We start from the raw sequence: 56,636 nt of genomic DNA, 5'->3' as shown, positions 1-56,636 counted from the left end.
GGCACTTCTCGCTCCCGGGCCACGAGCTGATGCTCGCCCTCAAGCATGACGCCAACGCGCTGCTGACGCTGCAGACCGAGGACGGCGACCAGCTGGCGCTGCCGAAGGCCATCGTGCGCGACCCGATCAAGGGGTTCCTCGAGCACGTCGACCTGGTCGCCGTCCGCAAGGGCGAGAAGGTCACCGTCGACATCCCGGTCCAGCTCACGGGTGACGCCGCTCCGGACACACTCGTCGACCAGCAGAACCTGACGCTCACCGTCACTGCCGAGGCGACCCACATCCCGGAGCATCTCGAGCTCGACATCAGCGGCCGGCGCGTCGGCGACAGCCTCACCGCCGGCGACGTCCCGCTGCCGTCCGGCACCGAGCTCGCGCAGGATTCCACGTACGTCGTCGTGGCCTTCCTCGGGGTCGTGTCCGAGGAGCAGCTCGAGGCCGAATTGGCCGAGGCCGAGGCCGAGCTCGGTGCGGGCGCCGCCGCTGCCGAAGTCGCCGAGGAGGACGTCGAGGTCGGCTCCGAGAGCGACCGGGCCGGCGAGGGTGACGAGGTCGGCGAGACCGCCGCGCCGAAGTCCGAGACGCCCGCCGAGTAGCGGGTGCCGGACGGCCGCTGGCTCGTCGTCGGCCTCGGCAATCCCGGGCCGTCCTACGCCGGGAACCGGCACAACGTCGGCTTCATGGTCCTTGACCTGCTGGCCGACCGGCTGGGCGGCAGGTTCAAGGCCCACAAGGGCCGGGCCGACCTCGTCGAGGGCAGGCTGGCCGATCAGCCGGCGGTGCTGGCCAAACCCAAGACCTACATGAACCTCTCGGGCGGCCCGGTCGCGGCCCTGCGCGACTGCTTCAAGGTGCCGGTCGAGCGGATCGTCATCGTGCACGACGAGCTCGACATCCCGTACGGCACCCTGCGTCTCAAGCGCGGCGGCGGCGACAACGGACACAACGGCCTGCGGTCGATCACCACGTCGATCGGCAGTCGGGAGTACCTCCGGGTGCGCGTGGGCATCGGCCGGCCGCCCGGTCGGCAGGACCCGGCCGACTACGTGCTGAAGGACTTCGCCGCGGGAGAGAAGAAGGAGCTCGGTGTCCACGTCGACCGGGCCGCCGATGCCGCCGAGGCGCTGCTGGCCGGGCCGCTCGAGGCCGCCCAGAACGTCTTCCACGTCGACGTGCCCTGACATGCCAGCCCCGCTGGCCGTCTTCCTCGTCCTGCTGACCTCCGCGGCGGTGCTGGTCCTCGAGATCCTCGTCAGCCGCCTGGTGGCGCCCTATGTCGGGTTGACGCTCGAGACCTACACGGCCGCGATCGGGGTGGCGCTGGCTGCCATCGCCGCCGGCTCCGCACTCGGTGGCCGGCTGGCCGACCGGGTCGACCCGCGCCGCTGGCTCGGCCTGGCCACGGCCCTCGGCGGTGGGCTCGTGCTCGCCGCCCGGCCCACCGTCTTCGCCGTCGGCGACACCTTCCGCGGGCTCGGCCCGGTCGGCACCGTCTTCCTCGTCCTGCTCGCGGTCGCGCCGGCTGCGCTGGTGCTGTCGCTCGTGCCGCCGGGCGTCGTCAAGCTGCGCCTGCGGACGCTGGCGGAGACCGGCTCGACGGTCGGCCGGCTGTCGGCCACCGGCACGCTCGGTGCGCTGGCCGGCACCTTCCTCACCGGCTTCGTGCTGCTCTCCGCCTTGCCGACCTCGAGGTTGTTGCTGCTCACCGGCGGGGTGCTGCTCGTTGCCGGCATCGCCGGCATGGTCGTCCTGCGCGGCCCGCACCTCCCGCTGGCCGCCGCCGTGGTGCTCGCGGCGGTGACAGCGTCCTGGCTGGTCCTGGCCGACGGTCCCTGCCAGTACGAGACGCGTTACTACTGCGCGACGGTGGAGGCGGACACCGCCCGCGACGGCGGCCGGGTGCTGGTCCTGGACGGCTTGCGCCACTCCTACGTCGACCTCGGCGAGCCCGAGCACCTGGAGTTCCGCTACACCCAGCGCATCGCCGACGCGATCACCCAGCAGCCGGCAGGCCCGCTCACCGCACTGCACCTCGGCCTCGGGGGCGGGTCGCTCCCGCGTCACCTCGCCGCGGTGCGCCCAGGCTCCCGCAGCACCGTGCTCGAGGTCGATCCGGGCATCCCGGAGATCGGCCGGGCGCGGCTGGGCCTGCGCGACGTGCCGGGGCTGTCCGTCGTCGTCGGCGACGCCCGCACCTCCATCGCGGCCCAGCCGGCCGGTGCGTACGACGTGGTCGTGGGCGACGCGTTCGGCAGCCTGGCGGTGCCCTGGCACCTCACGACGGCGGAGATGGTCGCCGAGGTCCGCCGGGTGCTGCGACCGGGTGGCGTCTATGCGCTGAACGTCATCGACTTCCCGCCGATGTCGTTCGCGCGGGCCGAGACGGCGACGCTGCTGGCCGCCTTCGCCGACGTGGCGGTGCTCGCGCCGCCGGCGACCGTGGCCGGGCAGACGGGCGGCAACCTGGTGCTCGTCGCGACCGACGGTGAGCTGGACCGCGCGGCGCTGGCCGGCCGGGCCGCTGCCCGGGGGGAGCCCGGCTCCGTGCACGCCGGCGACGCCGTGCCGGAGTTCGCGGCCGGGGCACGGATCCTGACCGACGACGACGCGCCGGTCGACCAGCTGCTGACGCCCTACAGCCCGTCCCGCGGCTGACGGCGTCCCACAGGGGTGCACCCCGGGCGGACGTAACCTGTAGCCGGCGCCGCGAGGCGCCCGACCCCGGGCCTGCCGGCCGCAGGGGCCTGTTCGTGTTGCCCCGGAAGGTCCTCCTTGTCGCTCGCCGGCCTGCTCGACGTCGTCTCCGGCGACCCCGCCCTCGCCCGTGCGCTGGCCTCCCCCACCGCCAGCTCGCTCGACCTGTCCGGTCCGGTCGGCCTGCGCCCGTTCCTGATCGCCGGACTGGTCCGGCAGGGCCGCACCGTGCTCGCCGTCACTGCCACGGGCCGCGAGGCCGAGGACCTCGTCGCCGCGCTGGGCTGTCTCGTCCAGACCGACCGGGTCGCGCTCTACCCCAGCTGGGAGACGCTCCCGCACGAGCGGCTCAGTCCACGTGCCGATACCGTCGGCCGGCGCCTCGCGGTGCTGCGCCGGCTCAAGCACCCTTCGCCCACGCGGGGACCAGGAGCCGACCCGGCGACCGGGCCGCTCGATGTCGTCGTCGCCCCCGTCCGCAGCCTCCTCCAGCCGCAGGTCGCCGGTCTGGGGGACCTCGAGCCGGTTCAGCTGGCCAAGGGCCAGGACACCGACGGTGGCCTCGACAGCGCGGTCCGACGCCTGGTCGATCTCTCGTACGCCCGCGTCGAGCTGGTCGAGAAGCGCGGCGAGTTCGCCGTACGCGGAGGCATTCTCGATGTCTTCCCGCCCACCGAGGAGCACCCGGTCCGGGTGGAGTGGTGGGGCGACACGGTCGAGGAGGTGCGCTCCTTCAAGGTGGCCGACCAGCGCAGTCTCGGGGAGGTCGGGCACGGCCTGTGGGCGCCGCCCTGCCGCGAGCTGCTGCTCACTCCGGAGGTGCGTGAGCGCGCCCGTGCGCTTGCGCGGCTCCATCCCGAGCTCGCCGACATCTGCGACAAGATCGCGGACGGCACCCCCGTCGAGGGGATGGAGGCACTCGCGCCGGTTCTCGTCGACGAGCTGCGGCTGCTCGTCGACGAGCTGCCGGAGAACACCTCGATCGTCGTGGCCGACCCAGAGAAGGTCCGCACCCGGGCACACGACCTGGTGCACACCAGCCAGGAGTTCCTCGAGGCGTCGTGGGCCACCGCGGCCGTCGGGGGCGTCGCGCCGATCGACCTCGGTGCAGCGGCCTACCGAACCCTGCTGGAGGTGCGCGAGCACGCCGGCGAGCTCGGTCTGCCGTGGTGGGCGCTGTCGCCCTTCACGGCCGACGAGGACCTCGACGACGAGACGGTGGTGCTGGCCGCCAAGCCGGCACCGAGCTACCACGGCGAGATCGAGCAGGCGATCGAGGACCTGCGGCAGTGGGCTCGGGACGGCTGGCGGGTCGTCGTCACGACCGAGGGCCACGGCCCCGCGCAGCGGCTGCACGAGCTGCTGAAGGACGCCGAGGTGCCCGCCCGGCTCAGCGACGACCCGGACCTGACGCCGGGCGCCGTACATCTATCGACCGCCTGCCTGGACAGCGGCTTCCGCAGCGACCTGCTCAGAACGGTCCTGGTCACCGAGACCGACCTGACCGGCACCCGCGGCGCCGGCAGCAAGGACGTCAGCAAGCGGATGCCGAGCCGGCGCAAGAACGCCGTGGACCCGGTGCAGCTCAAGGCCGGCGACACCGTGGTCCACGAGCAGCACGGCGTCGCGCGTTACGTCGAGATGGTCCAGCGCACGGTGCAGGGCGCGACGCGGGAGTACCTCATCCTGGAGTTCGCGCCGAGCAAGAGGGGCCAGCCCGGCGACCGCGTCTTCGTGCCGACCGACCAGCTCGAGCTCGTCACGAAGTACGTCGGCGGCGAGGCGCCCAGCCTCGACCGGCTCGGCGGCGGTGACTGGGCCAAGCGCAAGGGCCGGGCACGCAAGGCTGTCAAGGACATCGCCGCCGGCCTGATCCAGCTCTACTCCGCGCGGATGGCCGCACCCGGCCACGCCTTCGGGCCGGACACCCCGTGGCAGCGTGAGCTCGAGGACGCCTTCCCGTACGTCGAGACGCCCGACCAGCTCGAGGCCATCGAGGAGGTCAAGGCCGACATGGAGAAGGCCGTCCCGATGGACCGCGTCGTCATGGGCGACGTCGGTTACGGCAAGACCGAGATCGCTGTCCGTGCTGCGTTCAAGGCGGTGCAGGACGGCAAGCAGGTGGTCATCCTGGTGCCGACGACCCTGCTCGTCCAGCAGCACTACGGCACCTTCCGCGACCGCTTCCAGGCCTTTCCGGTGAAGGTCCGTGCCGTCAGCCGCTTCAACTCCGACAGGGAGCAGAAGGAGGTCATGCAGGGCGTTTCCCGTGGCGAGGTCGACGTCGTCATCGGCACGCACCGGCTGCTGAGCAAGGACACCCAGTTCAAGGACCTCGGCCTGGTCATCGTCGACGAGGAGCAGCGTTTCGGCGTCGAGCACAAGGAGTTCATCAAGCAGATGCGCACGGCCGTGGACGTCCTGACCATGTCGGCCACGCCGATCCCGCGCACCCTCGAGATGAGCCTGACCGGCATCCGGGAGATGTCGACGATCCTCACCCCGCCGGAGGAGCGGCACCCGGTGCTGACCTTCGTCGGGCCCTACGACGAGAAGCAGATCGGTGCGGCGATCCGCCGCGAGCTGCTGCGCGAGGGGCAGGTCTTCTTCCTGCACAACCGGGTCGAGTCGATCGACCGGGTCGCCAAGCGCATCCGCGAGCTGGTGCCCGAGGCGCGGGTCGCGACCGGTCACGGGCAGATGGGCGAGGAGGCCCTCGAGCACGTGATGGTCGGGTTCTGGGAGAAGGAGTACGACGTCCTCGTCTGCACGACCATCGTCGAGTCCGGGCTGGACATCCCCAATGCCAACACCCTGATCGTGGACCGGGCAGATGCTTTCGGGCTGTCGCAGCTGCACCAGATCCGCGGCCGCGTGGGCCGTGGCCGGGAGCGGGCGTACGCCTACTTCACCTACCAGCCGGACAAGCCGCTGACCGAGACCGCGCACGACCGGCTCGCGACCATCGCGCAGAACACCGAGGTCGGCGCCGGCATGGCCGTGGCGATGAAGGACCTCGAGATCCGCGGAGCCGGCAACCTGCTCGGTGGTGAGCAGTCCGGTCACATCGCCAGCGTCGGGTTCGACCTCTACATGCGACTGGTCGGCGAGGCCGTCTCCGACTTCAAGCGCGGCGGCGAGGCCGAGGAGCGCGAGGCCCCTGACACGAAGGTCGACCTGCCGATCGACGCGCACCTCCCGCACGACTACATCCCCGGCGAGCGGCTGCGGCTCGAGGCCTACCGGCGGCTGGCATCGGCGTACGACGAGGCCGCGATCGACGCGGTCCGAGAGGAGCTGGTCGACCGCTACGGGCCGCCCCCGGAACCGGTCCAGCGGCTGCTGTCGGTCGCGCGATTCCGGTCGTACGCCAGGCAGTTCGGGCTCACCGAGGTCAGCCTGCAGGGCAGCTCGGTGCGCTTCGCCCCGCTGGAGCTGCGGGAGAGCCAGACGATGCGCCTGCAGCGGCTCTACCCCCGCTCGGTGGTCAAACCGCAGACGTCGACGGTGCTGGTGCCGCGGCCCACGACCGCCCGGATCGGCGGTCAGCCGCTGCGTGACGAGGCACTGCTCGACTGGGCGCGGGCGCTGCTGGAGGCGCTGTTCGGCGACGGAGGCACCCGCTGAACGTCCAGCCGGTCTGGCAACCTGTAGCCCGTACGCCCACTCCCTGGATCGGAAGGACCGCGTCCTCGTGACCCGCACCCCTGGCCGGCTGGCCCCCGCGGCCGGCATTTTCCTGCTCGCAGCCCTCCTGCTGCTGACGGGCTGTGGCGACGGTGAGGTCCGTCCCGGCGCGGCCGCCATCGTCGGCGACCAGCGCATCACGACCGAGGGGCTGCAGTCGCTGGTCGAGCGGGGCCTGGCGGACCCGCAGGCGGCTCAGCAGCTCGGCGCCGACCGGGCTGCCTACCAGCGGCAGGCGCTGTCGCGGCTGATCAACACAGCGGTCCTGGAGAGGGCGGCGGAGGACGAGGGCGTGACGGTGACCTCCGGCGACGTCGCCCGGCAGATCGGCCGCTTCGAGGAGCAGGCCGGTGGCCGGCAGCCGCTCGAGGAGCAGGCCGCCCAGAGCGGTATCTCGCCGCAGGATCTCGAGGACTTCGTCCGCAGCATCGTGCTCGACCAGGCCCTCGGTGACGCCCTGACGGAGGACCTCGCCGTGCCGGCTGCCGACCTGCGCGCGCTCTACCAGGAGAATCTGGCCGAGTACGACCAGGTGCGGTCCCGGCACATCCTGGTCCCGGACGAGCCGTCGGCGGCCAGGATCCTGGCGGAGGTCGAGCAGGACCCCACGAGGTTCCCGGAACTGGCCGCGGAGTTCTCGACCGACGCCTCCAACAAGGAGGCCGGTGGTGAGCTCGGTGCGGCCGGCCGCGGGCAGTTCGTGCCGGAGTTCGAGAAGGCCATCTTCGATGCCGAGCCCGGGGACGTGCTGCTCGTCCAGACCCAGTTCGGCTTCCACGTCGTCGAGGTCCTCGAGCGCCAGACGACGTCGCTCGAGGAGGCGACCCCCGAGCTGCGCCGGGCCGCTCTGCAGCAGCCGCGCCAGGAGCGCATGCAGCAGCTGCTCCAGGAGACCAGCCAGCAGATGGGCGTCTCGGTGAACCCGCGCTTCGGCCGCTGGAACCCCGAGAGCGGGCAGGTCGAGCCGGCAGAGGACCCGAACGGCGTGCTCACCCCGGCGCCCGAGGGCGAGCCGCTCCAGCCCGGCGTCCCTGGCGCCCCACCCGCCGGGGCTCCGCCCGCAGAGGCTCCGGTCGAGCAGCCGGCGGGCTAGTGGCCGGTCGCCTCGTCCTCGTCGCCGTCTCGCCGAGGGTGCCGCCGGGGCTGCTGTCCTGGCCGGCGTGGGAGGCGCTGCGCGCGGGGCCGGTGCTGACCGGCGACGCCGGCTCGCCGCAGCTGCCGTTCCTGCGCGACGCCGGTGTCGAGGTCGAGGTCGTCGAGCGCACCTCGGGGCTGGCCGGCGAGCTGCACGACCGGGCGGTCGGGGGCGGCAGCCTGGTGTGGCTGGCCACGGGGCCGGCCGACGCCGAGCTGATCCGTGCGCTGGGCCTGCACGCCGCGGCCTCCGGCCAGGTGACCGTCGAACAGGTGCCCGGCTCCTACGACCCGCCCGGCGCCCGGCTGCTCGACGTCGTCGCGGTTCTGGACCGGCTCCGCTCGCCCGGCGGCTGCCCCTGGGACGCCGAGCAGACCCACGAGAGCCTCAAGCCCTACCTGCTCGAGGAGGCGTACGAGGCCTACCAGGCGCTCGAGGACGGCAACGCCGCGGACCTGCGCGAGGAGCTGGGCGACGTCCTGCTGCAGGTCGCCTTCCACGCCCGGCTGGCCCAGGAGGGCGAGCCGGCATGGTCGATCGACGACGTCGCCGGCGACCTGGTCGACAAGCTGGTCCGCCGCCACCCCCACGTCTTCGCCGGTGCGAGCGCCGACGACCTCGACGCCTCCTGGGAGGCGCTCAAGAAGGCCGAGAAGGGACGGGCCTCAGTCACCGAGGGCGTGCCGCTGTCGCAGCCGGCGCTGGCGCTGGCGGCGAAGCTGCAGAAGCGGGCCACCCGCCTCGGCGTGCCTGCCCGGTCCGTCGGCGGCTCCGGCAACCGGATCGGCCCCGGCAACCACGGCGGCCTCGGCGATCAGCTGTGGGCGCTGGTCGCCCGCTGCCGCGAGGCCGGGCTGGAGCCTGAGGCCGAGCTGCGCGCTGTGGCCCGCGGCTTCCGGGACCGGTTGGCCGCAGTCGAGGCGTCCGTACGGGCCGAGGGGCGTGAGCCGGCGGACCTGTCGGCGTCGGAGTGGGAGCGTCGACTGTCGTGAGCTGCCGCACCGGGCATCCGGTGCGGCAGCGCGACCGATTGGTAGCCGACGATGTACGTTGGTTACGTACAGTCGATGTATGTTTCTCCCGTACATGGAGGGGTCGTGGCCCGGTCAGGACGAGCACCCGCTCCGCAGGTGAGCCCTTTTCGGTTCGAAGGCCCCGTCGAGCCCGACGACCTCATCGGCCGGGAGCGGGAGACCGCGCAGGTGGTCGATGACGCGCGGGCCGGGCGGGCCATGAGCATCGCGGCGCCCCGCCGGTACGGCAAGACCAGCCTGCTCAAGGCCGTCGGTGCCCGTCTCGAAGCCGAGGGCTGTGTGGTCGCGAGCGTCGATCTGCTCGGGCTCGACGGCCCTGCCGACTTCGCGACGAGGTACGCCACCGCGTGGCGGCAGGCCACCGAGCCCGACCGCCGGCTCCGCGGAGCTGTGCAGCGCGTCCTGGCCGGCCTGTCGACCCTCGGCGTCACGGTGGCCGGCGTGGGTGTGCAGGTCAGCTTTGCGCGGGACCAGGATGCAGGTTCGGTCCTGCACGCGGTCCTCGACCTGCCCCGGCAGGTGGACCGGCCGGTGCTGGTGGTGCTGGACGAGTTCCAGGCGTTGCACCAGGCATGGCCGCACGGTGAAGGCGTGCTGCGCGGACACGTCCAGCAGCAGCTGGGCAGCGCCTCCTATGTGTTCGCCGGCAGCCAGCCGCACCTGCTCGAGGCAGCGTTCTCCGACAGCGGTAGGGCCTTCTACAACCAGGTCCTGCGGGTCCCGCTGGGGCGGCTGGCCGGGGCGGCCCTCGCCGACGCGTTCGCCGGGCACTTCGAGCGAACCGGCCGACAGGCAGGCACCGCCCTGTCGTCACTGCTCGCCCTGGCCGACGGGCACCCGCAGCGCGCCATGTTCCTCGCACACCTGCTGTGGGAGCAGACGCCGGCGGGTGCGGTCGCCGACGAGCAGACGTGGGAGGCGGCCGTTCGGGTCGCCCGCACCTGGGTCTTCGACGAGATGGCCGGGATCTGGACCTCGCTCAGCCGCAACCAGCAGGTGGCACTGCGTGCCGTCGCGCACCACGGCTCCGCCACCGTGGCCGCCGCCGGCGACACCGGCGTACCGCGCTCCGCCCGCCAGGCCGCCGAGACATCGCTGCTGCGCTCAGGGCTCATCGAGCTGGACGAAGCCCGGACCGGTCCGCGTGGCGGGGCGCGGCGCCGACTGGTCGACCCGATGCTCGGCGACTGGATCCGCCAGCGACGCCGCTGAAGCCGGCCCGCGATGCCACCATGGCGGCATGGAACAGCTCGGCACCGTCGTCCGGCTGCAGGTGCAGCGCTCGCGCCTGAAGCCGGGGGCCAGGGACGTGCGCGTCTACGACCCGACGCCGCTGCTCGAGGTCGACGCGCTCGACGTGGGTCCGCGTGGTGTCGTCGGCGTGACGGACGCCGGGCCGGTCCTCGATGTGCACCACGCCGACCACCCGGACAGCCGTCACCGTGGCGTCAACGGGCTGTCGCTCCTGCCGCGGGCGCACTACGCGACGCTGCGGGGCCACTTCGGGGACCATCTCGTCGACGGGGCCGCAGCGGAGAGCCTGCTGCTCGAGACCGACCGCGCGTGGACGCTCGACGACCTCGCCGGACCACTCCGGCTCGAGACCGCCGCCGGCGGGCTGCTGGAGCTGACGGCGCCGGCCGTCGCGGCACCGTGCCTGGAGTTCAGCCGGTTCTGCCTCGGTCGCGGTCGGGAGCCGGACGACCAGGCGCTGCGCTCCGCACTGGAGCAGCTCGGTGGCGGCGCCCGCGGCTTCTACGTCACGCCGTCCGGATCGGCCCGGATCGAGCGGGGGGCCCGGCTGCTGCGCGGCTGACGCCGGCCGGGTCCGGCCCGCCTGCGCGGTGCCTGCAGGTCTCGGGGATAGGCTCCCCGGCGACCCAGCCCCCACCGCAGCAGGAGAACCGTGCCCTCCATCGAGGCCGTCGGCGCCCGCGAGATCCTCGACTCGCGCGGCAATCCCACCATCGAGGTGGAGGTGGCCCTGGACGACGGCACCCTCGCGCGGGCGGCCGTCCCCAGCGGTGCCAGCACCGGCGCGTACGAAGCGGTCGAGCTGCGCGACGGCGCCGACCGGTACGGCGGGAAGGGAGTCAGCCAGGCGGTCACCGCCGTGCTCGACACGATCGGCCCGGAGCTGCTCGGTCTCGAGGCGACCGAGCAGCGCATCGTCGACCAGGCGCTGCTGGACCTCGACGGCACCCCCGACAAGAGCCGGCTCGGCGCCAACGCGATCCTGGGCGTGAGTCTGGCCGTCGCGCGCGCAGCCGCGGACTCGAGCGGCCTGCCGCTGTTCCGCTACGTCGGCGGGCCGAACGCCCACCTGCTACCGGTGCCCATGCTGAACATCCTCAACGGCGGCGCACACGCCGACACCAACGTCGACGTCCAGGAGTTCATGATCGCGCCGATCGGTGCGGCCACGTTCTCCGAGGCACTGCGCTGGGGCGCGGAGACCTACCACGCGCTCAAGGCCGTCCTGAAGGGCCGCGGCCTGGCGACCGGCGTCGGTGACGAGGGCGGCTACGCCCCCGACCTGCCGAGCAACCGGGACGCCCTCGACCTGATCCTCGAGGCGATCAGCGCCGCCGGCTTCACCCCCGGCCGGGACATCGCCCTCGCGCTCGATGTCGCGGCGACGGAGTTCCTCGGCGAGCAGGGCTACCGCTTCGAGGGCGGGGTCAAGACCGCCGACGAGATGACCGCCTACTACGACCAGCTGGTCGCGGCTTATCCGATGGTGAGCATCGAGGACCCGCTCGGCGAGAGTGACTGGGAGGGCTGGGAGCGGCTGACCGCCGTGCTCGGCGCCCGGGTGCAGCTGGTCGGCGACGACCTGTTCGTCACCAACCCGCAGCGGCTGGCCGACGGGATCGGCCGGCAGTGCGCCAACGCCTTGCTGGTCAAGGTGAACCAGATCGGCACCCTGACCGAGACGCTCGACGCCGTCGAGCTCGCGCACCGAAGCGGCTACCGCTCGATGATGAGCCACCGCTCCGGCGAGACCGAGGACACCACGATCGCCGACCTCGCGGTCGCCACCAACTGCGGCCAGATCAAGACCGGTGCGCCGGCGCGTTCGGAGCGGGTGGCGAAGTACAACCAGCTGCTGCGCATCGAGGAGGAGCTGGACGACGCCGCGCGCTATGCCGGCGCCGCGGCCTTCCCGCGCTTCACCCCCGCACCGGGCACGGTCTAGCCGGATGAGCCCGCCCCGCCGACCGACTGCAGGCCGCCGGCCGGCGCGGCCGGGAGGCCGCCCGGTCAGGCCCGGTGCGCGTGCTGCCCGACCGACGGACCCGCCGCAGGTGCCGCGGGTGCCGTCGGTCGCCGGCCGGCCGGAGCCGGGTCTGCCCCGCCGCAGCGCACTGACCCCGAGGGCGGCCATCCTCGCGCTGCTCGTCTGCGGGCTGCTGGTCAGCGCGGCGCTGCCGCTGCGCGAGTACCTCGCCCAGCGCGGGCAGATCGGCGAACTCGAGCAATCCCAGGCCGCGGCGCGCGAGCGGATCGCCGCGCTGGAGGCCGAGCGCAGGCGGCTCGAGGACCCGGCCTACATCGCGGCCGAGGCCCGGCGCCGGCTGAACTTCGTCCTGCCCGGCGAGACGGCGTACGTCGTGCTGGCGCCGGAGGAGCTCCCCCTCGAGCAGCCGGACGGGGCGGGGGCCAAGGGTGCGGGCGCGCCCTGGTACTCCCAGCTGTGGGGCAGCGTGCAGGCGGCCGACCGGCCGGCACCCAGCCCGGCGCCGTGACCGCGCCCGACCCGCGGGACGTCACAGCGGTCGGGCTCCAGCTCGGGCGTACCCCGCGGGCGATGACCTGCGTCGCGCACCGCTGTCCGTGCGGGTTGCCGGACGTCGTCGAGACCAGGCCGCGGCTGGAGGACGGGACGCCGTTCCCCACGCTCTACTACCTGACGTGTCCACGGCTGGCCTCGGCCATCGGGACGCTCGAGGCAGACGGGCTGATGAGGGAGCAGACCGCCCGGCTGCCCGGTGACCCCGAGCTGCGGGCGCGTTACGAAGCGGCCGCGGCGGACTACGTCGCGCGGCGCGACGCCCTGGAGGTGCTGGAGAACGTGCCCGCCCAGGGCGGCATGCCGGTGCGGGTGAAGTGCCTGCACGTCCTGGTCGCGCACAGCCTGGCCGTCGGCGAGGGCGTCAATCCCTTCGGCGACGAGGCGCTCGGGAAGCTGCCGCCATGGTGGGTGAGGGGCCCGTGCGTGGACCCCGACGACCCGGCTGCGGTCTCGCGCAGGAACACCCGGTCCTCGTGAGGGTCGCCGCCGTCGACTGCGGCACCAACTCCCTCCGGCTGCTGGTCGCCGATGTCGACGGACATGCCAAGGTCGACGTGCATCGCGAGATGCGGGTGGTGCGGCTCGGCCAGGACGTCGACCGCACCGGCGAGCTGGCTCCCGAGGCGCTCGAGCGGACCCGCCTCGCGCTGAGCGACTACGCCGGCGTCTGCCGCGAGCTGGGGGTGGAGCGGACCCGGATGGTCGCCACCAGCGCGACCCGCGACGCGCGCAACCGCGAGGACTTCCACGCCATGGTGCTGGCCGTCCTCGGCGCACCGCCCGAGGTCGTCAGCGGTGACGAGGAGGCGGCGTTGTCCTTCGACGGCGCCACCCGCGGACTCGATCCCGATGACGGCCCGTTCCTCGTCATGGACATCGGCGGCGGGTCCACCGAGCTGGTGCTGGGGACCGTCGCCGACGGGCGGGGGGCCGTCGCGGCGGCCCGTTCGGTCGACGTCGGCTGCGTCCGGCTGACCGAACGGCACCTGCTCGCCGACCCGCCGGGTACAGAGCAGGTGGCGGGCGCCATGGCCGACATCGACGCCGCGCTGGCCCTGGTGCGGGAGGTGGTCCCGGTCGAGCAGGCCCGCACCGCCGTGGGCCTGGCCGGGTCGGTCACCACGGTGGCCGCGCTCGCCCTCGACCTCCCGGCGTACGACGCGGACCGGATCCACCTCTCGCGGCTGTCCGCCGACCAGATCCGCACGGTGGCGGACCGGCTGCTCGCGATGACGAGGCAGGAGCGCGCGGCGCTGCCGGTCATGCACCCCGGCCGGGTGGACGTCATCGGTGCCGGCGCGCTGATCCTGGCCGTCCTCGTCGGCCGGCTCGGGCTGCCCGAGGTGCTGGTCAGCGAGGCCGACATCCTCGACGGCATCGCCTGGAGCATCCCTGGCGCCTCCGCCTCGTGATCCCGCCGGGCAGCGGCCACCCGCGCGACCGTGCCACGCCCGCGACGCCGGTGGCGCACGAACCGGGTGACGTGGCGCGTCTCGCAGCGACCGCCCGATCGCTGGAGGACCTGGACGCCCGCTCCTCGGTCTGCCGGGCCTGCCCGCGGCTGGTCGCCTGGCGCGAGGAGGTGGCGACCGCCAGGCGCGCGTCGTTCGCCGACCAGGACTACTGGGGCCGGCCGGTCACCGGTTGGGGGCCGCAGGACGCGAGGATCGCCGCCGTCGGGCTGGCGCCGGCCGCGCACGGCGGCAACCGCACCGGCCGGATCTTCACCGGCGACCGCAGCGGGGACTGGCTGTTCGCTTCGCTGCACCGGGTCGGCCTGGCCGCCTCCCCCACCTCCACGAGCGCGTACGACGGGCAGTCGCTGGTCGACATCCGGATCACGCTGCCCGTGCGCTGTGCTCCGCCGGCGAACAAGCCGACGCCGGCGGAGCGGGACACCTGTGCGTCGTGGCTGTCGGCGGAGTGGCGGTTCCTGCAGCCGACGGTGCGGGCGGTGGTGGTGCTCGGCGGCTACGGCTGGGCGGCGCTGTGGCCGACCCTGCGCGGCGCGGGGGAGGCGGTGCCCGCGCCGGTGCCGAAGTTCGCGCACGGCGCCGAGGTGACGCTGCCGAGCGGCCTGACCGTGCTCGGCTGCTTCCACGTCAGCCAGCAGAACACCTTCACCGGCCGGCTGACCGAGCCCATGCTGGATGCCGTCTTCACCCGGGCGAAGGGGCTCGCCGGCGTGGGCTGAGCCCCCCTGGCGTGCAGCACGTACCGTGAGGTGGCCGCCCCCGTAGCCCAATCTGGCAGTGCGGCGAGCCGCTTAAACCGGCTGAGTTGCGGGTTCGACTCCCGCCGGGGGCACCGCGAGCCGCTGCGTTCGGGCCGGGCACAGAACCCGGACCGCGTACGTTGTACCCAGCGCACGGCCCCGCCCGAGGGTCGCGCAGAGGAGAGCACGCAGATGCGCAGCATGGAGTCCAGTAACCCCGTCTTCGCGCGCAGCGAGCCGCTGCGCACCGCTTCCCAGGGTGTCGGCTTCCACACGCCGGCCCCGTCCCCCGACGACGTCGCGGCGATCTACGACACGCCGCAGCGCATGACGATGGACGACGTCATCGTCAAGACCGGCATCCTGCTCTCGATCGTGGTCGGCGTCGGTGCCGCGTCGTGGTACCTCCAGGTGCCGATCGGCCTCGCGCTGCTCGCCGGTCTCGTCGGCTTCGCCCTCGCGATGGTCAACATCTTCAAGAAGTCGGTCAGCCCCGGCCTGGTGATGGCCTACGCCGGCGCACAGGGCGTGTTCCTCGGCGTCATCAGCGCCAGCTACGAGGGCCAGTACCGCGGCATCGTCGTACAGGCGGTCATCGGCACAGCCGCCGTCTTCGGTGCGGTGCTGTTCGGCTACAAGAGCGGCAAGCTCCGGGCGACGCCGAAGTTCGCCAAGGTCGTCACCTTCGGCCTGGTCGGCATGGTGGCCGTCTTCTTCCTCAACATCCTGGCCAACGCCTTCGGCGCCGGCGACGCGCTGGGTCTGACCACCGGCGGGCCGATCGCGATCCTGTTCACCCTCGGCCTGATCACCTTCGGCGCCCTCACCTTCGTGCTCGACTTCGACCAGGCCGACCGGATGGTCGCCACGGGCGTGGCCGAGAAGGAGTCCTGGCGGGTGGGCTTCGGCCTGATCGTCGGACTGGTCTTCCTCTACCTCAACATCCTCCGCCTGCTGTCCTACCTCCAGGGCAACGACTAGCAGCCAAGGCGTACGCCGGGCCGTCACCCTCGTGGGTGGCGGCCCGGCGTCGTTGCGCCGACGGTAGCCTCCGCCGGGTGCCCCTCCCGCACGACCTCCCGCCCGACCCCCCGCACAACTTCCCGCCCGACCCTCCGGGGCCGCAGGACGCGCTCGCGCTGCTGCATCGCGAGAGCCGCTCGTTCGTGCAGCGGCTGCGGCTGTGGACGCCCGCACGGTGGGCGGCCGCGGCCGCTCCGTACGGCACCCGCGGTGATCTGGTCCACCACCTGGCGCAGGTCCTGGCCGGCCTGGTCGCCGACCTCGAGGGCGGGGCGCAGCGCCGGCTGCCGCGCCTGGACAGCGACCTCGGCCTGCCCGACCAGCTGGCCGTCACGGCGGACGACCTGGTCCGCGCGCAGCCCGCGGCCGAGGTCGCCCGCGACGCCACGGCCCACCTGCTGGCGCACCGGGCGGACCTGCTGGGTGAGGCCGTCCCACCCGGCCTGGCCGCCGGGCTGGGCCTGGACGATCCGGTGGCCCACGGACATCTCGCCTGCGCCGCAACGATTCGCCGCCGCGAACGTTGAGCCTGTTGATGAGGGCCCCCCTCGGGCGCTCCGCATCCTGGAGGACGCATGACGCCCAGCCCCCGCCTGTTCGCCGGCGTTGCCGCCGCCGCCCTCACCTTCGGCAGCCTCGTGGCGGCGGCGCCCGCCAGTGCCGCCCACACCGGCCCGACGATCCACCCCGGCGTGCAGACCTACACCGCCGGCGCGCAGTGCACCGCCAACTTCGTCTTCACCGACCGGACCGACACCTACATCGGCCAGGCCGCGCACTGCTCGGGCACCGGCGGCAGCACCGAGACCAACGGCTGCCGCGCGAAGTCCCTGCCGCTGGGCACGAAGGTGACGGTCGACGGCGCGACGCGACCGGCCACGATGGTCTACAACTCGTGGCTCACCATGCGGGCCCGCGGCGAGAAGGATGCCAACGCCTGTGCCTACAACGACTTCGCCCTGCTCCGGTTGGACCGGGCGGACGCCCGCCGCGTCAGCCCCTCGATCCCCGTGCTGGGTGGGCCGACGGGGATCAACACCGCCGGCACCCGCTTCGGTGCGAGCGTCTATTCCTACGGCAACTCCAGCCTCCGGTTCGGCATCTCCCGGCTGTCGCCCAAGGAGGGCCTCAGCCTGGGGACCTCCGGCGGCGGCTGGATGCATGCCGTCTACACCGCGACGCCGGGCATCCCCGGTGACTCCGGCAGCCCCTTCGTCGATGCGCAGGGCCGGGCGCTCGGTGTCCTGTCCACGCTGGCTATCGCCCCTGTCGCGGGGAGCAACAACGTGAGCGACCTCGGCAGGGCGCTGGCCTACGCCAACAACAAGGGCGGCGTGAAGGTCCAGCTGAAGCGCGGCGGTACCTTCCGCGGCGGTGGCTCGATTTTGCGCGGCCTGCTCGGGTAGCGGCCTGCTCGGGTAACTGCGCCTTCCACCCGACCGAAGGCCGGTCCCGGAGTCCGGGACCCGCCTTAGCGGCGTACCAGAAACCAGCCCGGCGTACGAGAAATCAGCTCAGGCGCTCGACGACCATCGCCATGCCCATGCCGCCGCCGACGCACATGGACTCGACGCCCCACGTCTTGTCCTGCGTCTGCAGGTTGTTCAGCAGGGTGTTGGTGATGCGGGCCCCGGTGGAGCCGAAGGGATGGCCCAGGGCGATGGCGCCACCGCTGATGTTGAGCTTGTCGAGCGGGATGCCCACCTTCTTGTAGGAGGGGATGACCTGCGCGGCGAAGGCCTCGTTGATCTCGAACAGGTCGATGTCGTCGACGCTCTTGCCGGCCAGCGCGAGGGCTTTGCGGATCGCCTCGACCGGGCCCAGACCCATGATCTCGGGCGACAGGCCGGTGACCGAGGTGCTGACGATGCGGGCGAGCGGGGTCAGGCCGAGCTCCTCGGCCTTGGTGTCGCTCATGATGATCACGGCGGACGCGCCGTCGTTGAGCGGGCAGGCGTTGCCGGCGGTGATCAGGCCGTTGGGGCGGAAGACCGGCTCGAGGCCGGCCAGCGCCTCGACGGTGGTGCCGGCGCGGGGGCCGTCGTCGGTGCTGACGACGGTGCCGTCGGGGGTGGTGACCGGCGTGATCTCGCGCTCGAAGAAGCCGTTCGCGATGGCCTTCTCCGCGAGCTGCTGCGAGCGGGCCGCGAACTCGTCCATCTCCTCGCGCGTGACGCCCTCGAGGCGGGCGACGTTCTCGGCCGTCTCACCCATCGCGATGTAGACATCCGGGAGCTGGCCGTTCTCGCGCGGGTCGCTCCAGTCCTCGGCGCCGCTGGCCTGGCGGTCGGCCGTCCGGGCCTGGGCCTCGGCGAAGACCGGGTTGGTGAGCTCCTGGCCCGCAATCATGTCGCTGTTGCCCTTGAGGAAGCGGCTGACCGTCTCGACACCGGCGGAGATGAAGACGTCGCCCTCGCCCGCCTTGATGGCGTGCAGCGCCATCCGGGTGGTCTGCAGCGAGGACGAGCAGTAGCGGGTGATGGTGGTGCCGGGCAGGTGGTCGAAGCCGAGCAGCGTCGCCACGACCCGGCCCATGTTCATGCCCTGCTCCCCACCGGGCAGGCCACAGCCGAGCATCAGGTCGTCGATCTCGCGCGGGTCGAGCGCGGGCACCTTGGCCAGGGCCGCCTGGATGATGCTGGCCGCCAGGTCGTCCGGGCGGACGTCCTTGAGCGAGCCCTTGAAGGCGCGGCCGATGGGTGAGCGGGCGGTCGCGACGATGACGGCTTCGGGCACGGTTGCTCCTAGGTCTGCGAGAGGACGCCACCAGCCTACGGCCCAAACCGAACGCCGTTCTAGCCGGTCTGCTCCGCTGCCAGGTCGGCTGGGTCGGTGGGGCCCAGCGGCGCGCCGCGGCCGACCAGCGGCAGCCGCCGACGCAGCCGGGCGAGCCGACCCGCACCCTCCTGCTCGGGCAGCGGATCGACCTCCACGCCGGGCTCGCGGGCGGCGACGCGCGCGGCCAGCTGCACGTCCTGCACGCTGTCGCTGAGCGGGACGCTGACCGGGATCTGCACGCCGAGGCTCTCGAGGACGCTCGGCAGGATCGCGTCCACGATCCGGCGGTAGCCGTCGGCCGAGGGGTGAAAGCGGTCGGCGCTCCACAGGTGGGGGTGGGCGTGGAACTCCCGCACGAGCAGGTCTCCCAGGGAGACCGCGACGCCACCGGCGTTCACCGTGGCAACGGTCTGCGCGGCGGCCAGCCGCCGGCTCCAGTGCGCGGCCACGGTCCGCAGCGGCTGCATGACCGGCTTGACGGAGCCGAGGTCCGGACAGGTGCCGACCACGACCTGCGCACCCGCCTGCCGCAGCGTCCTGACCGCCTGCGACAGGTGCCGGATCGAGGTGGCGATGGGTACCCGGTGCGTGACGTCGTTCGCGCCGATGATGACGACCGCCACATCCACCGGCCGGCGCAGGGCCCGGGCCACCTGGGCGTCGAGGGCGGCCGAGCGGGCGCCGGTGACGGCGACGACGTCGAGGTCCACCCGGCAGCGCAGGTCACGCGCGATGCCGCCGGCGAGCAGTGCGCCGGGAGTCTGGTCGGCGGTCTGGCAGCCGAGTCCGGCGGCGGCGGAGTCGCCGATCACGACCAGGTGCACGGGCCTGTCCCCCCGCCGGCCCCTGCCGTAGGACCCGGCCGCCTTCGGCGCCTTCGTCGTCGGCACGCCGATCGTCCGGCGGGCCAGCTTGGCCTCGGTGGCCAGCAGCGCGAAGGTCAGGCCGGCGACACCTCCGGCTGCGCCCCCGCCGTACGCCGCCTTGACCGCGAGATAGCGGGCCCGCCGACCGGGGCGGGGGACGGTCGGCGCCCTCATGACGGCCGCCGAGGGGGGGACGTCTGGGCCCGGACGAGCGCCGCAGTCATGGCCCGCCCTCCCTCCCGTCGACCGGCCGCCGCCGGCCGGTAGGGGTCGTTTGCGACCCTAGTGGTCCGCCCGGCGCCCGCGCGCGCCGTACGCTGGCGCCGGGCAGCTCGTGGGCTCGGGGTCCCGCGGCGCCCGCGGCGGGACGGGTGCCCGCCCTGACAGCCGGGAGAACCTCGTCGTGCAGGTGACCGACCACGTGATCGACCTCGTCGGGAGCACGCCGCTCGTCCGGCTGACCAGAGTGACCGCGGGGTTGTCAACCCAGGTCCTGGCCAAGGTGGAGTACTTCAACCCCGGCGGCTCGGTGAAGGACCGGATCGCGCTGGCCATGGTCGAGGACGCCGAGCGGACCGGCGCGCTGCAGCCCGGCGGCGTGATCGTCGAGCCGACCAGCGGCAACACCGGCGTCGGGCTGGCGCTGGTGGCGCAGAAGAAGGGCTACTCCTGCGTCTTCGTCTGCCCCGACAAGGTCGCCCGGGACAAGATCGACGTGCTGCGGGCCTACGGCGCGCGGGTCGAGGTCTGTCCGACGGCCGTCGACCCGGACGACCCGCGCTCCTACTACTCTGTCAGCGACCGGTTGGCCCGCGAGATCCCCGGCGCGTGGAAACCCGACCAGTACTCCAACCCGGCCAACCCCCGGTCGCACTACGAGGGGACGGGGCCGGAGGTCTGGGCCCAGACCGACGGGCGGGTCACCCACTTCGTCGCCGGCGCCGGCACCGGCGGCACGCTCGGCGGCGTCGGGCGCTACCTCAAGGAGGTCAGCGACGGCCGGGTCAAAATCTACGGCGCCGACCCGATCGGCTCGGTCTACTCGGGCGGCGACGGCCGGCCCTACCTGGTCGAGGGCGTGGGGGAGGATTTCTGGCCCACGACGTACGACGCCTCGGTCCCTGACGGCATCCTCGCCGTCAGCGACCGTGACTCCTTCGCGATGACCCGCCGACTGGCCCGCGAGGAGGGGCTGCTCGTCGGCGGCTCCTGCGGCATGGCCGTGGTGGCGGCGCTGCGGGTCGCCGTTGATGCGGGCCCGGACGACGTCGTGGTGGTGCTGTTGCCGGACGGCGGGCGGGGTTACCTGTCGAAGATCTTCAACGACGACTGGATGGCCGACTACGGCTTCCTGCACGCCGACAGCGACACCACCACGGTGGCCGACGTGCTGGCCGGCAAGGGTTCGGACGGGCCGCTGCCGTCGTTCGTGCACACCCACCCGACGGAGACGGTGCGTGAGGCGATCGACATCCTGCGGGAGTACGGCGTCTCACAGATGCCGGTCGTGCGGGCCGAGCCGCCGGTCATGATCGCCGAGATCGTCGGCGCCGTGCACGACCGCGATCTGCTCGACGCGCTGTTCGCCGGCAAGGCCCAGCTGGCCGACCGGCTGGCCGAGCACATGGCGGCGCCGCTGCCGATGGTCGGCGCCGGTGAGCCGGTGCAGGCCGCGATGGTGGCGCTCGAGAAGGCCGACGCGGCGGTGGTGGTGGCGGACGGCCGGCCGGTCGGGGTCCTCACCCGGCAGGACGTGCTGGCCTTCCTGTCCCACGCCTGATCCTTGCGTCCTGCTCTGAGGCGCAGCTGCCCGCCCGCTCGGCATGACGCAACGGGGGAGCGGCGTCGTACCGTGCCCCCCATGGACGAGGCAGAGCAGACCGCCGCCCAGGCTGCCGCCGGGAGCGCCGCCTTCGGCTCCCAGGTGCACGGCGCCGCCGACCGGTGGGCCGGCGGCGGCTTCGGCTTCCAGACGCTGGCCATCCACGCCGGCCAGGACCCCGACCCCACCACCGGTGCGGTCGTGGTGCCCATCTACCAGACCTCCACGTACGTCCAGTCCGAGGTCGGCGAGCACAAGGGGTACGAGTACTCCCGCAGCGGCAACCCGACCCGCACCGCGCTGGAGACCTGCCTGGCCGCGCTCGAGGGCGGGCGTACCGGCCTGGCCTTCGCCAGCGGGCTGGCCGCGGAGGACTGCCTGTTGCGGACGGCGACCGTGCCCGGGGGCCACGTCGTGATCCCGGACGACGCCTACGGCGGGACCTACCGGTTGTTCGCCGGCGTGCTCGAGCGGTGGGGTGTGGCGCACACGCCGGTCCGGCTCGGCGACCTGGACGCGGTCCGCGCGGCGGTGCGGCCGGAGACCAGCCTGATCTGGTGCGAGACGCCGACCAATCCGTTGCTGAACATCGCCGACATCGCCGCGCTGGCCGGTGTCGCGCACGATGCCGGGGCGCGGCTGGTCGTCGACAACACCTTCGCCAGCCCCTACCTCCAGCAGCCGCTGGCGCTGGGGGCCGACGCCGTCGTGCACTCGACGACGAAGTACCTCGGCGGCCACTCCGACGTCGTCGGCGGTGCGCTGGTCACCGGCGACGCGGCCTTCGGGGAGGAGCTGGCGTTCCACCAGAACGCCCTCGGCGGCGTCCCTGGTGCCTTCGACTCCTGGCTGGTCCTGCGCGGCGCGAAGACCCTCGGCGTACGGATGGACCGGCACTGCGCGAACGCCGCCCGTGTCGTGGACCTGCTGGCCGGCCACCCGGCGGTGGCGCAGGTCCTCTATCCGGGTCTGCCCGACCACCCGGGCCACGCGGTCGCAGCGGAGCAGATGAGCGGCTTCGGCGGCATGGTGAGCTTCCGGCTGACGGCGGGCGAACCGGCCGCCCTCGCCGTCTGCAAGGCCACGCAGGTCTTCACCCTCGGCGAGTCGCTCGGCGGCGTCGAGTCCCTCATCGAGCACCCCGGCCGGATGACCCACGCCAGCGTCGCCGGCTCCCGGCTCGAGGTGCCCGCCGACCTCGTGCGCCTGTCGGTCGGCATCGAGACCGCCGAGGACCTGCTGGCCGACCTCGAGCAGGCGCTGGCCGCTGTCTGAGCCCGACAGCGGCTTGACCTGCGGCGTACGGCTGTCCACCCTCTAGAGGTGCCCCGCCGCCGCTCGCCCCGCTGGTTCGTGGAGGCGACCGCCTGGAGTCTGGGCCTGGTGCTGTTGGTCGGGCTCGGTGCGACGCAGGCGATCGAGCCGCCGCGCGAACAGATCGTCGAGTCGGCCACGCCCGCATTCAGGGAGCCGGTGCGCGAGCAGCTGGCGCTCGGCCCGTCGACCCCGCCCGAGCCACCCGAGCCGCCCCGGAAGGCGCCGGTCCGCGCCGCCGCCCGGCCGGCCCTGGACGTGGAGTCCGTGCTGGGCCCGCCGCCGGGTCCGCAGCACGACCCGCGGCCGGCTCGCACCGCCGCGCCCGCTGACCGCTACGCCTTCCTGGTCGGGGTGCAGGACTACCGCCGGCCGACCGCCGACACGATCGGCAGCCGCAAGGACGTGCAGTACATCGCCACGATGCTGCAGGCCAGCGGCTGGCGGTCGGAGAACATCAGGGTGATCACCGACGGCCAGGTGACCGGCCGGGCGATCCGCGGGGGCATGGCCTGGCTCGCCGCGAAGGGCCGGCCCGGCACCTTCACGCTCTTCCACTACAGCGGCCACGTGAAGCAGCACGGTGGGCAGCGCGAGTCGCTGTGGCCGGTAGACCGCGACTTCGTCCGCGACACGCAGGTCACCGCCGCGCTGAGCAAGGTGCAGGGCCGCCTGTGGGTCGACATCGCCGGCTGCGAGGCGGCCAGCTTCCTCGACGGGCTGCCGAGCGACCGGGTGCTGTTCAGCGGCAGCTCGAAGGCGACCGAGAAGTCCTACGAGTACCCCCCGTGGGGGATGTCGGTGTGGACCGGCCTGGTCTTCGACCTCGGCCTGCGCCAGAGTCAGGCCGACGCCGACAGGGACGGCCGGACCACCATCGGTGAGGCGCTGCGCTACTCGACCTACTACGCCCAGGCCATCACGCTCGGACAGCGCCCGTACGGCCGGCAGACTCCGCAGGTCGCCGGTGATCCCGTCCGCGGCTGGACCCTGGCCGACCCCCCCGGCTAGTCCGTGGGTCCGAAAGGACGTTGGGTTCAACTCCCCCCTCGCTCCGACCGGCGGATCCTGCTGGGCTCCGGAGGCGCTCGCCGGGGCACTGCGGCCCGCCGGTGGTCGCACGCAACGCAGCTGCCGCTCCGGAGAGACATGTGTGCTGTCGGGGGTGTTGCAGCACAGGTCAAGAATCCAGAAATCTTGACCTGTGGTGTACACCCCGGTGCGGCGCACATCGACGCGCAGTGGCTCCTAGGCGCCGGGCTTGGTCACCATCAGCACGACGATGACCGACCAGGCGAGCATCGCGAGACCGGCGCCGGCCGCGATGCGCCCTGCGAAGGCACTCCCGTCGCCGCCGGCCTCGATGGCTCCCGCCGCCTTTTCCTGCGCGGGCACGACCAGCCCCAGGGTCAGCGCGAGCGCCACGACCCACAGGGCGTACGACGCCGACACCCACGGCTGGCCCAGCCCCCACTGTGCGCCGACGTCACCCAGCCCGATCAGCGCCGTACCGAGCAGCACGGTGAGCAGCGTCGCCAGGGCGTAGATCCGGGTGGTGCGGCTCGCGTCGCGCAGCGCGTCGGCCCGGCCGGCGCGGGCGTGCCGGACGGAAACGACCCCCGCGACCGCCGACGGGCCGACCACGAACACGACGGTCAGCAGGTGCAGGGCCAGGACGACGGCGTAAGCCCCCGAGTACCTCATGGCGGGAACGGTATCCGTAGCGGAGCCGTCAGATCTGCATGGCTCCTTTCCGTGTCCCCTTGTCCGGCTCTCCTGCTGGTTCCGTGGGCGTGGTCAGCGGCCTGACGGGCCGGGGAGCGGGCGCGTACCGCCGAACGGCAGATCGGGAGCAGGAGATTGCGAGATACCGTCGAAACCAGTCCTACGCGCCGGTAACCTAGGCGTCGTAGGTGTCCCGTGGAGGTTTTGGTGAGCAAGCTCGTTCGCGCGTCCGCCGTCCTTGCGGCCGCAGGTCTGGCGGTGCCGCTCTGGGCGGCGCCTGCCGCCAGCGCCGCGACCACCACCGAGCCGGCGTCCGCCGGTGGCTACTTCTCCGCGGCCGGTCTGCCGGACACCGGCACCCCCGCGGGCAAGCCGCCGAACGTCACGGCCGAGGCCGACGGTGTCGCGCCCGGCAACCTCGCGGTCGCCGGAGGCAACGGCGCCGAGCAGAAGGTCTCCTTCCTGTACTTCAGCCTCGACGCGCTGGAGCCCGGTGCCGCCCTCACCCGGGCCGAGCTGACCGTGCCCCTGGTGCCGGCCGATGGGGACAACGTCGTGGTGGCGGCCGACCCGGCCAAGGTGCGTGCCTGCCCGGCCGGCCCGCAGGGCTTCGGCGGCGAGGACGGCGAGTCGATCACCGTCGCGCCCGAGCGGCTCTGTGACCAGGCCCAGGCGCCGGCCGAGTTGTCAGCCGACGGCGCGAGCTACGTCTTCGACCTCACCGCGATCGCGGCGCTGTGGGCCACGGCCAACGACGGCGTGGCGCTGACGGTCGCCGAGGGCGCCGAGAGCGCTGCGTTCCAGATCGTGTTCGCCTCCGCGGACCAGGCCACGCTGACCTATGACACTCCCGCGCAGGAGGGTGACCTGCTCGACCCTGTCGTGCCCGGCCCGGCGACGACCAGTGAGGTCGGTCCCGTCGACGCCGGCAGCGCCGACCTGGGCGGCGGCGGCTTCTCGCTCGACGACGGCGGCGGCTTCGGCAGCGCCGACGCGCCGGTCGTGGATGCCGACGTGCCGGTGACGGCAGGCCAGGAACCCGCCGCCGCGGGCCCGCAGACCGCTGCCGCCCCGACCTTCCCGGTGGCCGCGATCAGCGAACCGATGCGGCCGACGGCGGTGTTCTGGCTCGGTGCGCTGTTGTTCGGCGCCACCCTCGCGCTGCTCAGCCTGATCATGGGTGACCCGCGCCTGCCGCAGGCCGCGGCGCGGCAGAGCCGCCTGAGCTCCGCGCTGCAGGCCCGCGAGCGCGGGACCGGTCGCCGCGCCGGCCTCGGCATGCGCCCGGCTGCCACCTAGCTCCGCCTGCCAGCCCAGCACGGCACAGCACGGTTCAGTGCGGCTCCGGCCGCTCCACCCCCAGTGACCCCGGGAGCCACCCCATGAACGTCCGGCACCGCCGCACGCTCGCCCTCGTGCTGCTGTCCAGCGCCTTCGTCTCCGCCTGCGGCCTCAAGCCCGAGGTCAAGGAGCAGCTCGCCCAGAACCCAGCCGTCGCCGGCGGCGCTGGCGCGGTCGGGCTCGACCCGATCGGCGCCGGCGGAGTGGACCCGGTGACGGGTGACCCACTGGTCCCGGGCAGCGACCCCGGGGCCCTTGACGGACCGACCGACGGCCCCGCCGCCGCGGGGCCGGACGCGCCCGCTGCCGGCGGCACCGACGCCCCCGCTGCCGACGCCCCCGCTGCCGACGCCCCCGCTGCCGGCGGCACGGACCGCCCCGCCGCGGGCCCCGCGCCCGCCGAGTCCGGCACCACGACGGGAATCGACGCCGGCAGGAAGACGGTGAAGATCACCCTGCACGGGCCGCTCACCGGCGCCGGCGTGCCGCAGGAATCCTTCCGCAGCGGCACCCCGAAGTACTGGAACGGCCGCAAGCTGAAGAACGGCTACACCGTCATCGCCGAGGCGGTGGACGACAAGTACAACGCCCCCGACGCGCTGCGCGCCTGCAACGCCGCCGCCCGTGACTCGTTCCTCATCGTCGGTGGCGCCGGCACCGACCAGATCCAGGCCTGCGCCCAGAGTCAGGTGCTGCGCCGCGGCAACGTGCCGTACCTGTCCTCGGGCGTCACCGAGTCCGGCCTGGGCAAGCTGCCGAACTACTTCGCCACCTCGCTGACCTACAAGCAGCAGGGCGCACTCATCCCGCAGTTCGCCCGTGACAACAAGTTCCTGGACGGCAGCTGGGCCGTGGTCATCACCGAGGGGCCGAACTTCGCCGACGCCCGCGAGTCCGTCGTGTCCGCCCTGCAGAAGGCCGGCGTCAACGGCAAGAGCGGCAAGTTCACCTCGGGCAACGACGTCTACCTGACGGCCAAGACCGGGACCAACTGCTCGACCCTGGCCGGCCAGCTGCGCAACACCTACACCCGCATCTACTTCCTCGGCCAGCCGTCGTACTTCATCAGCTGCGTGACGAGCATCGGCTACACCCCCACCTACCAGCCGGTCTACGTCGGTGTCGGCCCGTCCTTCGGCATCCAGTCGGTCGGCCGGCTGGCCTGTACCAACACGGCCAACCAGTACAAGGGCTTCTTCCTGCACCCCTCGCCGGGCCTCGACACCGCGGCGCAGCGGGCACCCGGCGTGAGCTTCCAGGACGACATCGAGTACGGCATCTACGGCGCGATGCAGCAGCTGGAGCAGGCCTTCAACCAGGTGCCCGGCCAGCTGACCCGGGAGAAGTTCATCGCCACGCTCCGGCAGGGCGGTGTCAAGGGCGGCATCCTCAGCCCGGCGATCTACCGCGGGCAGGTCTTCGGTGGCACCGCGGCCTTCGGGCTGCAGAGCAACTGCAACGACCAGGGCCGTACCAAGACGCTCAAGACGTACGCCAAGTGACACACCCGACTGCTGAGGGGTGCGTGTCCCTGTGCTGATGGCGCTCGAGCCACAGGCGCTGTCCGTCGTCGGCCCGGCCATCTCCGGGGCCATCCAGGGAGCGGTCTACGGGCTGCTGGGGCTGGGTCTGGTGCTGCTCTACAAGAGCAACCGGATCTTCAACTTCGCCCAGGCGGAGTTCGGCACCAGCGCCGCCTTCGCCACCCTGTTCGCCGTCAACGGCACCGGCTTCCTGCCGCAGATGCCACTCGGGGCCGCCGTGGTGTTCGGGCTGCTCGTCGGCGTCGGCATCGGACTGCTCACCGAGTTCCTCGTGGTCCGGCCGCTGTTCAACGCCCCGAAGGTCACGCTGGTCGTGGCCACCGCGGGCGTGGCGTTGCTGCTGATCGCGATCCAGGGCTTCCTCAACGGGGCCGAGCCGGGCAGCTTCCCGCCACTGGTCGGCGGCGATCTCGTCAACACCGGCGCGGTGCGGATCACCCGACAGCAGGGCGTCATCGTCGTCGTCCTGACGGTGCTGGCGGCCGCCTCGGCGCTGTTCTTCAGCCGCACCCGGACGGGCACGGCCATCATCGCGGTGTCACAGGAGCCGACCGCCACCCAGCTGGTGGGCATCAGCGTCCGCCGCATCTCCGCGCTGACGTGGGGCATTGCCGGTCTGCTGGGTGGGGTCGCCGGGATCCTGCTCTCGGGCAGCAACGGCGTCATCGCCCCCGGCGCGCTGACCGGTCTGGCGCTGATCCCGGCGTTCACGGCCGCGGTGTTCGGCGGGATCACCAGCCTGCCGGGCGCGTTCCTGGGTGGTGTCGTCATCGGCGTGGTCGAGGCGCTGGCCCAGGCCAACATCAGCAAGGACATCCTGCCGGGCTCCGGCAGTGTGGTGCTGTTCGTGACGCTGCTGGCCGTGCTCCTCGTCAGGCCGGCCGGCCTGCTCGGCAAGCAGGCATGATGACCACGATCACGCAACGCCCGACCGGTGTGGAGGACGTCAGGCCGCGGCACGGCGCGGCCGGCAGGGACTTCGGGCCGCTGCGCTGGGTCCCGCGGGCGGTCGTCTACCTGTTGCTCGCCTACTGGCTGCTCGTGCTCGTGCCGGACAGCGAGGTCTACGCCCCGATCGCGGCCGACGCGGCGATCTACTCGATCGTCGGGCTGAGCCTGAACATCATCATCGGCTACACCGGACAGCTCTCGCTCGGCCACCAGGGCTTCTTCGGCGTGGGGGCCTTCGCCGCGGCCTACAGCCTGACCGTGCAGGGCGTGCCGTTCGCCGCAACCTTCGTCATCGCGGCGGCGGTGGGTGGGCTGTTCGCCTTCCTCATCGGCATCGTCGCCCTGCGCATCACCGGCCTCTACCTCGCGCTGATCACCCTGGTCTTCGGCCTGACCCTGGAGGCCTCCCTCTTCGAGGTGCCCAGGTTCACCAACGGCGGCGCCGGACAGCCGGCCGAGCGGCCGGAGTTCCTGTTCGACAACGGCAACTTCTACCTGTTCTGCCTGGTGTTCCTCGCCGCCGCGGTCTACCTCGACTGGCGGCTGATGAAGAGCAAGACCGGCCGGGCGCTGCTCGCGCTGAAGGAGAACGAGCGGGTGGCGGAGGCCTTCGGCGTCAATGTCACTCTGTTCAAGCTCATCGCCTTCGTGCTGTCCGGCTCCCTCGCCGGCGTCGCCGGCGCGTTGTTCGCCTTCCGCATCGAGATCGTCAGCGCGTCGGGCTTCGGTTTCTTCCTCGCGCTGACCTTCGTCCTGATGACCGTCGTCGGCGGGCTGGGCAACCGGATCGGCGTCATCATGGGCTCGTCCTTCTTCGCCGCGATCGGCTACATCCTGGAGGAGACTCCGGTCCACGCGGTGGAGGAGTTCATCTTCCGGACCAGCAACCTGCAGCAGTTCGCGCCGCAGTTCATCGGGGCGTTCCTGCTGCTGATCACCCTGGTGCTGTTCCCCGGCGGCCTGGCCCAGCAGACCAAGTGGGCGCTGGACTGGCTCTCCGGCAAACCCTTCTCGTTGCAGACCATGCTGCACGCCGGCAAGGAATCCGGACCCGGAACGGCGGAGGGCTCCCATGTCCGTGCTTGAGGTCCGCGACCTGTCGATCCGCTTCGGCGGCCTGCAGGCGCTCCAGGACGTCAACCTCGAGGTCAACGAGTACGAGATCGTCGGCCTGATCGGCCCGAACGGCGCCGGCAAGACGACGGCCTTCAACTGCATCACCGGCTTCTACACGCCGAACACCGGCAGAGTCAGCTACCGCGGTAGCGACGTCACGAACGCGCCGCCGCACGTCAAGGCCGCCATGGGCTTCGGCCGGACGTTCCAGAACGTTGGCATGGTCAAGAGCGCCACCGCGCTCGAGAACCTCAAGACCGCCCAGCACGCCAAGGTCGACTACGACGTGGCCAGTGGCCTGCTCGGTAGCGGCCGGTCGCTACGCACCGAGCGTCAACTGCAGGCCAAGGCCGAGGCGATCCTGGACCTGCTGGGGCTGGCCGACATCCGCGACATGCAGGTCGGTGGGCAGTCCTACGGCACGCTCAAGCTGCTCGAGCTGGGCTGTGCGCTCGCGACCGACCCGGACATCCTGCTGCTGGACGAACCGACGTCGGGCATGGGACCCGAGGAGTCAGACGAGCTGGGCGATCGGCTGCTGACGCTGCGCCGGGAGTTCGAGCTGACGATGCTCGTCATCGAACACCACGTGCCGCTCGTGCTGCGCGTCTGCGACCACGTCTACGTGCTGAACTTCGGCCGGCTGCTGGCCGAGGGCAAGCCGTCGGTCATCCAGACCCACCCGGAGGTCGTCGCCGCCTACCTCGGTGGCGAGGCGCCCGAGGCGCTCGAACAGACGCAGGAGAGCGCCGACGACGCCGAGCTCGACCGGCTCACCGATCAGGCGGTGCACGCGCACGACGACGCCCCCACGCAGGAGTTCGCGCAGCCGCCGGCGCCGCCTCCTGCCGAGCCTGCTGGTGGCACTGAACGGCTGCGCCCGAAGAAGCGGGCGTCCGCCCGCCGCCGGACCACCGCCGCACGGCAGGAGGACCAGACATGAGCCTGCTCGAGGTCGAGGAGCTACGCACCGGGTACGGCGCGCTGCCCGTACTCCAGGGGATCTCGTTCTCGGTCGAGGAGGGGCAGACGGCGGTCATCTTCGGACTCAACGGCGCCGGCAAGACGACGACCGTGAACTGCCTGGCGGGGGTCCTGCGGACCTGGAGCGGCGAGGTCCGCTTCGACGGCCGGCGGATCAGCGGCAAGGATGCTCCGGGCATCGTGCGGGCCGGCATCGCGCTGTCGCCCGAGGGCCGTCGGGTCTGGCCGGGCCTGACGGTGCTGAAGAACCTCGAGCTCGGGGCCTGGGTCCGCAAGGACCAGAAGGCCGTCGCCGAGACCGTCCAGCAGGTCTTCTCCTACTTCCCGCGGCTCGACGAGCGCAAGGAGCAGCTGGCCGGCACGCTCTCCGGCGGCGAGCAGCAGATGCTGGCCATCGGCCGCGCCATCATGAGCAAGCCCCGGTTGCTGATGATCGACGAGGCCTCGCTCGGTCTGTCGCCCAAGCTTGCGCAGACGGTGTTCCAGGTGGTCTCGCAGATCAACACCGACGGCACCACCGTCATCATCGTCGAGCAGAACGTCGGCGTGCTGCCGTACGCCGACCAGGCGTTGATCATGGAGAAGGGCTCGTTGACCTTCGACGGTCGCGGCGAGGAGCTGGAGCGTTCCGGCGAGCTGCGCAGGACCTACCTCGGCGAGACGGCCGACGTCGGATAGCCCGCCTCCGCGCATGGCAGGATGCCCCGAGGGAGGCGCGCAGATGGCACGTATCAACGACGTCGGAGGACTCGAGGGCTTCGGGCTCCCCCAGCCCGAGCTCGACGAGCCGCCGTTCTACGCGGACTGGGAGGCCCACGTGTTCGCGATGAACCGTGCGCTCGTCGGCACCGGGATCTACAACCTCGACGAGTTCCGCGATGCGGTCGAGCGGATTTCGCCGGACCGGTACCTCGCGTCGTCGTACTACGAGAAGTGGTTCCTGGCGATCCAGACGCTGCTCGTCGAGAAGGGCGTGCTGACACAGGAGGAGGTCAGTGCCTGATCTTCTCGCCGGCACCCGGGTGCGCACGGGACATGCCGACCCCGCACACCACACCCGCCTCCCGCGGTACGCCCGTGGAGCGGTCGGCACCGTGCTCGGATCGCACGGTCGGCACCCGCTCGCCGACGACCGGGCGCGTGGCCTGGAGCCCGCGCCGAGCACCACCTACGCCGTCCGCTTTCGCGCCGCCGAGCTGTTCGGCGAGGGGGAGCACGACGTCGTGCTCGACCTCTGGGAGGACTACCTCACCGCCCTCGAGGAGGACGTCAGATGAGCGCGCACTCCTCCGGCGACGCGGCCCTTGCGGCCCGGGTGCGACACGTCGAGGCCCTCCTCGAGAGCCGAGGCCTGGTCGATCCCGTCGAGCTCGACCGGGCGCTGACGGCGTTCCTGAGCAGGGCGTCGCCGGCGAGCGGGGCGCGCGTCGTCGCGCGCGCGTGGGTCGACGGCGCGTTCCGCGAGCGGCTGCTCGTCGATGCGAACGCCGCTCTCCCAGAGCTCGGGCTCTCGATGGGCGGCGGCCTGCAGGAGCAGCGGCTCGAGGTCGTCGAGAACACCGGGACGCGGCACAACGTCATCGTCTGCACGCTGTGCTCCTGCTACCCGATCGCCCTGCTCGGTCCGTCGCCCACCTGGTACAAGAGCGAGGGCTACCGCTCACGCGTCGTGCGCGACCCGCGTGGCGTCCTGCGGGAGTTCGGGTACGACCTGCCGGTCGACGTCGAGGTGACGGTCTGGGACGCCACCGCGGAGACACGGCACATGGTGCTGCCACGCCGGCCGGCCGGCACCGAGGGACTCGACGAGCAGGCGCTTGCCGGACTGGTCACCCGCAACGGACTCATCGGCGTCGCCCCGGTGTAGCTCGGGTCGACCCGCCTCGGTTCGACCACCGGCGGCCCGGCCGGCGGCGAGATGCCGCTACCGGACCCGCACGTCGGTCGACGCGAGGTCGGGCTGGCAGACGCGGCAGGCCTTCAGGTCGCGGCCGCGGGCCTCGTCGGGGGTGAGGTAGGTCATCTCCTCACGGCCGTCCACCAGGCGACAGCCGGGCACGTGGTAGCTCGCCGAGCCCGCCACGACCAGGCCGGACAGGTCGGTGGGGACACCCGGCCGGGCAGCGCTGCGCCGGCTGTCGAGGACGGCGTCGGTGAGCAGGTCCAGTTTCGCCTCGAGCAGGGCCCGGTCCTCGCGTGCGCCCTGGACGACGATCATGGCGGCGCCGAGCACGACCAACGCGATGCCCAGCAGGCCGCCGGAGACGACGTACGGCACCTGGGCCAGGATCGACAGCTGGCTGGCCGCGCCGTTGAAGCCGAGGCCGATCGCCAGCAGGCCGAGCCCGGCCAACAGCAGGCCGGCCTTGCCGCCGAACCTGCCGAAGGAGAAGCCGGGCTTTTTCATCACGTGACTCCAAGGTCGTGGCGGTAGCGGGCTGGCCAGCGTAGAGCGTGTTCCGGCTGCTGATTTCGCCACCCGCGGCCCGATTCCTGCTCCTGCCCGTACGAGGCCACGAGTTCTAGCGTGTCCTGCGCCCGCGCCGCGCCCGCAGGTAGTCGCTCACGACGAACTCGCCGAGCCGGGCCGGGTCGGGCGCGAACACTCTCCCGCCGTTGCGCGCGGCGAGGCGCTCCACGAAGTCCACCAGCCGCGGCTCGTCGTCGAGCAGGAAGACGTTGATGGTCGCGCCGCGCCGGGTGACCCGCTCGACCTCGGCCATCGTCAGCTCGAGCGTCTCCGGCAGCGGCGGCCAGCAGAACTCGGCGTGGCCGCTGCGGGTCAGGTGGGCGGTCGGTTCCCCGTCGGTGACGACCAGGATCACCGGCTCCGCGTCAGGGTGCTGAGCGAGGTGCCGCCCGGCCAGGACCAGGGCGTGCTGGAGGTTGGTGCCCTGGACCCGCTGGGCGTCCAGACCGGCCAGCCGCTCCGGCGTGAGGATCTGCGCATAGTCGCTGAAGCCGATGATCGAGATCGCGTCCTGCGGGTACTTCGTGGTCACCAGTGCATGCAGCGCCAGCGCCGTCGACTTGGCCGTGCCCCAGGCGCCCCGCAGCTCCATCGAGAAGGACAGGTCGACCAGCAGCGCGACCGCTGCGCGGGTCCGCCGCTCGGTCTCGACCACCTCGAAGTCGTCCACGCTCAGCCGGATGCCGGACCCGGCCGGACCGCTGCGCAGGACGGCGTTGCGTACCGTACGGACGACGTCGAGCGGCTGCTCGTCGCCGAACTGCCAGGCGCGGCTCGCGCCCGTGACCTCACCGGCGGCGCCGGCGTCGTGCACGTCGTGCCCGCCGCGCCCAGCCGCCTCGAGCCGTGCGAACACCTTGCGCAGCGCGGTCGCGCCGAGCCGGCGCACCGCCCGCGGGCTCAGCTCGAGCCGGCCGCGGCTGTCACGTACGAGGTAGCCCTGCTCGAGTAGTTCGCGCTCGATCCGGCGCAGCGCGGCGAGGTCGTCCACGGCGCCGCGACCCAGCGCACGCTGCACGGCGGCCTCGTCGATGTCGTCGAGCGACGCGCCGGGGTAGTCCTGGCCGAGCGCCGCCGCGAGGTCGTCGAGATCGGCCAGCTCCTCGAGCGCCGTGGTGGCGTCACCCATGCCCAGTCCCTGCTCGCCGCGCATCCGCTCGCGACCACCCCAGGGCAGGTCTGGCCGCGCGCTGCGCAGCGCGTCGCCGAGCTGGGACATCTGCGCCTGCAGGTCCAGGTCCATCGCGCCCTGCATCAGCTCGGCCAGCTCCTGGCGCTGCTGCGGCGTCAGGGATTCCATCAGCCGCTGCTGGGCGGCGGCCCGGCGGGCGAGGTCGTCGACGAGCTCCTCCAGCGTCTCCGGCTCCGAAGGGAAGAAGTCGCCGTGCTCGGCCATGAACGCCTCGAACTGCTCCTGCGTGTGCTCCCCGCGCGCGTCGGCCGCCAGCATCGCGTTGAGGTCGGCGAGCATGTCCTTGACGGCCTGCAGCGCGGCGGGATCGGTGTTCTCGAGCGCGGCCTTCATGCCGCGGAACTGGCTGTCCAGCACCTCCCGGCGCAGCAGGTCGTCGATCGCCTCGTACGCCTCCCGCGCCTCGGCGCTGCGCCACTCGTAGGGCCGCAGAGCCTGCACGGCCCGCGCGGTGTCGTCCGGCAGCGTGTCGAGCTCGAGTTCGCGCATCCGGGCGGTGTCGGAGGGATCGGGGAACAGCTCCCGGCGTTCGGCCCCGAGCGCCCGGTCGAGCAGCTCGCGGACCTCCTGCAGCGTCCCGTCGAGCTGACCCTTGGAGCGGGCCTGGCGCTGCCGTCTGGCGGCCCCGCGGCGCAGGTCGTCCAGGCCGCGCAGCCCGTCGGTACCGCGGCGCAGCAGGTCGCGCAACGCCTGCCGGGCGCTGGCGCCGTCCAGGACCGCCTCGCCGACCTCGTCCAGCGCCGCAGCGACGTCGTACGGCGGCTCGAGCGGGTCGCGCCCGCCGGACCAGGGGCCGTAGCGGAAGGAGGGGCGGCTCATCCCCGGCCGTTCCTGGCAGCCACGTCAGCCGCCGTAGACGGTCCGGCCGCCGACCTCGTCCTTGGCCAGCCGGCGGTTGAGGTGCAGTCCCTCCAGGGCGAGCTCGACAGCTGCCGCGGCCAGCCCGGGCGACTCCTGCTCGATCCCGAGCCGGGCGAGCAGCCCGGCCAGCCCCGGGAGGGGGCCGAGGCCGGCGAGCAGGTCGGCGGCGGGCACCAGATCGCCGGTCTCGACGGTGCCGCCCTGCTCGAAGCGGGCCTGCAGCCCGGACAGGTCGAGCCCGGCGAGCCGGGCCCGGAAGGTGTCGGCGGTGGCCCTGCGGAGCAGGTGCGCGAGGACCTCGATCTCGCGCCCTTCCTCGGCGGACTCGAACTCCACCTTGCCGCGGGCGGCGGCCACGACGGACGGCAGGTCGCAGACCCGCGCGACCGCCTGCGGTTCGCCGGTGACGGCGGCGCGGCGGACGGCGGAGGCGGCGACGGTCTCGGCGGCCGCCACGGCGAAGCGGGCGCTGACGCCGGACCGCCGGTCCACCTGCGGCGACTCGCGCACCAGCCGGGTCCAGCGGGCGACGATCTCGAGCAGGTGTTCCGGAACCGTCACGCTCGTCCCGGGCCAGCTCAGCTGCGCCTCCTGGGTGATCAGGCCGACCTCGTCGGCCAGCTCGAGCGGGTAGTGGGTGCGCACCTCCGCGCCGAAGCGGTCCTTGAGCGGGGTGATGATGCGGCCGCGGTTGGTGTAGTCCTCCGGGTTCGCGCTGGCGACCAGGAGCAGGTCCAGCGGCAGCCGCAGGGTGTAGCCGCGGACCTGGATGTCGCGCTCCTCCATGACGTTCAGCAGCGCCACCTGGATGCGTTCGGCGAGGTCGGGCAGCTCGTTGACGCTGAAGATGCCGCGGTTGGTGCGGGGGACCAGCCCGTAGTGGACGGTCTCCGGGTCACCGAGCGTGCGGCCCTCGGCGACCTTGATCGGGTCGATGTCGCCGATGAGGTCTCCGACGGAGGTGTCGGGGGTGGCGAGCTTCTCGCCGTAGCGCTCGCTGCGGTGCCGCCACTCGACCGGCGTGTGGTCGCCGAGCTCCGCGACCACCCGGCGGCCGGCGGGGGTGATCGGGGAGTACGGGTGCTCGTTCAGCTCGGAGCCGGCCAGCACCGGCGTCCACTCGTCGAGCAGCCCCACCAGGGTGCGGATGAGGCGGGTCTTGCCCTGACCGCGCTCGCCCAGCAGCACCAGGTCGTGACCGGCGAGCAACGCGCGCTCGACCTGCGGCAGGACGGTCTCGTCGAAGCCGAGGATCCCGGGGAAGGCGGTCAGGCCGGCGGACAGCCGGGCGAGCAGGTTGTCGCGTACCTCGGCCTTGACCGTCTTGTGGACATGGCCGGCGGCGCGCAGCCCGGCAACCGTCGTGGGTGCAGGGGCGGCGCTCGTCACCGCCCGACCCTACGTCCGGTTCCGCTCCCCCGCACGGCTCGTGGGGCTGACCTGGGGCCGCCGCTTGCCGGAGGGGAGAGGATGGGGGCATGGCGTGCTTCGGGGACGGACTGGCAATCGGCGGCGACCTGCTGCATGCGGCCGAGGAGGCGACGGCGCGGGCGCTGGTTCCTCTCGGTGGCCGGGCGCCGGACCTGCTCTGCGTGTTCGTCGCCGGTGCCGATCCCGAGGACGTGGCGGCGGCGTTCGGGCACGCGGCGCAGGTCTCGGCCGCCGGGGCGACGATCGGCTGCAGCGCAGGAGGGGTCATCGGCGGTGCACACGGCGTCGAGGGACGGGCGGCGGTGAGCGTCTTCGCCGCGGTGCTGCCGGACGTGCGGCTGCGGGCGTTCCACCTCGAGGTCCTGACCTCCGAGGAGGGCGCCGCGGTGATCGGTCTGCCGGAGCCGGACGGCGACGACGTGGCCGTGCTGCTCGCGGACCCGTACAGCTTCCCGGCCGAGGGCTTCCTGGACCAGGTGAACGTCGCGCTGCCCGGGCTCCCGGTCGTCGGTGGCCTTGCGGGCGGTGCGCGCGGTGCCGGCTCGACCCGGCTGCTCGTCGACGGCCGGGTGGTCGATCGCGGCGCAGTCGGCGTGCTGGTGCAGGGCGCCGGCCTGCGCACGATCGTGAGCCAGGGCTGCCGCCCCGTCGGCCCGCCGATGACCGTCACCGCAGCCGCAGGCAACGTGCTGCGCGAGCTGGCGGGGGTGCCGGCGCTGCAGCGTCTGGAGCAGCTGCTCGCCGAGCTGTCACCGGCCGACCAGGCGCTGGCCCGCTCGGGCCTGCAGATCGGCATCGCGATGGATGAGTACGCCGAGGAGCACGACTTCCTCGTCCGCGCGATCCTGGGCGTCGAGCGGGAGACCGGCGGCGTCGTCGTCGGCGACCTGGTGGAGGTGGGACGGACCGTCCGGCTGCAGGTGCGGGACGCGGATGCCGCCGACGCCGACCTGCGCGCGCTGCTGGCCGGCTATCGGCGGGTGAGCCGCGACACGCCGGCCGGCGGCGTGCTGCTGTTCTCCTGCAACGGCAGGGGGGCACACCTGTTCGGGGCCTCCCACGGCGGCGCCGACCATGACCCCGCGCTGGTGCGGGAGGAACTCGCCGCCCCGGGCATCGCCGGCTTCTTCGCCGGAGGTGAGCTGGGGCCGGTCGGCGGGCGCAACCACCTGCACGGCTTCACCGCCTCCGTGCTGGCCTTCCCCTGCTGAAGCCGCGGGCACGGCCGGCCGAGGGTGCGGTCAGCCGGTGTACGGCTCCGCGGACAGCAGCTCGACGGTCATCGAGCCGCCGTTCGGCAGGGTGTAGCTGACGGAGTCGCCCACCTTGGCACCGGTCAGGGCCAGGCCGAGCGGGGACTGCGCGGAGTAGACCGGCATCGAGACCTTGTCCTCGCGCGAGCCGATCAGGAAACGCTCGGTCTCGTCGTCACCGGCGTACTTCACCTCGACCACCATGCCGGGGCCGGCCACGCCGGCGCTGGTCGGTGCCTCGCCGACCTTGGCCTCGCGCAGCAGCTGGGTCAGCTGACGGATGCGGGCCTCGAGCTTGCCCTGCTCGTCCTTGGCGGCGTGGTATCCGCCGTTCTCCTTGAGGTCGCCCTCCTCGCGGGCCGCCTCGATCTTCGCCACGATGTCGGCGCGGCGCGGACCCTTGGCCTCCTCGAGCTCGGCAGACAGCCGGTCGAAGGCCTCCTGGGTGAGCCAGGGTGTCGACGGGGCGGACTGGGTGCTCATGGTGCTTCCCTCACAGAAGTCGGGGTGCAGGTCTTTCGATGCTACGGGGCGGGCGTCGTCGACGGGACCGGTTCGGCGCTGCACCCGGCCGACTCGCCGGTCACCGCGCGGGCCGTGGTGGCCAGGTCGTGCTCGCCCCGGACGACACGGTCAAGGGTGCCGCGCGCGTCGACGACGACGATGTCCCGGCCGACCTCCGCACCGTCGGACCCGCGGGCGCGCAGGAGGCAGTAGGCCGGCGAGCCGGGCGTCTTGACCACCTCGAGATCGATGCGCACCACCTCGTCCGACAGCACCTGGAAGTCGATGACGCGGGCCCGTACCTGTTCGGTGAAGAAGCGGGCATAGAGAACGGTGCCGATGCCCGTCAGCAGGGCGACGAACAGCACCGAGAGCACGAGGGCGGTCAGCCGCGCGCCGAGCAGCGACGGCTCGTCGTAGCGCCCCGCGGGACGGCGTCGGGAGGGGCGGGGGGAGGACACGGGACTCCTGCGGTGGCTGTCGGTGTTGGGACTACGTGACGATGGTCCCCCGGTCCGGATCAGGAGGCACAACCGCGTGGTCGATCAGCTACGGCTCATGTGCGTGCACGCACACCCCGACGACGAGTCGAGCAAGGGCGCGGCCACGATGGCCCGCTACGCGAGCGAGGACGTCGACGTCCTGGTGGTGACGCTGACGGACGGCTCGCGCGGTTCGGTGCTCAATCCCGCCATGGACCGGCCCGAGGTGCTGGCCGACATCACCGGGATCCGGGCCCAGGAGATGGAGCGGGCCCGCGAGATCCTCGGGGTGCGCCAGGTCTTCCTCGGCTACGTCGACTCCGGTCTGCCGGAGGGCGACCCGCTGCCGCCGCTGCCGGAGGGCTGCTTCGCCACCGGCGACCTCGAGGAGCAGACCGAGGCGCTGGTCCGGGTCGTGCGCCGCGAGCGGCCGCACGTCATGACGACCTACGACGAGAGCGGGGGCTACCCGCACCCGGACCACGTCCGCTGCCACCAGGTGTCGGTCGCCGCCTTCGAGGCGGCCGGCGACCCCGACCGGTTCCCCGACGTGGGGGAGCCCTGGCAGCCGCTGAAGCTGTACTACAACCTGACGTTCCACAAGGGCCGGATCCAGGCGCTGCACGACGCGATGGTCGAGCGCGGGATCGAGTCGCCGTACGGTGACTGGCTCGACAGGTGGGAGGACAAGCCGGCCGATGCCGAGCGGCTGACCACCTCCGTGCCGTGCGCGGAGTTCTTCAAGGTCCGGGACGCGGCGCTGATCGCGCACGCCACGCAGGTCGATCCCACCGGCCGCTGGTTCGCCTGCCCGCTGGACCTGCAGGAGACCTGCTGGCCGAGCGAGGACTTCCAGCTGGCCCGGTCGCTGGTCGACACGACGCTGCCCGAGGCCGACCTGTTCGCCGGTGTCCGGGAGCGGGTGACGTCGTGAGCCTGCTGCTGCTCGCCGTGGTCGAGGAGGAGGACATCGGCACCGGCCCCATCGGCCTGGTCATCATCTTGTTCATGCTGATCGCCACGGCTCTGCTGATCCGCAACATGAGCGGCCGGATCAAGCGCCTGCCGCGGGAGTTTCCGGACCAGGACCCGAAGGACGAGGCACCGAAGGACTGACGGCGGTCACTCCTCGTGCTGTCCCGACCTCCCCCTCTTGACCTGCGAGCGCTGCCGCTTGCCCTCGAGGCGGCGCTCCTTCGAGCCCTTCGTCGGTCGGGTCGGCCGCCGTGCGGGAGGAGGCGGCGCCACCGCCTCCCGGAGCAGCTGCGTCAGCCGTTGCTCGGCCGCCTCGCGGTTCTGCAGCTGGGAGCGGTGCTCGGACGCGGCCACCGTCAGCACCCCGTCGACCAGACGGCCGGCCAGCCGCTCCAGCGCCCGTGCCCGCAGGTACCCGCTCAGCGACGGCGACCGGGCGACGTCGAAGGACAGCTCGGCCCGGCTGTCGGTCGTGTTGACGCCCTGCCCGCCCGGGCCGGAGGAGCGCGAGAAGCGCCAGGACAGCTCCGCCTCGGGTACGGTCAGCCGCGGCGTGATCACGAGCGGTCCGGGCACGGCGCCAGTCTCCACCGCCGGTCGGCTGCACCCAGCAGGGCGTCACCGGTGTTTGCCGACGGGTGCGGTGGCAAGGGGTCGCTCAACCCGTCCAGGAGGGCACCGATGGCCAGACACACGGCGCCGGCAGAGGCCGACGCCCGCACCGAGCAGAAGACGAGCACGCTGTCGACCGTCGTCGTGCACGGCTCGGACATCTCGGTCGAGCGCGCCTACAAGGAGCTGCCGCTGGCCGAGACCCGCTCGCAGGTCGGCGGCGTGGACCTGCCCGCGCTGCTCGCCGGCGGCCTGGCCGGTCTCGGCACCGCCGCGCTGCTCGGCGGGCTGCTCGGCGCCGTCGCGAGTGCGGCCGTGGACCCCGAGGGCCAGGCGCTGCCCGCGCTGGTCACCGCTGCGCTCGTGCTGGCCGTCTCCGGCCTGCTCGCAGGCTGGACCGCCGGCCGCGCCGCGCGCTACGACGGCGGGCGCAACGGGCTGCTCGCCGGATTGCTGCTCCTCCTGCTCGTCGGCCTGCTCGCGGGTGCCGTGACCATGGGCGTCAGCGCCGCCGACCTCGAACTCCCGTCGCCGGCTGAGGGAGACCGACTCGCTGTCACCGCGCTGGTGACCGGCCTCGTCGGGACGGCGCTCGCGCTGCTGGCTGCAGCTCTCGCGGGCCGCGCGGCCGCCCGGTGGCACCGATCGGTGGACGACCTGCTGCTCGGCACCCGTCCGGGCGCTGTCGCACCCGCACCCGTCCTGGAGGTGCGCCGGTGAACGGGGACGGGCGCCCGTCGGAGGAGCAGCCGCGGGTGGACGACGAGCGGGAGCAGCAGCGGCTGGCCCGCGAGCAGCTCGACGCGGTCGGCGCGCGCAAGCAGGTCGACGTCGAGCGCGCGACGCAGCGGGCCGAGCGGGGGACCGAGCACGCCGACGTCGACCGGCACCCCGTCACCGACCCGGCGACCGACAGCGGCCGGGTGGAGACGCTCCCGGACGGCAGCCTGTCCATCCCCGTCTTCGAGGAGCAACTGGTCGTCACGAAGCGGCTCATCGTGCGTGAGCGGGTCGTCGTCCGCAAACACACGGTGTACGAGGAGCACGAGGTCTCCGCAGATCTGCGCCGAGAGAGCCTGGAGATCGACTCCGGGCGCGACGCGGGCGGCGGCGGGACCTGGCGCTAGGCCGTTCGGGGCTGCCTGCAGCGGGGAGGATGGGCGGCATGCCGAACCGCCTCGCCTCGTCCACCAGCCCGTACCTGCTGCAGCACAAGGACAACCCGGTCCGCTGGTGGGAGTGGTCGCCGGATGCCTTCGCCGAGGCCGAGCGGCGCGGCGTGCCGGTCCTGCTCTCGATCGGCTACGCCGCCTGCCACTGGTGCCACGTGATGGCGCACGAGTCGTTCGAGGACGAGGCGACCGCGGCGTACATGAACGAGAAGTTCGTGAACGTCAAGGTCGACCGCGAGGAGCGGCCGGACGTCGACGCGGTCTACATGGAGGCCGTGCAGGCGATGACCGGCCACGGCGGCTGGCCGATGACCAGCTTCCTCACCGCGAAGGGCGAGCCGTTCTTCTGCGGCACCTACTGGCCGCTGGAGCGCAGGCACGGGATGCCCAGCTTCCGCGAGGTGCTGCAGTCGGTCTGGCAGACCTGGGAGACCCGCCGCGGCGAGGTGGAGGCCGCGGGCGCCGAGGTCGTGCAGCGACTGTCCCGTGAGCCGGGCGGCGCCACCGCCGAGATCACCCCCGAGCTGCTGGACTCGGCATTCGCCAACCTGCGCGCGTCGTACGACGGCGTGCACGGCGGGTTCGGCGGCGCGCCGAAGTTCCCGCCGTCGATGGTGCTGGAGTTCCTGCTCCGGCACGGCGCACGGACGGGGCAGGGGATCGAGCTGGTCGAGCACACCTGCCGCGCGATGGCCGCCGGCGGGATGTACGACCAGCTCGCCGGCGGCTTCGCCCGCTACTCCGTGGACGCGCAGTGGGTGGTCCCGCACTTCGAGAAGATGTTGTACGACAACGCGTTGCTGCTGCGGGTCTACACCCACCTGTGGCGCGCCACCGGGTCGGAGTCGGCGAAGCGGGTCGCGCTGGAGACGGCGGACTTCCTGCTGCGCGACCTGCGGACGGAGCAGGGCGGCTTCGCCTCGGCGCTGGACGCCGACACCGAGGGGGAGGAGGGCCTGACCTACGTCTGGACACCGGCCCAGCTGGTCGACGCGGTGGGCGAGCAGGACGGCCGCTGGGCGGCCGAGCAGTTCGACGTGACGCAGCAGGGCACCTTCGAGCACGGGGCCTCGGTGCTGCAGCGGCTGGCCGAGCCGGACGACTCGGAGCGCTACGAGCGGGTGCGCGCCCGGCTGCTGGAGGTGCGGGCGGTGCGTCCGCAGCCGGCCCGGGACGACAAGGTGGTGGCTGCGTGGAACGGCCTGGCGATCGCCGGGCTCGCCGAGGCAGGGGTGCTGTTCGACCGGCCCGACCTGGTGGCGGCCGCGACCGCCTGCGCCGAGCTGCTGCGGGACCTGCACGGGGTCGACAGCCGGCTGCTGCGGACCTCTATCGATGGTCGCGCCGGCCGCAATGCCGGCGTGCTGGAGGACTACGGCGACCTGGCCGAGGGGCTGCTGGCGCTGTTCTCCGTGACCGGTGACCTGTCGCGGCTGGCCGACGCGCGGGCGCTGCTCGACGTCGTGATCGAGCACTTCGCCGACGGCCATGGCGGCTTCTACGACACCGCCGACGACGCCGAGCAGCTGGTGCGCCGCCCGCAGGACCCGACCGACAACGCCACACCGAGCGGCCTCGCCGCCGCCGCCGGGGCGATGCTGACGCTCTCGGCGATGACAGGCGAGGAGCGCTACCGGACGGCGGCCGAGGCTGCGCTGCAGACGGTCGCGCCGCTGATGAACCGGCACGCCCGGTTCGCCGGCTGGGCAGCAGCCGTCGGCGAGGCGCTGCTCGCGGGCCCCGCGGAGGTGGTCGTGCTGGACCGTCCCGACCTGCTCGAGGTCGCCTACCGTGCCACCTCACCCGGGGCGGTGGTGGTGACTGCCGGGCCGTTGGCCGCCGGGCGCGAAGCGGGAGCGGCGTACGTCTGCCGGGGCTTCGTCTGCGAGCTGCCGACCACCGACGCGGGCCGGCTGCGCGAGCAGCTCGGGAGTCTTGCCTGACCGGATGAACCGTTCGAAGCTCCCGGTGCGACAGGTGTGGTGACAGCAACCGACCGCTTCGGGGGAGACCAGCATGCACCGCTCCGCACACCGCCTGACCACTACCACCGCCCTGCTCCTGGGGGTCGCCGCGACCGCCACCGTCACCGGCTCACCGGTCGCCGCGGACCCGGCAGATCGAGTCGTCGTCGAGGGCCCTCTCGTCGACTACGCCGACTCCTGGGACGAGGACGCGCGCGCCCGGGTGCAGGCGGTCTACGACGGAGCCGGTCGCAGCACCGTGCAGCTGCACGTGTGGGGGCTGGCGCCGGACACCGATTACGGCGCGCACGCGCACACGAACCCGTGCGGTGCGGCGGGGGCGGACGCCGGTCCGCACTTCCAGCACGAGCCCGACCCGGTGAGTCCCTCCACCGACCCGGAGTACGCGAACCCGTCCAACGAGATCTGGCTCGACCTGACCACGAACAGCGCGGGGCATGGCGTCGCGACGACACGGGTTCCTTGGCAGTTCTCGCAGACACGGCGCGCCCGGTCGGTCATCCTGCACGTCGAGCACACGCACACGGGGCCGCAGGACTCGGGTGTCGCCGGGGCGCGGCTGGGTTGCCTCGACGTCCCGTTCTAGTGCTCACTGCCGGGGGGGTCGCAGTGGCAGCACCGGACGCGGGCGGCGCCCGGGACGACGCGCAGCTGCTCTGCGACGTCGCGGCCGGCTCCCGCGACGCTCTCGCCGAGCTCTACCGGCGGCACACGCCCTGGCTCCTGTTGCGGCTGCAGCGGCGGTGCCCGGATCCCGGGCTGGTCGACGAAGTCCTGCAGGACACCTTCGTCGCGATCTGGCGCGGCGCCGGCCGGTGGAGCGGCCAGGGCCAACCGGCCGCCTGGATGTGGGGGATCGCGGTGCGCAGGCTGGTCGACGCGGTACGGCGTTCGCCCCGGACGCCGGTGCTGCTCGCGGACGTGAACGGCCATGTCTTCGAGCGGCAGGCGGTCGCCTCGGCCGAGGAGCTGGTTCTGCTCGGCGTCGAACACGGCGACCTCGCCGGAGCTCTCGGCCGGCTCTCACCGGAGCTGAGAGCGGTGGTCCAGGCGACCGTCCTCGACGGGCTCACGACGCGCGAGGCGGCCCAGCTGCTCGGCATTCCCGCCGGCACGGTCAAGACCCGCATGATGCGCGCCCGCGCGGCGCTGCGAGAGGAGTTGGCATGATCAGCTGGCACCTGGACGAGGACCTGCTGGAGCGCTACGTCGCCGGAGTGGCGCCGCCTGTGCTCGCCGCCTCCCTCGAGGCGCACGTCGTGGGATGCGCCGCCTGCCGCGCCCGGATGGTGCCGGTCGTGGACCTGTCGCGGCTCGACCGGGTGTGGGACGAGATCGTCGAGCGCCTCGACGCACCCGTCCCCGCGCTCGTCGAGCGGCTGCTGCTGCGGCTGGGCATCCCGGACGGTACGGCCCGGCTGCTCGCGGCGACGCCGTCCCTGCGCGGCGCCTGGTTCGCAAGCCTCGGCGCCGTCCTCGCGCTGGCTCTGGCCTCCGCGCACGCCACCGAGCGCGGCATCCTGGTGTTCCTCGTGCTCGCGCCGCTGCTGCCGCTCGTCGGTGTCGCCGCCGCGTTCTCGCCGCTGACCGATCCCGTGCACGAGGTCGCGGCGGCATCGCCGTACTCCTCCTTCCGGCTGCTCGTCGTGCGCAGCACCGCTGTCCTCGCGGCGACGGTCCTGCTCATCGGCGCTGCCGCGGTGCTCCTGCCGGGTGCGCCGTGGCTCGCGGCGGCATGGCTGCTCCCGGCCCTGGCGCTCACGTCGGCGACCCTCGCGCTCGCGACGTGGTTCGAGCCGCTGCGCAGCGCGCTCGCCCTCGCCGCGGGGTGGATCGCCGTCGTGTCGCCTGCGCTGGCTCCGGGCCGGGATCCGCTGGCGGTCGTCGGGGCCGAGGCGCAGCTGCTCAGCCTCGTCGTCCTGCTCGCGGCGCTGGCGCTGGTCGTCGTCCGCCGCAACGCCCTCGCCGCACCGCTCGGAGGATCGGCATGACCGCCGTCCGCGCGACCTCGCTCGTCAAGTCCTACGGCAGGAAGCGCGCCCTTGACGGGGTCACGCTGAGCGCCGGAACCGGCGTCACCGGGCTGCTCGGCCCGAACGGCGCCGGCAAGACCACGCTGCTGCGTGTCGTCGCGACGGTTCTCGCGCCCGATGCCGGGCAGCTTCGCCTGCTCGGGCTGGACCCTGCCGACCCGCAGGAGCGGGTGGAGATCCGACGCCGGCTCGGCTACCTGCCGCAGGAGCCCGGCTTCCACCGCGCGTTCACCACCTTCGAGATGATCGACTACGTCGCCGTCCTGAAGGAGCACACCGACCGGCGGGCCCGGCACGACGAGGTGCGGCGGGTGCTGGGGCTGGTCGGGCTGGAGGACGTCGCAGGCAAGAAGGTGCGGGCGCTGTCGGGCGGTATGCGTCGCCGGCTCGGCCTCGCGCAGGCCCTGCTCGGGGAGCCGGGGCTGCTCGTCCTGGACGAGCCGACGGCCGGGCTGGACCCGGAGCAGCGGCTGCGCTTCCGCGACCTGATGTCGCAGGCGGGGGAGCAGCGCGCGGTGCTGCTGTCGACGCACCAGACCGAGGACGTCGCGGCGCTGTGCTCCTGCGTCGTCGTCGTCGACCGCGGCCGGACGCTGTTCACCGGGACGGTGCCCGAGCTTGTCGCCGTCGCCGCCGACCGGGTGTGGGTGGACGAGGTCCGGGATCCGGCGGCGCTGGCCGGCTGGCGGCTCGGCTCGGGGCTGTTCCACCACGTCGGCGACCCGCCGCCCGGGGCGCAGCTCGTCGACGCCACGCTCGAGGACGGCTACCTGCTGCTGCTCGGCGGACGGCCGGCGGAGGTGGCGGTGTGAGCGTGGCCCTGCGGGAGCGGCGGGCGGGCGTCGCTCCTCCGGAGGCCTTCCGGCCGGTCCCGTCCCTGCGGGTGGCGGCCGCGCTCGCCGTGCCCGAGGCGTGGCGGATCGTCCGCCACCCGGTCGCGCTGGTGGGCCTGACCCTGCACCTCGTGCTGTTCACGTCCGTCGCGGACAACGGGCCGCGCGACGCGTTCGACGTGATGTCGACGGCATCGACCTTCTTCTACGGCGTGTTCGTCTTCTTCGCCGCCAACCTGGTCGCGACCCGGACCCGTCGGGACGGCAGCCGGGAGATGCTCGCCCCGCTGGCGGCCGGGGAGCACGAGCGGACCCTCGCGCTGTGCCTGGCGTCGCTCGGACCGACGCTGCTGAACGTCGTGCTCAACGCCACCGGGTACCTGATGCTCGAGCTGCGGGGGCTGTTCGAGGTGCACCCGACGTTCTGGCACCTCGCTCAGGGGCCGCTCACGGTGTTCGGCGCGGCGCTACTCGGCGTCATGGTCGCGCGATGGGCGCCTTACCCGGGCATGGCACTCGTGGTCATGGTCGCGATGTTCGCGTGGAACATCTGGCAGAGCAACGACGGGATCGGCGCGGGCCTGCTCGGCACGTACGTGTCCTGGGCGGTGTACGGACCCGGAACGGCCTGGTACGGAGTGCACCCGGGATCGCCCGCCTGGCACGCCGCCTACCTCGCCGCGCTCTGCGGCATGGCAGCGGCGGGCGCCGTCCTGCGGACCAGCTCCCGCCCCTGGCGGGTGCTGCCGGTCGGCGCGGCGTGCACTGCGGCCGCCGTCCTGACCGGATGGGCGCAGCTGCCGTGACCGGTGACGCGCTGCTTGCGGCCGATCTCGACGAGGCCACTCCTTCGCGCGAGTGGCCGGCTGCCGTCCAGCTCGCCCGCGGCGAGGCCTGGCGGATCGTCCGGCACCCGATAGCCCTCGCCGGGCTGGCTCTCAACCTCGCCGTGATCGTGGCGGTCGGCAGCGACGGGGGCCGGTCGGCGTTCTCCGGCGTCACCACCGGCTCCACCTTCTACTCAGGCGTGTTCACCTACTTCGCGGCCAACCTGGTCACGACCCGGGAACGGCGGTCGGGGGCGGACGAGCTGCTGGCGCCGCTGCCGGCCGGCCCGCACGCCCGGACAATCGGTCTGTGCCTGGCCGCACTCGGTCCCGCGCTGCTGAATGCCGCTCTCGTCACGCTGGCGTTCGCAGTGTTCGCGATGCGCGACATGTTCATCGTGACGCCGTCGTTCTGGCACCTCGCGCAGGGCCCTCTCACCGTGCTCGGTGGCGCGCTGCTCGGCGTGATGGTCGGGCGCTGGGCCCCCTACCCCGGCGTCGCCCTCGTCATGATGGTGGCAATGGTCGCGTTCAACGTGGCCGTCAGCAACGGCGCCGAGCAGTACCGCAGCCTGGGCACCGAGGTCAGCTGGGCCCGGTGGGGTCCGAACAACGAGTCCGACGGCTGGTACGGCTACTACCCCGGTTCGGTCGCGTGGCACGACGCGTACCTGCTCGCGCTCTGCGGCATGGCCGCGGCCGGGGCGCTGCTGCGGACGGCCGCCTCGCGGCTGCCTGTCCTGGTGGCCGGCGGCCTGCTGACGGCGGCCATGCTGGCTGCCGGTTGGGCGCAGCTGCCGTGACCGATCGGCTCCGCTGGTCCTGGCGCGCCCTGTCGCGCCGGTCGTTGCTCGGCGGCTGCGCGGCGGCGGCAGCGCTGGGCGTGGCGGCCAGCGGCTCGCTCGACGACCCGTTCGGGGCAGTGCTGGTCCTGCGCGGCGCCGCGGTACTGCTCGCGTGCGCCGTCGCGTTCGCCGTGGACGACCCGTCGTACGACGTCCTCGCGGCCTCGCCCACGCCACTGCGCCGGCGGGTCCTGGCCCGGGTGGGGCTGGCGGGCGCGGTCGCGGCCGGCATCTGGTGCGGCCTGCTGCTCCTCGCCGCGGCCGTGGGCGGCGATGTCCCGGCCGCCGCGCTGAGCCTGGAGGCCGCGGCTCTGGCATCGCTCGCAGCCGCCGGTGCCGTCGTCCTCCAGACCTGGCGCGGCATCGCCGAGCCAGGTCTGCTCATGGCGCCCGCCGTCGCAGGAGCGGTCCTGGCGGCGAACCTGCTGCCGGCCCGGTGGGCGCTGCTGGCCCCGGCTCCCGGCGCGCCGGGGTGGGAGGCCGCGCACCAGCGCTGGACCGCGGTCCTGTGTCTCGCGGTGCTCCTGGCCGCCGTGGGGACCCGGGACAGGGCCGCGGGGCGATCAGCCGGGGCGGGCGCCGGTCAGGACGAGGCGCCGTAGGTCGCGAACGAGACGGCGACGTAGTGCGTCGCGAAGGCGAGCACGGTGAACGCGTGGAAGACCTCGTGGAAGCCGAACCACTGCGGTGAGGGGTCCGGCCGGCGCAGCGCATAGACCACCGCACCGAGGCTGTAGAACAGCCCGCCGAGCAGGAGCAGCACCACGACCCGCAGCCCCCCCGCCTCCTGTAGTTGCGGCAACACCCCGAGGGCGACCCAGCCGAGCACGAGGTAGAGCGCCACGAACAGCCACCGGGCCGGGCGGCGGACCGTGTTGCGCAGGACCACACCCACCGCCGCGCCGCCCCAGACGACGCCGAAGACGACCCAGCGGACGGTGCCCTCGAGCAGGAGCAGCGAGAAGGGGGTGTAGGTCCCGGCGATGAGGATGAAGATCATCGAATGGTCGAGCCGCCTCATGACCTCGTTGCCCCGCCGACCCCACGAGCGCCGGTGGTAGGCGGCCGATGTGCCGAACAGCGCAGCCACGCTCAGGGCGTAGACGAGCGCGGCGGCCCGGGCGCGGCCGCCCTCGGCCAGGCAGACCAGGGCTGTCCCGGTGACCAGCGAGACGGCGAACGCGGCCTGGTGCAGCACACCGCGCAGCCGCGGCTTGATCGCTGCCGCCAGCTCGGAAACCTTGGCTTCCACGGCATCGTGCATGTGTCTCCTGCGTGTCGTACGGGTGGCGGATCTCACATGGGGCGTCGAGCAGCCCGGGATAGAATCCTCTCATTCGTCCGCCCAGGAACATGCCTGCGGGCTCCTGTCGCGGGACACCTCGACGGAGAGGCAGACATGACGAAGTCGCCCACGATGCCCGGGCTGGACTCGCCCCCCACGGACAATGCCAAGCTGGTCGAGTGGGTGCGCGAGATCGCGCTACTGACCAAGCCCGACCGGGTCGTGTGGTGCGACGGCTCCGAGCAGGAGTGGCAGCGGCTCACCGCACTGCTCGTCGACAACGGCACCTTCGTGAAGCTGGACGAGAGCAAGCGCCCGAACAGCTTCTACGCCACTTCCGACCCGAGCGACGTGGCCCGTGTCGAGGACCGCACGTTCATCTGCTCGGCGCAGGAGCAGGACGCGGGTCCCACCAACAACTGGATGGCGCCGGACGAGATGAGGGCCACCCTCGCGCCGCGGTTCGACGGCTCGATGCGCGGGCGCACGATGTACGTCGTCCCGTTCTGCATGGGCCCGCTCGGCTCGACGATCAGCCAGCTCGGCGTCGAGATCACCGACAGCCCGTACGTCGTCGTCTCCATGAGGATCATGACCCGGATGGGCAAGGCGGCGCTCGACGAGATCGGCACGGACGGCTTCTTCGTCCCCGCGGTGCACACGGTGGGGGCGCCGCTCGAGCCCGGCCAGGCAGACGTGCCCTGGCCCTGCAGCGACACCAAGTACATCGTCCACTACCCCGAGACCCGCGAGATCTGGTCTTACGGAAGCGGATACGGCGGCAACGCTCTGCTGGGCAAGAAGTGCTTCGCGCTGCGCATCGCCTCGGTGATGGCCCGCGACGAGGGGTGGTTGGCCGAGCACATGCTCATCCTCAAGCTCACCCCGCCGGGCGGTGAGCCGCGCTACGTGACGGCCGCTTTCCCGAGCGCGTGCGGCAAGACCAATTTGGCGATGCTCCAGCCGAGCATCCCCGGCTGGAAGGTCGAGACCGTCGGCGACGACATCGCCTGGATGCGCTTCGGCGAGGACGGCCGGCTCTACGCCATCAACCCGGAGGCCGGCTTCTTCGGCGTGGCGCCCGGCACCGGCGAGGGCACCAACGCCAACGCCGTGAGAACCTTCTACGGAAACTCGATCTTCACCAACGTCGCCCTCACCGACGACGGGGACGTGTGGTGGGAGGGCCTGACGGAGCAGCCGCCGGCCCACCTGACCGACTGGAAGGGCAACGACTGGACTCCGGCCTCCGGCACGCCGGCGGCCCACCCGAACGCGCGCTTCACCACCCCCGCCGGACAATGTCCGACGATCGCGCCGGAGTGGGAGGACCCGAAGGGCGTCCCGATCTCGGCGATCCTGTTCGGTGGCCGGCGCGCCACCGCCGTACCGCTGGTGACGGAGTCCTTCGACTGGCAGCACGGCACGTTCCTCGGTGCGTCGGTCTCCTCCGAGACCACGGCCGCGGCGGCCGGTGCAATCGGGCAGTTGCGCCGCGACCCGTTCGCCATGTTGCCGTTCTGCGGCTACAACATGGGCGACTACATGGCGCACTGGCTCGCGATCGGCGAGCAGGCCGACCCGGCCAAGCTGCCGCGCCTGTACTACGTCAACTGGTTCCGCAAGGACGCGGAGGGCCGCTGGCTGTGGCCCGGATTCGGTGAGAACAGCCGGGTGCTGAAGTGGATCGTCGACCGGCTGGAGGGCACCGTCGACGGCGTCCGGACCCCCATCGGCGTGCTCCCGGCGGCCGGTGAGCTCTACCTCGACGGCCTCGACGTCCCCGAGCGCGACCTGGACCTGCTGCTGTCGGTCGACGTCGAGGTGTGGAAGCAGGAGGCGGCGCTGATGCCGGAATACTTCGGCCAGTTCGGCGACCGCCTGCCGCAGGCGATCGCCGACGAGCACGCCGCACTCGTGGAGCGGCTCGCGCGGAGCTGACCGGCTCGCCGGACCCGAACGCCGTGCCGCGGGACCGCGTTCGGCCTGTCGGCGGTTGCTTCGGCGTCGCGGCGGAAAGAATGGCTCCGCCATGGCAGACGTGACGTGTACCGACGGGTCGGTGCTGACGGTCGTGCCGGTGCCGTGCCTGGACCGCAGCAAAGTGCCGTACGAGGTGACGCTCCGGATGCTGCGTCACGGCGTGCCCTTCGGTGAGGTCGGACAGCGCTGCGGCTTCTTGCTGGCCAGCACGGCGCTGCGACTGCGTGCCGCACGCGAGACCGATCAGGAGTTCCCGGCCGGCGCCCTCGAAGCGGGCCTTCGGGCCTGGGCGGCGGACGCCGACACCGACGCCGACCAGGCCTGGCGTGCCTTCCAGCACTACGTACCGCGTGAGCGGGAGCTGTTCTCGTTCCTGTCCCGCGACCCGGACGACGTCTGCGCCAGCGGTGAGCTGCGGGTGTGGGTGCGTGACGTGCGGACCTGGCTGCAGCCCGGAGCGGACGGCGGGCGCGGGCGGTGGCGGCTGCGCCGCCACGCCGTCCTGGACGCCTGGGGCTCGGACGGCGTCGGTGTGCGGGCGGTCCTCTGCAGCGACGAACTGCTCGCGCTGCTGGAGCAGCTGCTCACCGAGTGTGCCGCGGTCGGCGCCGCCCCGGAGCGCGAGATCGACCTGCGTGGGGTCCGCCGGCCGGTCGGCTGAGGCCGGACCGGCCGCAGCGCGGCGGATCGCCTCGCGCAGGCTCCGGCCGGCCCGAGCGGGACGGATAGGCTTGCCGAAGGGTCCGGCCGGGCCGGCCGGAACGGGGAGGCGGACGGTGGGGCTGCGCGACCTGGCCTATGGCCTCTACGAGCGCCGTTTGGCCTCCGCGCTCGAGCGTTCCGGCGCTGCTGTTCCCCGCCACGTGGGAGTGATCGTCGACGGCAATCGCCGCTGGGCCAAGGAGCTCGGCCTCGACGACCCGAACTCCGGCCACCGCGCCGGCGCCCGCAAGATCCGGGACCTGCTCGGCTGGTGTGACTCGGCCGGGGTCGAGCTGGTCACCTTGTGGCTGCTGTCGACGGACAACCTGAGTCGCCCCGAGCCCGAGCTCGCCCCGCTGCTCCGCATCATCGAGAAGCTGGTCAGCGATCTCGCCGGGCCGCAGGACCGCTGGACCCTGCGGATCGTCGGTGCGCTGGACCTGCTGCCGGCCGACACCGCGAGCGTCCTCGAGGTAGCGGCGGCCGGGACGGCAGGCCGGCCTGGCGTCGAGGTGAACGTGGCGGTCGGCTACGGCGGGCGCCGGGAGATCGCTGACGCGGTGCGCTCGATGCTGCAGGCGCATGCGGCGGAGGGCCGCACCCTCGAGGAGGTAGCCGACCTGCTCGACGTCGAGCACATCTCGCAGCACCTCTACACCCGGGGCCAGCCCGATCCCGACCTGGTCATCCGTACCAGCGGCGAGCAGCGGCTGTCGGGCTTCCTGCTCTGGCAGAGCGCGCACAGCGAGTTCTACTTCTGCGAAGCGTTCTGGCCCGACTTCCGCCGGGTGGACTTTCTGCGGGCCCTGCGCGCCTACGCCGCCCGGCAGCGCCGTTTCGGCACCTGACTTCCGTACCCGGGCTCTCCACCCCCGCACCCTCGGTGATCCACGCGGACGTTGAGGTGGATCCGCAGCGCAGAACCACCTCGTACGTCGCGTGGATCACCCGGGGCGGTGGGACGTCGGTGGCTCGGGTTCACCCGGGGGCGCCGCGTGTCGCGCCGCCCCGGGGTACAGGCGCGTCCTACCGTCCGGGGCAGCGGCCGGCAGACCGTCGGTCGCACGGGAGGCCCGATGTGCGCACCTGCACGCGAGGGGGCCGGCGCCCGGTCCCGTGGCCCGGTCCCGGTCCGAACAGCCAGGCGCGCCGGGAGCTCCTCGTGAAGACCTTCGTCCTCGACACCTCCGTCCTGCTGTCCGACCCGGGTGCGATGGCCCGCTTCGCCGAGCACGAGGTGGTCGTCCCGCTCGTCGTCGTCAGCGAGCTCGAGGGCAAGCGTGACCACCCCGAGCTCGGCTGGTTCGCCCGACAGGCGCTGCGGCTGCTCGATGACCTGCGGGTGGCGCACGGCCGGCTGGACCGCCCGCTGCCGATCGGCTCCGGGACGCTGCGGGTCGAGCTCAACCACGTGGACGCCTCCGCACTGCCGGCCGGCTTTCGCAGTGACGACGGCGACAGCCGGATCCTCGCGGTCGCAGCGAACCTCGCGTCCGAGGGTGCCGATGTCGTGCTCGTCTCGAAAGACCTGCCGCTGCGGGTCAAGGCCGCATCGATCGGGCTGACGGCCCAGGAGTACCGCGCCGAGCTGGCGGTCTCCAGCGGCTGGACGGGGATGGCCGAGCTCGAACTGGCCGGCAGTGACCTCGACCTGCTCTACGCCGACGGCCGGCTCGAGCTGGAGGCTGCCCGTGAGCTGCCCACCCACACCGGCCTGGTGCTGCTGTCCGAGCGCGGCAGCGGGCTCGGCCGGGTGGCGCCGGACAAGAGCGTCCGGCTGGTACGCGGCGACCGCGACGCGTTCGGCGTGCACGGCCGCTCGGCCGAGCAGCGGGTCGCGATCGACCTGCTGCTCGACCCCGACGTCGGGATCGTGTCGCTGGGTGGGCGCGCCGGCACCGGCAAGTCCGCGCTCGCCCTGTGTGCCGGGCTCGAGTCGGTACTCGAGCGGCGGGCCCACAAGAAGGTGGTGGTCTTCCGCCCGCTGTACGCCGTCGGCGGCCAGGACCTCGGCTACCTCCCCGGTGACAGCGCCGAGAAGATGAGCCCGTGGGCGCAGGCCGTCTTCGACACCCTCGGCGCCCTGGTCGCTCCCGAGGTCGTCGAGGAGGTGCTCGCGCGAGGGCTGCTCGAGGTGCTGCCGCTCACCCACATCCGCGGCCGCTCGCTGCACGACGCATTCGTCATCGTGGACGAGGCGCAGTCGCTCGAGCGGGGGGTGCTGCTCACGGTGCTGTCCCGGCTGGGGCAGGGCTCACGGGTGGTGCTCACCCACGACGTCGCGCAGCGCGACAACCTGCGCGTCGGCCGGCACGACGGGGTGGCTGCCGTCATCGAGGCACTCAAGGGGCACCCGCTGTTCGCCCACGTGACGCTCACCCGGTCCGAGCGCTCGCCGATCGCCGCGCTGGTCACCGAGATGCTCGAGGACCTTCCCCTGTAGGTGCCCGGCGGCCAATGCCCGTCGGGGCGCTCTGTGGGGCGGGGCGCCTACAACCCGGGCCGAGTCATCCTCAGCACGTCGAGTGCCTCGTCGAGCTGGACTTCGGTGAGATCGCCCTGCTCGATGTAGCCGCCCTCGAGCACGACCTGCCGGATCGTCTTCTTCTCCTTCAGGGCCTGCTTGGCCACCTTGGCGGCGCTCTCGTACCCGATGTACTTGTTCAGCGGCGTGACGATGCTGGGGGAGGACTCGGCCAGCTCGCGGCAGCGCTCCTCGTCGGCCACGGTCCCGTCGATCGTACGGTCGGCGAGCAGGCGGGAGATGTTGGCCAGCAGGCGGATTGACTCGAGCAGGTTGCGTGCCATCACCGGCAGCATCACGTTGAGCTCGAAGTTGCCGGCGGCGCCGGCGAAGCCGATCGCGGCGTCGTTGCCGATCACCTGCGCGCACACCATGTGGGTCGCCTCGGGGATGACCGGGTTCACCTTGCCGGGCATGATGCTCGAGCCCGGTTGCAGGTCCGGCAGCAGGATCTCGCCGAGGCCGGCGCGCGGACCCGAGCCCATCCAGCGCAGGTCGTTGCTGATCTTGTTGAGGCTGACGGCGATGGTGCGAAGCTGCCCGCTCGTCTCGACCAGACCATCGCGTGCCCCCTGCGCCTCGAAGTGGTCGCGGGCCTCGGTCAGCGGGAGGCCGGTCTCGCGGGCGACCTCGGCGATGACGGTGGCGCTGAAGCCGGGCGGGGTGTTGATGCCGGTGCCGACGGCGGTGCCGCCGAGCGGGAGCTCGGCCAGCCGGGGGAGGCTGCCCTGCAGGCGCTCGATGCCGTACCGCATCTGGGCGGCGTAGCCGCCGAACTCCTGCCCGAGCGTCACGGGGGTGGCGTCCATCAGATGGGTCCGGCCGGACTTCACGACACCGGCGAATTCCTCGCGCTTGCGCTCGAGTGCGGCGGCCAGATGCTCGAGGGCGGGGATCAGGTTTGTCACGACGGCGCTCGTGGCGGCGATGTGGATGCTGCTCGGGAAGACGTCGTTGCTCGACTGACTGGCGTTCACGTGGTCGTTGGGGTGCACCGCGCTGCCGAGCTTGCTGCTCGCCAGCGTCGCGAGCACCTCGTTGATGTTCATGTTGCTGCTGGTGCCGGAACCGGTCTGGAAGACATCCACCGGGAAGTGCGCGTCATGGTCACCGGCGGCCACCTCGGCGGCGGCGTCCTGGACCGCCCGGGCCAGCTCGGGCTCGAGCACGCCGAGGTCGGCGTTGACCTTGGCTGCCGCGGCCTTGATGCGGGCCAGCGCCTCGATGTGCGCCCGCTCGAGCCGCTGACCGCTGACGGGGAAGTTCTCCACCGCACGCTGCGTCTGGCTGCGGTAGAGCGCGTCCTTCGGGACCCGCACCTCGCCCATCGTGTCGTGCTCGACCCGCCACTCCTGCGTCTGCTCTGCCATGCCGGTCATCCTGCCCCGAGCCCGGTCCCACCGCCGCCGCCGGGTGCCCACCTCGGGGCGGCGTTGCTTCCTTGCGTCCTGCTCCGCCGCGCGTGGGGGTCGCCTCTGAGCAGGACGTACGGGGCGTGCCTCGGGAGCTGGGCGCCGTACGTCCTGCTGAGCAGGCGGGCGGCTGCTCCTGTGGGCAGGACGCAGGGTCGTCCACAGCTGGCCGCCGCGCGTCGCTTTCCGGCGCAGCAACTGCTCCACTGCCCGCCATGACGGCTCTCCTCCGCAGTGTTCAGCACCTCCCGCCGCTCTTGGCCCGTGCGGCCGCGGCTCGCGCGGGCCGGCTGCAGGCGCAGGTGGTCAGCCGTCGGCAGCTCTACGCCGCGGGCGTCCCGCGCTGGCTGGTGCGTCACGAGCTGCGGGTCGGCCGGTGGCAACGGACCGGCAGGCAGACCGTGGCTCTGCACAACGGTCCACTGCCGACGGCCGCCAACCGCTGGGTCGCCGTTCTCGAGGGTGGCCCGAGAGCGGCGCTCGACGGCGCCACCGCCCTTCAGGAGGCCGGGATCGACGCCCTGACCGACGACGTCATCCACGTGATCGTGGCCAAGGGCAGCCGCCGGGTCCGCCTGAAGGGCGTCCGATTCCACGAGAGCCGGCGCTGGTGCGAGGACGACGTCCTCCGGATGGGCATTCCGCGGGTGCAGCCGTCGCGGGCAGCGGTGCACGCCGCGTTGTGGGCGCGCACCGACCGGGAGGCGACGCTGTTCCTGACCCTCGTCGTCCAGCAGCGCAAGGCCTCACCTCTCGAGCTGTACGACGCCGTGGCGACGGTACGGCGCCACCGTCGCCGGACTCTGCTGGTGAGGATCGCCAGCGATGTCTCCGACGGCGTACGCAGCCTGAACGAGCTCGACGTCGCCGCAGCGTTGCGGCGGCGGGGGCTGCCCGAGCCGGCGCGGCAGTCCCTGCGCCGGCGCCCCTCGGGCAACCAGTACCTCGACGTGGACTTCCCGGACCAGGAGGTGACACTCGAGATCGACGGACCGCAGCACGACCTGCCAGAGGCTCGCCTGCAGGACCTGCTGCGAGACGTGGGGCTCGCGGTCGAGGGTCGGACGGTCGTCCGGATACCCATGGTCGCGTGGCGGCTGGATGAGGGTGCCGTGCTGGACGCCCTGGAGGAGCTCTTCTGCTCCCGCGGCTGGCGTCGCCCCGCAGCCTGACCCTCGTACGTCCTGCTGACCTCGGCGCAGAGCTCTCCTCTCAGCAGGACGCAAGGGC

Annotated in this window: 57 protein-coding genes and 1 tRNA gene (1 of these 58 only partly in view); 47 read left to right on the top strand and 11 right to left on the bottom strand. The window is 72.9% G+C overall.

All coding sequences use genetic code 11. From position 1 onward, the window contains the following. From WD794_13610 to WD794_13530, 17 genes are all read left to right on the top strand, one after another. On the top strand, positions 1–596 hold the 3' portion of the coding sequence (locus tag WD794_13610; protein ID MEX2291347.1) for a 50S ribosomal protein L25/general stress protein Ctc. Its footprint begins 118 nt before the window's first position; 596 of the gene's 714 nt are visible here — the last part of the coding sequence; its start codon lies off the left edge, out of view; the stop codon is at positions 594–596. Between the two features lie 3 nt (positions 597–599). Beyond that, on the top strand, positions 600–1,181 hold the full coding sequence (gene pth, locus WD794_13605) for an aminoacyl-tRNA hydrolase (GenBank protein ID MEX2291346.1): 582 nt from the start codon (positions 600–602) through the stop codon (positions 1,179–1,181). Position 1,182: 1 nt separating this feature from the next. Further along, on the top strand, positions 1,183–2,655 hold the full coding sequence (locus WD794_13600; GenBank protein ID MEX2291345.1) for a fused MFS/spermidine synthase: 1,473 nt from the start codon (positions 1,183–1,185) through the stop codon (positions 2,653–2,655). A 174-nt stretch (positions 2,656–2,829) separates the two neighbouring features. Beyond that, on the top strand, positions 2,830–6,321 hold the full coding sequence (gene mfd, locus WD794_13595; GenBank protein ID MEX2291344.1) for a transcription-repair coupling factor: 3,492 nt from the start codon (positions 2,830–2,832) through the stop codon (positions 6,319–6,321). A gap of 67 nt (positions 6,322–6,388) precedes the next feature. After that, entirely contained in the window at positions 6,389–7,474 is a 1,086-nt protein-coding gene (locus WD794_13590) for a peptidylprolyl isomerase (GenBank protein MEX2291343.1), read from the top strand. Next, the gene (locus WD794_13585) at positions 7,474–8,508 is read left to right on the top strand and encodes a MazG family protein (protein MEX2291342.1); all 1,035 of its coding nucleotides are present in this window, start codon (positions 7,474–7,476) and stop codon (positions 8,506–8,508) included. The genes WD794_13590 and WD794_13585 overlap by 1 nt, the downstream gene beginning before the upstream one ends. Before the next feature lie 138 nt (positions 8,509–8,646). Continuing rightward, complete coding sequence (locus WD794_13580; protein MEX2291341.1) at positions 8,647–9,762, top strand: hypothetical protein; 1,116 nt, start codon at positions 8,647–8,649, stop codon at positions 9,760–9,762. Positions 9,763–9,790: 28 nt separating this feature from the next. After that, a complete protein-coding gene (locus tag WD794_13575; GenBank protein ID MEX2291340.1) occupies positions 9,791–10,366 on the top strand; it encodes a hypothetical protein in 576 nt (191 codons plus the stop codon). A 90-nt stretch (positions 10,367–10,456) separates the two neighbouring features. Beyond that, positions 10,457–11,749, top strand: coding sequence for a phosphopyruvate hydratase (eno, locus tag WD794_13570; protein MEX2291339.1), 1,293 nt, complete (start codon positions 10,457–10,459; stop codon positions 11,747–11,749). Positions 11,750–11,867: 118 nt separating this feature from the next. Beyond that, positions 11,868–12,299 (top strand): septum formation initiator family protein, encoded by a 432-nt coding sequence (locus WD794_13565; protein MEX2291338.1) that lies wholly within the window; start codon positions 11,868–11,870, stop codon positions 12,297–12,299. Between the two features lie 62 nt (positions 12,300–12,361). Continuing rightward, positions 12,362–12,823, top strand: a complete 462-nt coding sequence (locus tag WD794_13560; protein ID MEX2291337.1) for a DUF501 domain-containing protein — start codon at positions 12,362–12,364, stop codon at positions 12,821–12,823. Beyond that, complete coding sequence (locus WD794_13555) at positions 12,820–13,758, top strand: Ppx/GppA phosphatase family protein (protein ID MEX2291336.1); 939 nt, start codon at positions 12,820–12,822, stop codon at positions 13,756–13,758. The genes WD794_13560 and WD794_13555 overlap by 4 nt, the downstream gene beginning before the upstream one ends. Next, entirely contained in the window at positions 13,728–14,540 is an 813-nt protein-coding gene (locus WD794_13550; protein ID MEX2291335.1) for a uracil-DNA glycosylase, read from the top strand. The genes WD794_13555 and WD794_13550 overlap by 31 nt, the downstream gene beginning before the upstream one ends. A gap of 36 nt (positions 14,541–14,576) precedes the next feature. Then, positions 14,577–14,653, top strand: a tRNA-Leu gene (locus tag WD794_13545). Positions 14,654–14,753: 100 nt separating this feature from the next. Further along, on the top strand, positions 14,754–15,542 hold the full coding sequence (locus WD794_13540) for a Bax inhibitor-1/YccA family protein (protein MEX2291334.1): 789 nt from the start codon (positions 14,754–14,756) through the stop codon (positions 15,540–15,542). 77 nt (positions 15,543–15,619) lie between these two features. Continuing rightward, a complete protein-coding gene (locus tag WD794_13535; GenBank protein ID MEX2291333.1) occupies positions 15,620–16,111 on the top strand; it encodes a hypothetical protein in 492 nt (163 codons plus the stop codon). A 48-nt stretch (positions 16,112–16,159) separates the two neighbouring features. After that, positions 16,160–16,990, top strand: coding sequence for a trypsin-like peptidase domain-containing protein (locus tag WD794_13530; GenBank protein ID MEX2291332.1), 831 nt, complete (start codon positions 16,160–16,162; stop codon positions 16,988–16,990). Between the two features lie 103 nt (positions 16,991–17,093). Here the strand turns inward: WD794_13530 and WD794_13525 are convergent, their stop codons facing one another. Further along, the gene (locus tag WD794_13525) at positions 17,094–18,320 is read right to left on the bottom strand and encodes an acetyl-CoA C-acetyltransferase (protein ID MEX2291331.1); all 1,227 of its coding nucleotides are present in this window, start codon (positions 18,318–18,320) and stop codon (positions 17,094–17,096) included. A gap of 59 nt (positions 18,321–18,379) precedes the next feature. After that, a complete protein-coding gene (locus WD794_13520) occupies positions 18,380–19,402 on the bottom strand; it encodes an SGNH/GDSL hydrolase family protein (GenBank protein MEX2291330.1) in 1,023 nt (340 codons plus the stop codon). 229 nt (positions 19,403–19,631) lie between these two features. Here WD794_13520 and WD794_13515 point away from each other — a divergent pair, with 229 nt between their 5' ends. The 3 genes from WD794_13515 to WD794_13505 all read left to right on the top strand — a co-directional run bounded on the left by WD794_13515 (position 19,632) and on the right by WD794_13505 (position 23,375). Further along, complete coding sequence (locus WD794_13515; GenBank protein ID MEX2291329.1) at positions 19,632–21,008, top strand: cystathionine beta-synthase; 1,377 nt, start codon at positions 19,632–19,634, stop codon at positions 21,006–21,008. An 81-nt stretch (positions 21,009–21,089) separates the two neighbouring features. Further along, positions 21,090–22,325, top strand: a complete 1,236-nt coding sequence (locus tag WD794_13510) for a cystathionine gamma-synthase (protein ID MEX2291328.1) — start codon at positions 21,090–21,092, stop codon at positions 22,323–22,325. A gap of 48 nt (positions 22,326–22,373) precedes the next feature. Then, on the top strand, positions 22,374–23,375 hold the full coding sequence (locus tag WD794_13505) for a caspase family protein (protein ID MEX2291327.1): 1,002 nt from the start codon (positions 22,374–22,376) through the stop codon (positions 23,373–23,375). Between the two features lie 237 nt (positions 23,376–23,612). Here WD794_13505 and WD794_13500 read toward each other — a convergent pair whose 3' ends face one another. Next, the gene (locus WD794_13500; GenBank protein ID MEX2291326.1) at positions 23,613–24,068 is read right to left on the bottom strand and encodes a DUF2269 family protein; all 456 of its coding nucleotides are present in this window, start codon (positions 24,066–24,068) and stop codon (positions 23,613–23,615) included. A 228-nt stretch (positions 24,069–24,296) separates the two neighbouring features. Here WD794_13500 and WD794_13495 point away from each other — a divergent pair, with 228 nt between their 5' ends. The 9 genes from WD794_13495 to WD794_13455 all read left to right on the top strand — a co-directional run bounded on the left by WD794_13495 (position 24,297) and on the right by WD794_13455 (position 31,892). Continuing rightward, complete coding sequence (locus tag WD794_13495) at positions 24,297–25,388, top strand: hypothetical protein (protein MEX2291325.1); 1,092 nt, start codon at positions 24,297–24,299, stop codon at positions 25,386–25,388. 83 nt (positions 25,389–25,471) lie between these two features. After that, complete coding sequence (locus tag WD794_13490) at positions 25,472–26,932, top strand: hypothetical protein (GenBank protein MEX2291324.1); 1,461 nt, start codon at positions 25,472–25,474, stop codon at positions 26,930–26,932. A gap of 37 nt (positions 26,933–26,969) precedes the next feature. Beyond that, entirely contained in the window at positions 26,970–27,881 is a 912-nt protein-coding gene (locus WD794_13485; GenBank protein ID MEX2291323.1) for a branched-chain amino acid ABC transporter permease, read from the top strand. Next, positions 27,881–29,011: a branched-chain amino acid ABC transporter permease gene (locus WD794_13480; protein ID MEX2291322.1), complete on the top strand. Its 1,131-nt coding sequence runs from the start codon at positions 27,881–27,883 to the stop codon at positions 29,009–29,011. The genes WD794_13485 and WD794_13480 overlap by 1 nt, the downstream gene beginning before the upstream one ends. Next, entirely contained in the window at positions 28,998–29,984 is a 987-nt protein-coding gene (locus WD794_13475; protein ID MEX2291321.1) for an ABC transporter ATP-binding protein, read from the top strand. Before WD794_13480 ends, WD794_13475 begins: the two co-directional genes overlap by 14 nt. Then, positions 29,981–30,703 carry an ABC transporter ATP-binding protein gene (locus WD794_13470; GenBank protein ID MEX2291320.1) on the top strand — a complete coding sequence of 241 codons (723 nt, stop codon included), beginning with the start codon at positions 29,981–29,983 and terminating at the stop codon, positions 30,701–30,703. Before WD794_13475 ends, WD794_13470 begins: the two co-directional genes overlap by 4 nt. Positions 30,704–30,746: 43 nt before the next feature. Further along, entirely contained in the window at positions 30,747–31,028 is a 282-nt protein-coding gene (locus WD794_13465) for a hypothetical protein (protein MEX2291319.1), read from the top strand. After that, positions 31,021–31,302: an SH3-like domain-containing protein gene (locus WD794_13460; protein ID MEX2291318.1), complete on the top strand. Its 282-nt coding sequence runs from the start codon at positions 31,021–31,023 to the stop codon at positions 31,300–31,302. Before WD794_13465 ends, WD794_13460 begins: the two co-directional genes overlap by 8 nt. Next, on the top strand, positions 31,299–31,892 hold the full coding sequence (locus tag WD794_13455; GenBank protein MEX2291317.1) for a nitrile hydratase subunit alpha: 594 nt from the start codon (positions 31,299–31,301) through the stop codon (positions 31,890–31,892). Before WD794_13460 ends, WD794_13455 begins: the two co-directional genes overlap by 4 nt. 57 nt (positions 31,893–31,949) lie before the next feature. On the opposite strand, the gene WD794_13450 is transcribed toward WD794_13455, so the two are convergent. The 3 genes from WD794_13450 to WD794_13440 form a co-directional block, all read right to left on the bottom strand. Continuing rightward, a complete protein-coding gene (locus WD794_13450; GenBank protein ID MEX2291316.1) occupies positions 31,950–32,432 on the bottom strand; it encodes a hypothetical protein in 483 nt (160 codons plus the stop codon). Between the two features lie 115 nt (positions 32,433–32,547). Beyond that, positions 32,548–34,506, bottom strand: a complete 1,959-nt coding sequence (locus WD794_13445) for a VWA domain-containing protein (protein ID MEX2291315.1) — start codon at positions 34,504–34,506, stop codon at positions 32,548–32,550. Between the two features lie 24 nt (positions 34,507–34,530). Beyond that, positions 34,531–35,937, bottom strand: coding sequence for a magnesium chelatase (locus WD794_13440; protein ID MEX2291314.1), 1,407 nt, complete (start codon positions 35,935–35,937; stop codon positions 34,531–34,533). Positions 35,938–36,026: 89 nt separating this feature from the next. Between WD794_13440 and WD794_13435 the strand changes: the two genes are divergently transcribed. Beyond that, positions 36,027–37,190, top strand: coding sequence for an FIST N-terminal domain-containing protein (locus WD794_13435; protein MEX2291313.1), 1,164 nt, complete (start codon positions 36,027–36,029; stop codon positions 37,188–37,190). Between the two features lie 30 nt (positions 37,191–37,220). Here the strand turns inward: WD794_13435 and greA are convergent, their stop codons facing one another. Both greA and WD794_13425 read right to left on the bottom strand, forming a co-directional pair. Then, a complete protein-coding gene (greA, locus tag WD794_13430) occupies positions 37,221–37,715 on the bottom strand; it encodes a transcription elongation factor GreA (GenBank protein MEX2291312.1) in 495 nt (164 codons plus the stop codon). A 41-nt stretch (positions 37,716–37,756) separates the two neighbouring features. Next, entirely contained in the window at positions 37,757–38,197 is a 441-nt protein-coding gene (locus tag WD794_13425) for a DUF4307 domain-containing protein (protein MEX2291311.1), read from the bottom strand. A 97-nt stretch (positions 38,198–38,294) separates the two neighbouring features. Here WD794_13425 and mca point away from each other — a divergent pair, with 97 nt between their 5' ends. Both mca and WD794_13415 read left to right on the top strand, forming a co-directional pair. Further along, positions 38,295–39,152 (top strand): mycothiol conjugate amidase Mca, encoded by an 858-nt coding sequence (gene mca / locus WD794_13420; protein ID MEX2291310.1) that lies wholly within the window; start codon positions 38,295–38,297, stop codon positions 39,150–39,152. After that, the gene (locus WD794_13415) at positions 39,149–39,334 is read left to right on the top strand and encodes a hypothetical protein (protein MEX2291309.1); all 186 of its coding nucleotides are present in this window, start codon (positions 39,149–39,151) and stop codon (positions 39,332–39,334) included. The genes mca and WD794_13415 overlap by 4 nt, the downstream gene beginning before the upstream one ends. A gap of 6 nt (positions 39,335–39,340) precedes the next feature. Here WD794_13415 and arfB read toward each other — a convergent pair whose 3' ends face one another. Further along, entirely contained in the window at positions 39,341–39,769 is a 429-nt protein-coding gene (gene arfB, locus WD794_13410) for an alternative ribosome rescue aminoacyl-tRNA hydrolase ArfB (protein ID MEX2291308.1), read from the bottom strand. Between the two features lie 105 nt (positions 39,770–39,874). On the opposite strand from arfB, the gene WD794_13405 reads away from it, so the two are divergent. From WD794_13405 to WD794_13360, 10 genes are all read left to right on the top strand, one after another. Then, positions 39,875–40,525: a hypothetical protein gene (locus tag WD794_13405; protein ID MEX2291307.1), complete on the top strand. Its 651-nt coding sequence runs from the start codon at positions 39,875–39,877 to the stop codon at positions 40,523–40,525. Then, positions 40,522–40,932, top strand: a complete 411-nt coding sequence (locus WD794_13400) for a DUF2382 domain-containing protein (protein ID MEX2291306.1) — start codon at positions 40,522–40,524, stop codon at positions 40,930–40,932. Before WD794_13405 ends, WD794_13400 begins: the two co-directional genes overlap by 4 nt. A gap of 38 nt (positions 40,933–40,970) precedes the next feature. After that, positions 40,971–42,920 carry a thioredoxin domain-containing protein gene (locus WD794_13395; GenBank protein MEX2291305.1) on the top strand — a complete coding sequence of 650 codons (1,950 nt, stop codon included), beginning with the start codon at positions 40,971–40,973 and terminating at the stop codon, positions 42,918–42,920. A gap of 73 nt (positions 42,921–42,993) precedes the next feature. After that, positions 42,994–43,548, top strand: coding sequence for a superoxide dismutase (locus WD794_13390; protein MEX2291304.1), 555 nt, complete (start codon positions 42,994–42,996; stop codon positions 43,546–43,548). Positions 43,549–43,571: 23 nt separating this feature from the next. Next, positions 43,572–44,132, top strand: a complete 561-nt coding sequence (locus WD794_13385; GenBank protein MEX2291303.1) for an RNA polymerase sigma factor — start codon at positions 43,572–43,574, stop codon at positions 44,130–44,132. Then, on the top strand, positions 44,129–44,953 hold the full coding sequence (locus WD794_13380; GenBank protein MEX2291302.1) for a zf-HC2 domain-containing protein: 825 nt from the start codon (positions 44,129–44,131) through the stop codon (positions 44,951–44,953). Before WD794_13385 ends, WD794_13380 begins: the two co-directional genes overlap by 4 nt. Beyond that, positions 44,950–45,807 (top strand): ATP-binding cassette domain-containing protein, encoded by an 858-nt coding sequence (locus tag WD794_13375; GenBank protein MEX2291301.1) that lies wholly within the window; start codon positions 44,950–44,952, stop codon positions 45,805–45,807. The genes WD794_13380 and WD794_13375 overlap by 4 nt, the downstream gene beginning before the upstream one ends. Beyond that, positions 45,804–46,634, top strand: a complete 831-nt coding sequence (locus tag WD794_13370) for a hypothetical protein (protein MEX2291300.1) — start codon at positions 45,804–45,806, stop codon at positions 46,632–46,634. The genes WD794_13375 and WD794_13370 overlap by 4 nt, the downstream gene beginning before the upstream one ends. Beyond that, the gene (locus WD794_13365) at positions 46,616–47,458 is read left to right on the top strand and encodes a hypothetical protein (GenBank protein ID MEX2291299.1); all 843 of its coding nucleotides are present in this window, start codon (positions 46,616–46,618) and stop codon (positions 47,456–47,458) included. The genes WD794_13370 and WD794_13365 overlap by 19 nt, the downstream gene beginning before the upstream one ends. After that, positions 47,455–48,102 (top strand): twin-arginine translocation signal domain-containing protein, encoded by a 648-nt coding sequence (locus tag WD794_13360; protein MEX2291298.1) that lies wholly within the window; start codon positions 47,455–47,457, stop codon positions 48,100–48,102. Before WD794_13365 ends, WD794_13360 begins: the two co-directional genes overlap by 4 nt. Here WD794_13360 and WD794_13355 read toward each other — a convergent pair. After that, positions 48,084–48,764, bottom strand: a complete 681-nt coding sequence (locus tag WD794_13355) for a hemolysin III family protein (protein ID MEX2291297.1) — start codon at positions 48,762–48,764, stop codon at positions 48,084–48,086. The two genes, WD794_13360 and WD794_13355, sit on opposite strands and share 19 nt — an antisense overlap. 135 nt (positions 48,765–48,899) lie before the next feature. Here WD794_13355 and WD794_13350 point away from each other — a divergent pair, with 135 nt between their 5' ends. The 4 genes from WD794_13350 to WD794_13335 all read left to right on the top strand — a co-directional run bounded on the left by WD794_13350 (position 48,900) and on the right by WD794_13335 (position 53,913). Continuing rightward, positions 48,900–50,726, top strand: a complete 1,827-nt coding sequence (locus tag WD794_13350; GenBank protein MEX2291296.1) for a phosphoenolpyruvate carboxykinase (GTP) — start codon at positions 48,900–48,902, stop codon at positions 50,724–50,726. Positions 50,727–50,817: 91 nt separating this feature from the next. Next, positions 50,818–51,429, top strand: coding sequence for a hypothetical protein (locus WD794_13345; GenBank protein MEX2291295.1), 612 nt, complete (start codon positions 50,818–50,820; stop codon positions 51,427–51,429). A 115-nt stretch (positions 51,430–51,544) separates the two neighbouring features. Next, complete coding sequence (locus WD794_13340) at positions 51,545–52,318, top strand: isoprenyl transferase (protein ID MEX2291294.1); 774 nt, start codon at positions 51,545–51,547, stop codon at positions 52,316–52,318. Between the two features lie 314 nt (positions 52,319–52,632). Continuing rightward, positions 52,633–53,913: a PhoH family protein gene (locus WD794_13335; protein MEX2291293.1), complete on the top strand. Its 1,281-nt coding sequence runs from the start codon at positions 52,633–52,635 to the stop codon at positions 53,911–53,913. 47 nt (positions 53,914–53,960) lie between these two features. Here the strand turns inward: WD794_13335 and WD794_13330 are convergent, their stop codons facing one another. Further along, positions 53,961–55,364: a class II fumarate hydratase gene (locus tag WD794_13330; GenBank protein MEX2291292.1), complete on the bottom strand. Its 1,404-nt coding sequence runs from the start codon at positions 55,362–55,364 to the stop codon at positions 53,961–53,963. Positions 55,365–55,621: 257 nt separating this feature from the next. Between WD794_13330 and WD794_13325 the strand changes: the two genes are divergently transcribed. After that, positions 55,622–56,578: a hypothetical protein gene (locus WD794_13325; GenBank protein ID MEX2291291.1), complete on the top strand. Its 957-nt coding sequence runs from the start codon at positions 55,622–55,624 to the stop codon at positions 56,576–56,578. Positions 56,579–56,636 lie beyond the last annotated feature (58 nt).

This window comes from Mycobacteriales bacterium (genome assembly GCA_040902655.1).
In the GTDB taxonomy this organism is placed as follows: Bacteria; Actinomycetota; Actinomycetes; order Mycobacteriales; family SCTD01; genus SCTD01.
The sequence above is the reverse complement of the archived record's forward strand: the minus strand, read 5'-3'. Positions and strand labels throughout refer to the sequence as shown.

Coding starts and splice junctions, on each gene's coding strand:
- WD794_13455 (MEX2291317.1), top strand. CDS start 31,299: ATGAGCGCGCACTCCTCCGGCGACGCGGCCCTTGCGGCCCGGGTGCGA.
- WD794_13330 (MEX2291292.1), bottom strand. CDS start 55,364: ATGGCAGAGCAGACGCAGGAGTGGCGGGTCGAGCACGACACGATGGGC.
- WD794_13395 (MEX2291305.1), top strand. CDS start 40,971: ATGCCGAACCGCCTCGCCTCGTCCACCAGCCCGTACCTGCTGCAGCAC.
- WD794_13485 (MEX2291323.1), top strand. CDS start 26,970: ATGGCGCTCGAGCCACAGGCGCTGTCCGTCGTCGGCCCGGCCATCTCC.
- WD794_13520 (MEX2291330.1), bottom strand. CDS start 19,402: ATGAGGGCGCCGACCGTCCCCCGCCCCGGTCGGCGGGCCCGCTATCTC.
- WD794_13500 (MEX2291326.1), bottom strand. CDS start 24,068: ATGAGGTACTCGGGGGCTTACGCCGTCGTCCTGGCCCTGCACCTGCTG.
- WD794_13350 (MEX2291296.1), top strand. CDS start 48,900: ATGACGAAGTCGCCCACGATGCCCGGGCTGGACTCGCCCCCCACGGAC.
- WD794_13390 (MEX2291304.1), top strand. CDS start 42,994: ATGCACCGCTCCGCACACCGCCTGACCACTACCACCGCCCTGCTCCTG.
- WD794_13450 (MEX2291316.1), bottom strand. CDS start 32,432: ATGAAAAAGCCCGGCTTCTCCTTCGGCAGGTTCGGCGGCAAGGCCGGC.
- WD794_13355 (MEX2291297.1), bottom strand. CDS start 48,764: ATGCACGATGCCGTGGAAGCCAAGGTTTCCGAGCTGGCGGCAGCGATC.
- WD794_13365 (MEX2291299.1), top strand. CDS start 46,616: ATGGGCGCAGCTGCCGTGACCGGTGACGCGCTGCTTGCGGCCGATCTC.
- WD794_13345 (MEX2291295.1), top strand. CDS start 50,818: ATGGCAGACGTGACGTGTACCGACGGGTCGGTGCTGACGGTCGTGCCG.
- WD794_13560 (MEX2291337.1), top strand. CDS start 12,362: ATGACCTGCGTCGCGCACCGCTGTCCGTGCGGGTTGCCGGACGTCGTC.
- WD794_13445 (MEX2291315.1), bottom strand. CDS start 34,506: ATGAGCCGCCCCTCCTTCCGCTACGGCCCCTGGTCCGGCGGGCGCGAC.
- WD794_13540 (MEX2291334.1), top strand. CDS start 14,754: ATGCGCAGCATGGAGTCCAGTAACCCCGTCTTCGCGCGCAGCGAGCCG.
- WD794_13470 (MEX2291320.1), top strand. CDS start 29,981: ATGAGCCTGCTCGAGGTCGAGGAGCTACGCACCGGGTACGGCGCGCTG.
- WD794_13465 (MEX2291319.1), top strand. CDS start 30,747: ATGGCACGTATCAACGACGTCGGAGGACTCGAGGGCTTCGGGCTCCCC.
- WD794_13480 (MEX2291322.1), top strand. CDS start 27,881: ATGACCACGATCACGCAACGCCCGACCGGTGTGGAGGACGTCAGGCCG.
- mca (MEX2291310.1), top strand. CDS start 38,295: ATGTGCGTGCACGCACACCCCGACGACGAGTCGAGCAAGGGCGCGGCC.
- WD794_13510 (MEX2291328.1), top strand. CDS start 21,090: ATGGACGAGGCAGAGCAGACCGCCGCCCAGGCTGCCGCCGGGAGCGCC.
- WD794_13530 (MEX2291332.1), top strand. CDS start 16,160: ATGACGCCCAGCCCCCGCCTGTTCGCCGGCGTTGCCGCCGCCGCCCTC.
- WD794_13600 (MEX2291345.1), top strand. CDS start 1,183: ATGCCAGCCCCGCTGGCCGTCTTCCTCGTCCTGCTGACCTCCGCGGCG.
- WD794_13380 (MEX2291302.1), top strand. CDS start 44,129: ATGATCAGCTGGCACCTGGACGAGGACCTGCTGGAGCGCTACGTCGCC.
- WD794_13475 (MEX2291321.1), top strand. CDS start 28,998: ATGTCCGTGCTTGAGGTCCGCGACCTGTCGATCCGCTTCGGCGGCCTG.
- WD794_13375 (MEX2291301.1), top strand. CDS start 44,950: ATGACCGCCGTCCGCGCGACCTCGCTCGTCAAGTCCTACGGCAGGAAG.
- WD794_13575 (MEX2291340.1), top strand. CDS start 9,791: ATGGAACAGCTCGGCACCGTCGTCCGGCTGCAGGTGCAGCGCTCGCGC.
- WD794_13435 (MEX2291313.1), top strand. CDS start 36,027: ATGGCGTGCTTCGGGGACGGACTGGCAATCGGCGGCGACCTGCTGCAT.
- greA (MEX2291312.1), bottom strand. CDS start 37,715: ATGAGCACCCAGTCCGCCCCGTCGACACCCTGGCTCACCCAGGAGGCC.
- WD794_13490 (MEX2291324.1), top strand. CDS start 25,472: ATGAACGTCCGGCACCGCCGCACGCTCGCCCTCGTGCTGCTGTCCAGC.
- WD794_13325 (MEX2291291.1), top strand. CDS start 55,622: ATGACGGCTCTCCTCCGCAGTGTTCAGCACCTCCCGCCGCTCTTGGCC.
- WD794_13405 (MEX2291307.1), top strand. CDS start 39,875: ATGGCCAGACACACGGCGCCGGCAGAGGCCGACGCCCGCACCGAGCAG.